General features: G+C 57.1%; 54 protein-coding genes, 1 tRNA gene, 1 other RNA gene and 1 riboswitch (2 of these 57 cut by a window edge). Of the genes, 42 read left to right on the forward strand and 14 right to left on the reverse strand.

What is annotated here, in order from left to right:
* The 21 genes from BN4575_RS12140 to tldD all read left to right on the forward strand — a co-directional run.
* Positions 1–959, forward strand: partial view of a tetratricopeptide repeat protein gene (locus tag BN4575_RS12140; RefSeq protein WP_068978344.1) — the 3' portion only. It extends 169 nt beyond the left edge of the window; only the last 959 of its 1,128 coding nucleotides appear in the window; the start codon falls outside the window, past its left edge; the stop codon is at positions 957–959.
* A gap of 68 nt (positions 960–1,027) precedes the next feature.
* Complete coding sequence (gene mshE, locus BN4575_RS12145; RefSeq protein ID WP_068978345.1) at positions 1,028–2,737, forward strand: MSHA fimbrial ATPase MshE; 1,710 nt, start codon at positions 1,028–1,030, stop codon at positions 2,735–2,737.
* 74 nt (positions 2,738–2,811) lie between these two features.
* Positions 2,812–4,032 carry a type II secretion system F family protein gene (locus BN4575_RS12150; protein ID WP_068978346.1) on the forward strand — a complete coding sequence of 407 codons (1,221 nt, stop codon included), beginning with the start codon at positions 2,812–2,814 and terminating at the stop codon, positions 4,030–4,032.
* Between the two features lie 217 nt (positions 4,033–4,249).
* Complete coding sequence (locus BN4575_RS12155; protein WP_068978347.1) at positions 4,250–4,711, forward strand: hypothetical protein; 462 nt, start codon at positions 4,250–4,252, stop codon at positions 4,709–4,711.
* 77 nt (positions 4,712–4,788) lie between these two features.
* Entirely contained in the window at positions 4,789–5,460 is a 672-nt protein-coding gene (locus tag BN4575_RS12160; RefSeq protein WP_042019662.1) for a prepilin-type N-terminal cleavage/methylation domain-containing protein, read from the forward strand.
* A 14-nt stretch (positions 5,461–5,474) separates the two neighbouring features.
* The gene (locus BN4575_RS22585) at positions 5,475–5,915 is read left to right on the forward strand and encodes a prepilin-type N-terminal cleavage/methylation domain-containing protein (RefSeq protein WP_068978348.1); all 441 of its coding nucleotides are present in this window, start codon (positions 5,475–5,477) and stop codon (positions 5,913–5,915) included.
* Positions 5,916–5,969: 54 nt separating this feature from the next.
* Positions 5,970–6,458, forward strand: coding sequence for a prepilin-type N-terminal cleavage/methylation domain-containing protein (locus tag BN4575_RS12170; RefSeq protein ID WP_068978349.1), 489 nt, complete (start codon positions 5,970–5,972; stop codon positions 6,456–6,458).
* Positions 6,445–7,104, forward strand: coding sequence for a type IV pilus modification PilV family protein (locus tag BN4575_RS12175; RefSeq protein ID WP_068978350.1), 660 nt, complete (start codon positions 6,445–6,447; stop codon positions 7,102–7,104). The genes BN4575_RS12170 and BN4575_RS12175 overlap by 14 nt, the downstream gene beginning before the upstream one ends.
* Positions 7,104–8,018: a PilW family protein gene (locus BN4575_RS12180; RefSeq protein WP_141689781.1), complete on the forward strand. Its 915-nt coding sequence runs from the start codon at positions 7,104–7,106 to the stop codon at positions 8,016–8,018. The genes BN4575_RS12175 and BN4575_RS12180 overlap by 1 nt, the downstream gene beginning before the upstream one ends.
* Before the next feature lie 37 nt (positions 8,019–8,055).
* Complete coding sequence (locus tag BN4575_RS12185; protein ID WP_083221036.1) at positions 8,056–8,481, forward strand: MSHA biogenesis protein MshP; 426 nt, start codon at positions 8,056–8,058, stop codon at positions 8,479–8,481.
* Complete coding sequence (locus BN4575_RS12195) at positions 8,478–12,191, forward strand: DUF6701 domain-containing protein (RefSeq protein ID WP_141689782.1); 3,714 nt, start codon at positions 8,478–8,480, stop codon at positions 12,189–12,191. The genes BN4575_RS12185 and BN4575_RS12195 overlap by 4 nt, the downstream gene beginning before the upstream one ends.
* Positions 12,192–12,395: 204 nt before the next feature.
* Entirely contained in the window at positions 12,396–13,436 is a 1,041-nt protein-coding gene (locus tag BN4575_RS12200; RefSeq protein ID WP_042019651.1) for a rod shape-determining protein, read from the forward strand.
* A gap of 42 nt (positions 13,437–13,478) precedes the next feature.
* The gene (gene mreC, locus BN4575_RS12205) at positions 13,479–14,369 is read left to right on the forward strand and encodes a rod shape-determining protein MreC (RefSeq protein WP_042019650.1); all 891 of its coding nucleotides are present in this window, start codon (positions 13,479–13,481) and stop codon (positions 14,367–14,369) included.
* Complete coding sequence (mreD, locus tag BN4575_RS12210; RefSeq protein WP_068978355.1) at positions 14,369–14,854, forward strand: rod shape-determining protein MreD; 486 nt, start codon at positions 14,369–14,371, stop codon at positions 14,852–14,854. Before mreC ends, mreD begins: the two co-directional genes overlap by 1 nt.
* A 2-nt stretch (positions 14,855–14,856) precedes the next feature.
* Entirely contained in the window at positions 14,857–15,444 is a 588-nt protein-coding gene (locus tag BN4575_RS12215; RefSeq protein ID WP_042019646.1) for a Maf family protein, read from the forward strand.
* A 93-nt stretch (positions 15,445–15,537) separates the two neighbouring features.
* Positions 15,538–17,007, forward strand: a complete 1,470-nt coding sequence (rng, locus tag BN4575_RS12220) for a ribonuclease G (RefSeq protein WP_068978356.1) — start codon at positions 15,538–15,540, stop codon at positions 17,005–17,007.
* Positions 17,008–20,898 carry a YhdP family protein gene (locus BN4575_RS12225; RefSeq protein ID WP_068978357.1) on the forward strand — a complete coding sequence of 1,297 codons (3,891 nt, stop codon included), beginning with the start codon at positions 17,008–17,010 and terminating at the stop codon, positions 20,896–20,898.
* A gap of 50 nt (positions 20,899–20,948) precedes the next feature.
* Positions 20,949–21,269, forward strand: coding sequence for a Dabb family protein (locus BN4575_RS12230; protein ID WP_068978358.1), 321 nt, complete (start codon positions 20,949–20,951; stop codon positions 21,267–21,269).
* Positions 21,270–21,294: 25 nt separating this feature from the next.
* Positions 21,295–22,116: a carbon-nitrogen hydrolase family protein gene (locus tag BN4575_RS12235; protein WP_068978359.1), complete on the forward strand. Its 822-nt coding sequence runs from the start codon at positions 21,295–21,297 to the stop codon at positions 22,114–22,116.
* Positions 22,117–22,134: 18 nt separating this feature from the next.
* On the forward strand, positions 22,135–22,713 hold the full coding sequence (locus tag BN4575_RS12240; protein WP_068978360.1) for a GNAT family N-acetyltransferase: 579 nt from the start codon (positions 22,135–22,137) through the stop codon (positions 22,711–22,713).
* Positions 22,714–22,756: 43 nt separating this feature from the next.
* Positions 22,757–24,205, forward strand: a complete 1,449-nt coding sequence (gene tldD / locus BN4575_RS12245; protein ID WP_068978361.1) for a metalloprotease TldD — start codon at positions 22,757–22,759, stop codon at positions 24,203–24,205.
* 133 nt (positions 24,206–24,338) lie between these two features.
* Here tldD and BN4575_RS12250 read toward each other — a convergent pair whose 3' ends face one another.
* The 6 genes from BN4575_RS12250 to pepA all read right to left on the reverse strand — a co-directional run bounded on the left by BN4575_RS12250 (position 24,339) and on the right by pepA (position 31,233).
* The gene (locus tag BN4575_RS12250; RefSeq protein WP_068978362.1) at positions 24,339–24,542 is read right to left on the reverse strand and encodes a hypothetical protein; all 204 of its coding nucleotides are present in this window, start codon (positions 24,540–24,542) and stop codon (positions 24,339–24,341) included.
* A gap of 192 nt (positions 24,543–24,734) precedes the next feature.
* Positions 24,735–24,938 (reverse strand): hypothetical protein, encoded by a 204-nt coding sequence (locus BN4575_RS12255; RefSeq protein ID WP_068978411.1) that lies wholly within the window; start codon positions 24,936–24,938, stop codon positions 24,735–24,737.
* A gap of 159 nt (positions 24,939–25,097) precedes the next feature.
* Positions 25,098–25,820, reverse strand: coding sequence for a MarC family NAAT transporter (locus tag BN4575_RS12260; protein ID WP_068978363.1), 723 nt, complete (start codon positions 25,818–25,820; stop codon positions 25,098–25,100).
* A gap of 356 nt (positions 25,821–26,176) precedes the next feature.
* Positions 26,177–29,029 carry a valine--tRNA ligase gene (locus tag BN4575_RS12265; protein WP_068978364.1) on the reverse strand — a complete coding sequence of 951 codons (2,853 nt, stop codon included), beginning with the start codon at positions 29,027–29,029 and terminating at the stop codon, positions 26,177–26,179.
* 65 nt (positions 29,030–29,094) lie between these two features.
* Positions 29,095–29,550 (reverse strand): DNA polymerase III subunit chi, encoded by a 456-nt coding sequence (locus BN4575_RS12270; protein WP_068978365.1) that lies wholly within the window; start codon positions 29,548–29,550, stop codon positions 29,095–29,097.
* Between the two features lie 174 nt (positions 29,551–29,724).
* Positions 29,725–31,233, reverse strand: a complete 1,509-nt coding sequence (gene pepA, locus BN4575_RS12275; RefSeq protein ID WP_042019624.1) for a leucyl aminopeptidase — start codon at positions 31,231–31,233, stop codon at positions 29,725–29,727.
* Between the two features lie 172 nt (positions 31,234–31,405).
* Between pepA and lptF the strand changes: the two genes are divergently transcribed.
* Positions 31,406–32,518: an LPS export ABC transporter permease LptF gene (lptF, locus tag BN4575_RS12280; RefSeq protein WP_068978366.1), complete on the forward strand. Its 1,113-nt coding sequence runs from the start codon at positions 31,406–31,408 to the stop codon at positions 32,516–32,518.
* Between the two features lie 25 nt (positions 32,519–32,543).
* A complete protein-coding gene (gene lptG, locus BN4575_RS12285) occupies positions 32,544–33,614 on the forward strand; it encodes an LPS export ABC transporter permease LptG (protein ID WP_068978367.1) in 1,071 nt (356 codons plus the stop codon).
* 67 nt (positions 33,615–33,681) lie between these two features.
* Here the strand turns inward: lptG and BN4575_RS12290 are convergent, their stop codons facing one another.
* On the reverse strand, positions 33,682–34,209 hold the full coding sequence (locus tag BN4575_RS12290; RefSeq protein WP_068978368.1) for an RDD family protein: 528 nt from the start codon (positions 34,207–34,209) through the stop codon (positions 33,682–33,684).
* Between the two features lie 143 nt (positions 34,210–34,352).
* Here BN4575_RS12290 and BN4575_RS12295 point away from each other — a divergent pair.
* Positions 34,353–34,438, forward strand: a tRNA-Leu gene (locus tag BN4575_RS12295).
* Between the two features lie 270 nt (positions 34,439–34,708).
* Here BN4575_RS12295 and degS read toward each other — a convergent pair.
* The 3 genes from degS to BN4575_RS12310 all read right to left on the reverse strand — a co-directional run bounded on the left by degS (position 34,709) and on the right by BN4575_RS12310 (position 37,775).
* Positions 34,709–35,842, reverse strand: a complete 1,134-nt coding sequence (gene degS, locus BN4575_RS12300) for an outer membrane-stress sensor serine endopeptidase DegS (protein WP_068978369.1) — start codon at positions 35,840–35,842, stop codon at positions 34,709–34,711.
* Positions 35,843–35,951: 109 nt separating this feature from the next.
* Entirely contained in the window at positions 35,952–37,313 is a 1,362-nt protein-coding gene (locus BN4575_RS12305) for a Do family serine endopeptidase (RefSeq protein WP_068978370.1), read from the reverse strand.
* An 81-nt stretch (positions 37,314–37,394) separates the two neighbouring features.
* Positions 37,395–37,775: a YhcB family protein gene (locus BN4575_RS12310; protein ID WP_042019615.1), complete on the reverse strand. Its 381-nt coding sequence runs from the start codon at positions 37,773–37,775 to the stop codon at positions 37,395–37,397.
* A 140-nt stretch (positions 37,776–37,915) separates the two neighbouring features.
* Here BN4575_RS12310 and zapE point away from each other — a divergent pair, with 140 nt between their 5' ends.
* The 8 genes from zapE to BN4575_RS12350 all read left to right on the forward strand — a co-directional run bounded on the left by zapE (position 37,916) and on the right by BN4575_RS12350 (position 44,088).
* Entirely contained in the window at positions 37,916–39,010 is a 1,095-nt protein-coding gene (gene zapE, locus BN4575_RS12315) for a cell division protein ZapE (RefSeq protein ID WP_068978371.1), read from the forward strand.
* Positions 39,011–39,276: 266 nt separating this feature from the next.
* Complete coding sequence (gene rplM / locus BN4575_RS12320) at positions 39,277–39,705, forward strand: 50S ribosomal protein L13 (RefSeq protein ID WP_042019612.1); 429 nt, start codon at positions 39,277–39,279, stop codon at positions 39,703–39,705.
* 15 nt (positions 39,706–39,720) lie between these two features.
* Positions 39,721–40,113 carry a 30S ribosomal protein S9 gene (rpsI, locus tag BN4575_RS12325; RefSeq protein WP_042019610.1) on the forward strand — a complete coding sequence of 131 codons (393 nt, stop codon included), beginning with the start codon at positions 39,721–39,723 and terminating at the stop codon, positions 40,111–40,113.
* Positions 40,114–40,407: 294 nt separating this feature from the next.
* Positions 40,408–40,998 (forward strand): ubiquinol-cytochrome c reductase iron-sulfur subunit, encoded by a 591-nt coding sequence (gene petA / locus BN4575_RS12330; protein WP_042019608.1) that lies wholly within the window; start codon positions 40,408–40,410, stop codon positions 40,996–40,998.
* Between the two features lie 2 nt (positions 40,999–41,000).
* Positions 41,001–42,218, forward strand: a complete 1,218-nt coding sequence (locus BN4575_RS12335) for a cytochrome b (RefSeq protein WP_068978372.1) — start codon at positions 41,001–41,003, stop codon at positions 42,216–42,218.
* Entirely contained in the window at positions 42,215–42,949 is a 735-nt protein-coding gene (locus BN4575_RS12340; protein WP_042019606.1) for a cytochrome c1, read from the forward strand. Before BN4575_RS12335 ends, BN4575_RS12340 begins: the two co-directional genes overlap by 4 nt.
* 87 nt (positions 42,950–43,036) lie before the next feature.
* Entirely contained in the window at positions 43,037–43,666 is a 630-nt protein-coding gene (sspA, locus tag BN4575_RS12345) for a stringent starvation protein SspA (protein ID WP_068978373.1), read from the forward strand.
* The gene (locus BN4575_RS12350; RefSeq protein ID WP_042019602.1) at positions 43,663–44,088 is read left to right on the forward strand and encodes a ClpXP protease specificity-enhancing factor; all 426 of its coding nucleotides are present in this window, start codon (positions 43,663–43,665) and stop codon (positions 44,086–44,088) included. Before sspA ends, BN4575_RS12350 begins: the two co-directional genes overlap by 4 nt.
* A gap of 42 nt (positions 44,089–44,130) precedes the next feature.
* Here BN4575_RS12350 and dolP read toward each other — a convergent pair whose 3' ends face one another.
* The 4 genes from dolP to BN4575_RS12370 are packed head-to-tail and all read right to left on the reverse strand — an operon-like array spanning position 44,131 to position 47,414.
* Complete coding sequence (dolP, locus tag BN4575_RS12355) at positions 44,131–44,709, reverse strand: division/outer membrane stress-associated lipid-binding lipoprotein (RefSeq protein ID WP_042019599.1); 579 nt, start codon at positions 44,707–44,709, stop codon at positions 44,131–44,133.
* A gap of 4 nt (positions 44,710–44,713) precedes the next feature.
* Positions 44,714–45,304, reverse strand: coding sequence for a D-sedoheptulose-7-phosphate isomerase (locus BN4575_RS12360; protein ID WP_042019598.1), 591 nt, complete (start codon positions 45,302–45,304; stop codon positions 44,714–44,716).
* A gap of 9 nt (positions 45,305–45,313) precedes the next feature.
* Positions 45,314–45,685: a YraN family protein gene (locus BN4575_RS12365; protein ID WP_068978374.1), complete on the reverse strand. Its 372-nt coding sequence runs from the start codon at positions 45,683–45,685 to the stop codon at positions 45,314–45,316.
* The gene (locus tag BN4575_RS12370; protein WP_068978375.1) at positions 45,627–47,414 is read right to left on the reverse strand and encodes a penicillin-binding protein activator; all 1,788 of its coding nucleotides are present in this window, start codon (positions 47,412–47,414) and stop codon (positions 45,627–45,629) included. The genes BN4575_RS12365 and BN4575_RS12370 overlap by 59 nt, the downstream gene beginning before the upstream one ends.
* A gap of 199 nt (positions 47,415–47,613) precedes the next feature.
* Here BN4575_RS12370 and rsmI point away from each other — a divergent pair, with 199 nt between their 5' ends.
* The 10 genes from rsmI to lafK form a co-directional block, all read left to right on the forward strand.
* Positions 47,614–48,447, forward strand: a complete 834-nt coding sequence (gene rsmI / locus BN4575_RS12375) for a 16S rRNA (cytidine(1402)-2'-O)-methyltransferase (RefSeq protein ID WP_042019593.1) — start codon at positions 47,614–47,616, stop codon at positions 48,445–48,447.
* A 157-nt stretch (positions 48,448–48,604) separates the two neighbouring features.
* An RNA gene (rnpB, locus tag BN4575_RS12380) (RNase P RNA component class A) lies at positions 48,605–48,991 on the forward strand.
* A gap of 227 nt (positions 48,992–49,218) precedes the next feature.
* Positions 49,219–50,091: a lateral flagellar motor switch protein LfiM gene (gene lfiM, locus BN4575_RS12385; RefSeq protein WP_176716433.1), complete on the forward strand. Its 873-nt coding sequence runs from the start codon at positions 49,219–49,221 to the stop codon at positions 50,089–50,091.
* 8 nt (positions 50,092–50,099) lie between these two features.
* Positions 50,100–50,477 carry a lateral flagellar motor switch protein LfiN gene (gene lfiN, locus BN4575_RS12390; RefSeq protein WP_068978376.1) on the forward strand — a complete coding sequence of 126 codons (378 nt, stop codon included), beginning with the start codon at positions 50,100–50,102 and terminating at the stop codon, positions 50,475–50,477.
* Positions 50,477–51,211 carry a flagellar type III secretion system pore protein FliP gene (fliP, locus tag BN4575_RS12395; protein ID WP_005336248.1) on the forward strand — a complete coding sequence of 245 codons (735 nt, stop codon included), beginning with the start codon at positions 50,477–50,479 and terminating at the stop codon, positions 51,209–51,211. The genes lfiN and fliP overlap by 1 nt, the downstream gene beginning before the upstream one ends.
* A gap of 1 nt (position 51,212) precedes the next feature.
* Complete coding sequence (gene fliQ, locus BN4575_RS12400; protein WP_033138173.1) at positions 51,213–51,482, forward strand: flagellar biosynthesis protein FliQ; 270 nt, start codon at positions 51,213–51,215, stop codon at positions 51,480–51,482.
* Positions 51,479–52,261 (forward strand): lateral flagellar biosynthetic protein LfiR, encoded by a 783-nt coding sequence (gene lfiR, locus BN4575_RS12405; RefSeq protein WP_042061500.1) that lies wholly within the window; start codon positions 51,479–51,481, stop codon positions 52,259–52,261. The genes fliQ and lfiR overlap by 4 nt, the downstream gene beginning before the upstream one ends.
* On the forward strand, positions 52,258–53,394 hold the full coding sequence (gene flhB / locus BN4575_RS12410; protein WP_068978377.1) for a flagellar biosynthesis protein FlhB: 1,137 nt from the start codon (positions 52,258–52,260) through the stop codon (positions 53,392–53,394). Before lfiR ends, flhB begins: the two co-directional genes overlap by 4 nt.
* Positions 53,395–53,397: 3 nt before the next feature.
* Positions 53,398–55,473: a lateral flagellar biosynthesis protein LfhA gene (lfhA, locus tag BN4575_RS12415; RefSeq protein ID WP_068978378.1), complete on the forward strand. Its 2,076-nt coding sequence runs from the start codon at positions 53,398–53,400 to the stop codon at positions 55,471–55,473.
* A gap of 190 nt (positions 55,474–55,663) precedes the next feature.
* A riboswitch (cyclic di-GMP riboswitch) is annotated at positions 55,664–55,751 on the forward strand.
* Between the two features lie 138 nt (positions 55,752–55,889).
* A protein-coding gene (gene lafK, locus BN4575_RS12420) for a lateral flagellar response regulator transcription factor LafK (RefSeq protein WP_068978379.1) crosses the window boundary here: on the forward strand, positions 55,890–56,479 show its start. 793 nt of this gene lie beyond the right edge of the window; the window shows 590 of its 1,383 coding nt (coding positions 1–590); the start codon lies at positions 55,890–55,892; its stop codon lies beyond the right edge, outside the window.

Genomic DNA, 56,479 nt, shown 5'->3' on the forward strand with positions numbered 1-56,479 from the left:
GGCAGCAGACCCATACCGTGACGGCGGCCAGCGAAGTGATCGCTCCCGATGCGGTGACCCCCGATGTGGTTACAAGGGTCGCCGCATCGGTTAGTCAGCCCGAGCCGGTCGAGGTGGCCGCAGCCCTGCCATTGCCCCGTCACCAGGCTACCGCTGACGACGTGGCCGACGAAGATCAAGATGCTGTGTATCAAGATGCAGGGGATGACGAGAGCGAGTTGGCTGATGGGGCGCCCTTCGATGCCTCCAGTGATTTTGACGAGTCGGAGCCGACCGATGAAGAGCTGCAACCCGAGCTTTACGCCGAACTGGCGGCAGAGCAGCAGGCAGTTGCTAGCGCGCCGCGCAAACCGAGCGTATTGAAGATCGAGACGGTAGAGCTGTCGGCCAAAGAGCTGGCGGCACTGGCGGAGCGCAAGGCGACCACCGCCATGGCCAAGGGCAGCCTGCGCGATGCCCAGGACAACTACTATCAGGTGCTGGCCCACGACCCTTATAGCCAAGGGGCGCGCGAGCAGCTGGCCGGGTTGCTCTATGGCGAGGGCCGCCTGACCGAGGCCCGTCAGCTGCTGGAGGAGGGGATCCGCCTCAACCCGCAACAGCCTGATTTTCGCCTGCTGCTGGCCCGTCTTGCCATCAGCGAGGGACAACAGCAACAGGCCCTTGGCTGGTTATCCGGTTATCAGCCGGATCTGGCCAGCAACATGGACTATTACGCCACCTGGGCCGGGCTGACTCAGGAGCTGGGCCAGAATGCCGATGCGGCGGCGCTCTACGTGAAGCTGCTGCATCAGCAGCCGGATCAGGGCCGCTGGTGGCTTGGCCTCGGCGTGGCCGAAGATGGTCAGGGCCACAGTCAGCGGGCGCTTGATGCTTATCGCAATGCGCTACTGCACGGCAACCTCGGCGAGGCGTCAACCAGCTGGCTGGAACAACGTATTGGCCAACTAGCCCCGTGATAAATCGCAGGTTCGATTAGCGAAGCGGGCTTGGTGGCGGGTTTTGAATCACATTTATCGGAGTAGTAATGGCACAACCCAGACTGAAAATGCGCCTCGGCGACCTGCTGGTACAAGAGCAGATCATCTCTGATGATCAGCTGCAGCTTGCCCTGCAGCAGCAGCGTCAGACCGGTCGCAAGCTGGGCTCGACCCTGATTGACCTCGGTTTTATCAGCGAAGTGCAGTTGCTGCAGTTCCTGGCTCGCCAGCTGAATGTGCCCTTCTTCGATCTCAACAACCTCACCATTGACGCCGCCGCAGTGCCGCTGCTGCCTGAAGTGCAGGCGCGCCGTTATCGGGCGCTGGCGGTCAATCTGACCGATGACAGGGTCACGGTGGCGATGTCGGATCCTGCGGATCTGAGCGCACTGGATGCCATTGCCGCCCTGCTCAGCCCACGCATCATGGTGCTGGCGGTGGCGCGGGAAGGGCAACTGCTGGAGTATTTCGACCGCCTTTATCGCCGTACCCGCGAGATCGAGAGCTTCGCCGAACAGCTGCAGGAGGAGTATCAGGACTCCGGCTTCGAGCTGGGTTCCAGTAATCTGGGGGCCAATGACGAGGGGGAGGCGACGGTGGCCAAGCTGCTGCGCTCCCTGTTCGAGGATGCGGTGCAGGTGGGGGCCTCGGATATCCACATCGAACCGGACGAAAAGGTGCTGCGCATTCGTCAGCGGATCGACGGCATCCTCCATGAGAACATCCTCAACGAGGTGCGCATCGCCCAGGCGCTGGTGCTGCGCCTCAAGCTGGTGGCCGGGCTCGATATCTCCGAGAAGCGCTTGCCGCAAGATGGCCGCTTCAACATGAAGGTGCGTGGCCGTGATGTGGATGTGCGGATGTCCACCATGCCGGTGCAGTATGGCGAGTCGGTGGTAATGCGTCTGCTGGATCAATCCTCTGGCATCCTGTCACTGACTGACAGTGGCATGCCGCCGGATATCCTGACCCGTTTCCGCCGCCAACTCCATCGTCCTCACGGTATGATCCTGGTGACCGGCCCGACCGGTAGCGGCAAGACCACCACCCTCTATGGCGCGCTCTCCGAGCTCAACCAGGCCAGCAACAAGATCATCACGGTGGAAGATCCGGTGGAGTATCGCCTCTCCCGCGTCAATCAGGTGCAGGTCAACCCCAAGATTGGTCTCACCTTCTCCCAGGTGCTGCGCTCCACCCTGCGTCAGGATCCGGACATCCTGCTGGTGGGGGAGATGCGGGACAACGAAACCGTGGAGATCGGCCTGCGTGGCGCCATCACCGGCCATTTGGTGCTGACCACCTTGCACACCAACGATGCCATCACCAGTGCCCTGCGCCTGATCGACATGGGCGCGCCGGGTTATCTGGTAGCGAGTGCGCTACGTGCTGTGGTCGCGCAACGGCTGGTGCGGCGGGTATGTGAGCACTGCGTCGAGGAGAGTGCGCCGGACGAAGGGCAGGCCACCTGGCTCACCGTGCTCTCTGGCGAAGCGCCGGGCCAGCACACCTATCACAAGGGCCGTGGCTGCCAGAGCTGCAACTTTACCGGCTATTCTGGCCGGATCGGGGTGTACGAACTGCTGGAGCTGGATCAACCGATGATGGATGCCTTGCGCCGTAACGATGCAGAAGGATTTGCCAAGGCGGCGCGTCAGCACGAACACTTCCGCCCGCTGGCGCTGACGGCGCTCGATTATGCCCGCCAGGGGATCACCTCGGTGGACGAGGTGCTGCGACTGGCCGAGGATCTGGGGTAAGCCATGACTCACTTCATTGCCAACACCTGCTATGGCTGCCATGACGCTAGCGCGCTGTGGGGCAGGTACATCTTATGAGTTCCTTTGCCTACAAGGGTCGTGACAGTCAGGGCAATGCCACCAGTGGCGTCGTTGAGGCGGCCAACGAGATGGCCGCTGCCGAACAGTTGATGCGCCGTGGGGTGATGCCGACCGAGCTTAAACCGGGCAAGGCCAAATCCGCCGCCATCGACTGGTCACTGCTGCTGGAAGGGGGCGTCAAGCTGGACGAGCTGGTGATCTTCAGCCGCCAGATGTATGCCCTGACCCGAGCCGGGATCCCGATCCTGCGTGCCATCGCCGGATTGGAGGAGAGCTCCCACAGCAAGCCGCTCAAGCGGGCACTCCATTCACTGGGGGAGGATTTGGGTAACGGTCGGCCACTGTCGAGCTCGATGCAGGCTCATCCCAAGGTATTTAATAGCCTGTTTGTCGCCATCATCCATGTGGGTGAGAACACCGGTCAGCTGGAAGAGGCCTTCTTGCAGCTTGCCACCTATTTCGAGCTGGAGCTGGAGACCCGCAAGCGGATCAAAACTGCCATGCGTTACCCCAGTTTCGTGATGATCGCCATCGGCATCGCCATGGTGATCCTCAATATCATGGTGATCCCGGTGTTTGCCGGTATGTTCGCCAAATTCGGGGTGGAGTTACCGCTGGCGACCCGCATCCTGCTCGCCACCTCCCACTTTTTCGTCAACTACTGGTGGCTGCTGCTCGCCATGCTGGCGGGCATGGTGTTTGGCTGGCGTCGCTGGGTTGCCACCACCAAGGGCAAGCTGACCTGGCACAGATGGCAACTCAAATTGCCGATTGTCGGCACCATCATAGAGCGCTCCCTGCTGGCCCGGTTTGCCCGCAGTTTTTCCATGATGCTTAAAGCCGGTGTCCCGCTGAATACCGCCTTGACCCTGGTGGCCGATGCGGTAGATAACGCCTTTATGGCGGGCCGGGTGCGGGATATGCGCGCCGGTATCGAACGGGGCGAGAGCCTGCTGCGCACCGCCGGTAGCAGCGGCTTGTTTACCCCGCTGGTGATGCAGATGATTTCGGTAGGGGAAGAGACAGGTCAGGTCGATGACCTGTTGCACGAGGCGGCCGAGTATTACGAGCGGGAGGTGGATTATGACCTCAAGAGCCTTACCGCCCGCATCGAGCCGATCCTGATCGGGATCGTAGCAGTGATGGTGTTGATCCTGGCGCTCGGCATCTTTACGCCAATGTGGGACATGATGCGCGCGGTTCGCGGCAAGTAATCTTGCTGGAGCTGGATATCTTCACGTCCCAGTGGTGGAACATGATGAGAGCCGTAAGAGGCAAGTAACTCGGCATCTTCACACCTGAGTGGTGGGACATGATGAGGGCCGTAATAGGCAAGTAACTCGATATCTTCATGTCCCGGTGGTGGGGCATGATGCGCGCCCTCAGAGGAAAGTGACACCCAAAGCGTGGGTGCGGGAAGCAAAGGACGAAATGAGCAGACAGACGCAGCAAGATGATCGCTGGCTGGCGGGATATCGGCAGGTTGCCGCTGTGATCCTGCTGCTGGTGATTGTCGCAACCCTGGTGCGCAGCTATCAGAGCAACCGGGAGGAGGCGCAGCAGCTCACCCTCACCCTGCTGGGAGAGCAGTTTGCCGAACGGGCACAGCGTTTGCACGGACGTTGGCTTGATGAGCGGCGTCCACCAGTGCTGCATGTGGTGGGAAAGGGGTGGCAGTTTGACGCCCGCGGTTGGCCCTTGGGGCTAGTGCCACTGCAATCCCCTTCGGAAAATTGCCGCCAGTTGTGGTTGGCACTGGTGGGGGAGACGGACAGCGGCATGCCTCCGCTGCAGTTTCTGGCCAGCTCTGATGGCAGCGGTTGCGAGATAGGTTGGGACAACTATTGGCTTTTTTATCAATTTGCTGACGGGCGAGTGATAAAAAAGCCTTGAATGAAGCTAATCATATGGTCCAAGTACATGATTTTTTTAGGCCAGCATGGAATAATGCCGGCCCTTACCAAGGGAGCATGTCAATGAAACCAATGGCACCATCAATGCCACAGAACGGGATGATGAGAGACGCATCAGGCTTCTCCCTGATTGAGCTGGTGATCGTTATCGTGATCCTGGGGATCCTGGCGGTAACCGCGTTGCCCCGTTTTCTCGATGTGACAGATGAAGCGAAAAAGGCCAGTGTGGAAGGGGTTTCCGGCGGTTTTGCTACCGGTGTCTCGCTGGTGCGGGCCCAGTGGGAAGCTGAGGGGCGAGCCAAGCAGGACAGCCTCAATACCGTGCTCTATGATGGCAGCCGTTTCTATCTGACCACGCCGACCGACAGCCAGATCAGCAATGGCGAACTGTCCCCCGGTTATCCGATGGATAGCGCCGCCAGCGGCACACCGGATGTGGACCCGACCAATCTGACCGCAGATCGTTGTCTCAATATTTGGGAGGGGTTACTGCAAAACCCGCCCAAGGCTACGGCCAGCTTCAATGAAGTGCGCGGTAGCGGGAATGACCTGAAATACTATGCCACAGTGAGCAGTAATGGCCTGAGTTCGGTCTGCCGCTACTATCTGGTCAATAGTCTGAGTAAGGGCAGTGATGGCAAGTATCAGGATCCGCAAGGCAAAACTGATGCATTTATGAGTTTCAGTTACCGTCCGGCCTCCGGTCAGGTGACCACTAATATTAATTAACAGAGGAAAGTGAAATGAAAAAACAGGCGGGTTTTACCCTGATCGAACTGGTTATCGTGATTATCATTCTGGGTATTCTGGCAGTTACCGCTGCACCCAAGTTCCTGAATCTGCAGGATGATGCGCGTTACTCTGCAGCTCAAGGTGTACAGGCTGCAATGCAGAGTTCTGCCAATCTGGTATACAGCAAGGCCGCGTTGGAAGGTATTGAAGCGGCTTCTAAAGCTGAAGGTACAGATCTGACCGGGCTTACTGGTGTGAAAGTTCTCTACGGCTACCCAACTGCCAAAACAATCTCTGCAGCTGTTACTTTGGAAGGGTGGAGTGCTTCAGGCGCTCCTGGCACCTTTGTTCCAGACAATGGTGCGGGTAACAACTGCTCCGTTGTGTATACCGAAGCGGATGCAACAACCAAAATTTTTAGCACCAAGATAGTTGGTTGTGCGAAGCCTTGATTGTGACAAGCGAGGCTTCGGCCTCGCTTTCTCTTTCCCCTGATGAGAAAACCCATGCCTGCAACCAAGGGCTTTACCCTGATTGAACTGGTACTGGTGATCCTGTTAATCGGGATTCTGGCCGCCTTTGCCGTGCCCAAATGGCTGGGCAAAGGCGGCTTTGAAACTCAAACCGTGCGTGACGAGCTGCTGACCCGGCTGCGGTTGGTACAGACCGTCAATATGCACGAACCGGCCAATCGTTGTACCTCACTGCTTGTTGAAGCGGGCCAATTTGGCCACAGCACAGAGTCCCCCTGTGACAATCCTGCGGCCATATCGAGTTGGAATCCCAATCAGCTCACCCGTGGTCGTCCAGTGACTCTTTCTGCCGGGATCACCCTCTCCTTGAACAATGGCAATACTCCTTTTGTTATCCGCTTTGATCAGATGGGGCGGCCGCTGGGCCCCTGTGCGACGGGTTGTACCCTGCAAGTAACCGATGGCCGTGAGACTAGCCGCATCAAGATTGAATCCGAGGGGTTTATCCATGAGATCCCTTAAGCGCGGTTTTACCCTGATTGAGTTGATCGTCGGCATAGTGCTGCTGGCGGTAGCCTTGACCGGAATTTTGGGGTTGTTGATCAATCAGGCGCCGCAGGCGGTGGATCCGGTGCAGCAGGTGCGTGCTGCTCAGCTGGCCCAGCGGCTGGCTGGCGAGATCTTGCAAAAGTCGTTTGATGAAAACTCCGATCATAACGGTGGCCGTTATCGCTGTGGCGAGACCTTCAATGGCCAGTTTTACGGGGACTGCAGTTGCCCTGTGGGTGTGACCTGTACCCAGAATCCTCCTGCTCCGGCGATTGCAGGTTGGCAGCCCACCCAGTATGGCCCGGATGCTGGTGAGCGGGAGCCCTACACCTTTAACGATGTGGATGATTATCAGACCAGCGCTATTTGTGCCAAGGGCTGGGCGGAGGTTAGCTGTTTGAACGGTGACTGGATTGATGCGGCATTCTTTACTCAAGCCGATTCCAAGGTCGCAAGCGATGAGTATCGCAACTATCAGGTGAGGATCTCCGTCACGCCAGATAACCTGTTTGGAAGCTCGGGCCTTAAGGCGGAGTCTATCGGCAAGCGGATCCTGTTGCAGGTAAAGCTGCCGGATGGGAGCGTGCTCGACTTCTCCTTTTACCGGGGGAACTACTGATGGATCGCTCCGCTGTCGGGGGTTGCCTGCCTGCCCGAATGTCTGCTCCTGCAGCTACTTCCGACGTCCGATTACGCCTACCGGCTAATCGAACTTGCGGCAAACCTCGGGGTAACAGCGGTTTTACCTTAGTTGAGCTGGTGATGGTGATCCTGCTGCTCGGCATCATGGCGACCTTTACCAGCCAGTTTATCGGTATCGGCACCCAGATTTATGGTGATGCCAGCAGCCGTGAGCAGCTGATGAGCGACGCCCGCTTCGCCATGGAGCGGCTTAACCGTGAACTTCGTGATGCGGTGCCGGGCTCGGAGCGAATTGAAGATCAGGGTGGCAACTGGCTGGACCAAGGCCCCTGTCTGCGGTTCTGGCCGATCAGCAACTCCGGGCGCTATCTTGCCCTCAATCGCCCGTCTGGCTCCTCGTCCACACTTGAGCTGGTGATGGTAGCGCCGCCGGTAGCGGTCAAGAAGACGGACGATTGGCTGGTGGTGTTTCCCCAACCCGTTTCCAGTGGTACGCAGTCGATACGGGACCGCTGTGATTATGGCCGCTGCGTGGCGCAGGTTGAGACGGTGGGGGCGGTGATTTCTGGCGCCCAAACAATAGGGTATAGCGGTGCGCAGCTGGATGGGCAGTCGCCCGGTATGCGGGTCTATTTTGCTCGCGAGCAGGTGCGTTATTGCGTGCAAAACGGTGCCTTATATCGCGCCAGTGCTGCGATCACTACTGTAGGCGGCAGCATGCCATTAGGTACCTTGATGGCAGAATCACTGCGGCTTGGCAATGTCTTCTATCGGGAAACCTCTGCCTCGACTTTTAATGCAGCAGGGGGATTTGGCATGCGCTTTGTCTTTGAGCGCAAGGGCGAGTCGGTCACCTTCAACCACAAGATAGAGGTGCTGAATGTCCCTTGATCCGCACTTTTTCGGCCGGATGCGCGGCAGTGCCCTGATGATCGCCCTGTTTGTGATTGTGGTGATGGCGCTACTGGCTGCTGCCATGGGCCGTTTTTTGGTCGATAGCGGCGAGAAAAATACCGTGGAGGTACGCAGCGTGCGTGCCCTGCTGGCTGCCCAAAGCGGGCTTGAAGTAGCGTTGTACCAGCTTTTTCCCAACCGACCGACTCAGACTGCCCCTCTGGATCGCTGTGACTGGGTGCGCTCACCGCCCTCGTTTGCTGGAGTTGCCGGTTTGGCGCAGTGTCAGGTGGTCGTTCAGTGTTCTCAGATACCCGTGACCTACAATGGTGGCCAAGCCAATGGCTATCGTCTCGAGAGTGTCGGAACCTGTGGTAGCTCTGACCTCAACAGTGCCAACCCCGATTTTGCTGTAAGCAGAACCTTGATGGCAGAAGCTTATGATGGAGCTAACCCATGATTCGTTACATGATCAATTTCTGTATTCTAATTGGCCTCTTATTTAGCTCGCTGTTATGGGCTGATGTTTTTTTGCCAGGTAAATTTTACATTGGTAATAATAATGGTGATGCGTTACTCCCTACTGTAATGGTGCGGCAGAGCGGGGGGGTATTTATCCCTGTTGCACCCATTAATTTTTCACTATCAGAAGCATTAACTATTAGTGAGGTGCAACTGGATGGAGCTGCAGGATTAGATGCTGGGGTTAATGTTGTTATATGGAATGAAAACGCTGATGTGTTGTTTGACAAGAAGGCAACCAATTTAACACCAGACCTCATATCCAGTCCAATATCGCTTCCAGCTGGCGAATATAAAATGGCGGTTTGGGGGGGGGGCTTCAGAAATGGTATATATCAGGGGCGTTATCAATTAAATTGTTCTGACTGGGATGATTTTCAGTTTAATGGTATAAGGCTCGTGTCTGCAGGAATAAGTGATGCTTTTCATTTTATCGAGCGAACTCATCTTGGTGATAACTCGGATGGAAGTCGTTGGTATCCACCTTCTCCAAGTGGAACGTACGTTAAGCACTTATTTACACTCAATCAAAAATCAAAATTAAAAAATCTCAGTTTATTTAATTTAAGGGACTGGGGTGTGCCGAATGGCAGTCGGATGTTTATAAGGACGCAAGGGTCTGTCGATACACCGCTGGTCTTCTATTTTTCTGGAAATGGTGAGGTCAACTGGCCAATTGAGTACGAGTTAGCTGCGGGTACCTATGAGTTATGGTTAGAGACATTAGGGAGAGGAGATCTCGATGATATTTCTTGGGATGACATCATCTTACGGTATGAACCGAGTCCTCAGCAAAATGACTTTTCTGCGATTTGCAAGCAAGCATTCCCTTATCCAGCACAAGGGCGAGCAGCAGATCATAATATCAATTTTGGTGGTGGTAACCCTGATGAATTATTTGGTATTGTGCTGGGTACAACGCAGGGTAGGCTGGGCTATAAAAATGATGGCCAGATAAAGGGTAGTTATCGTAAAGCGTGTGATGGGGGTGTGTGCCTGCCTACCGCAAACACGAATAGCTTGTCGTTGCCTGTTTCTCGTTTCCCATTGCCATCTGGCCCAGATATAGCCGTTCAGTATGGTCAAGATAAGCAACTGACGACATCAGATGGTATGCGGTTCGGCACAATAACGACAAACTACTACGCGTCAATAGATATAAAACAGGCTGGGATCACTATAAAGAAACTTGATTTGGGTAGTGGTCGTGGCGGTAAGCCTTATACGGTACGTTTGGCAGCAGGGGACTACTGGATTGAAACCTTGGCCATGAATGATGATACATTAATTGAGCTGTCAGGACCTGTCAGATTATTTGTGAAAAACTTAAAGATGGTGGGTGGTAGTTTTATTAATAGTAAAGGAGTAAATCAGCGGGGGGATATCGGGAAACTACTACTTGTTACATACGACTCGTTGAGTATGGGCGACAAAGCCACCATCAGTGGCTTGGTTTATCAGCAGGAGGGGGGGGGCAAGGATGCTTTTATTATGGGGTCCTCTTCCTATATCCATGGCCGTGTAAGCTCACCTAGTATAGCGGTTGGCAAACATTCAGTTATCGACTCTTCTGGATACTCATGTGGTGGCAGCGAGAAGCAAGTTGATCATTATGAACTGCACTATGGTGCCCAGACGCTGACCTGTGAAGTGGCTAATGTGCAGCTCAAGGCGTGTGCCAATGACGAATGTTCAACCTTGTTTGATCTCGGCGCTAACGTGACGCTGTCACCCACGCAGGGGTGGAGTAGTAATCCGGTCGTGATGGGTTCTTCAGGTAGTGCCGCGTTGAATTTGCAACGTTATCAGGCTGGCGCTATCCCGCTTTCTATTGTTACAGCAACGCCCTCTGCTCCGCTGCGTTGTTTTAAAGATGGCGTGCTTGACGCCAATTGCACAATTTCATTTGTCGATGCCGCATTGCGTTTCAATGTGCCCACCTTCTATGCCGGTGCCTCGGGTGTCACCTCGATTCGCGCTATCAAATCAAACGATGCGGGGGCGACCAAGGTATGTGTGCCATTACTGACCGGTAATCAGACCCTCCAATTTGCATCGACCAAGGTCGTCTCTGAGGCCACTAGTGCCGTGCCGACGGTCAATAGCACAGCTATCGCGCCATCAGGAGACGTTAAAGTGGAGTTTAATAGTGATGGTGTTGGCCAACTGACCGTGGAATACCCGGATGCGGGGGTGTTGCGGCTGGATGCGACTTTCCAGAAAAGCGATGCTACAGGCACGCTCAGGCTTACCGGCAGCGATACGTTTGCAGTGTTGCCCAGCTCTATTTTATTGCGAAGTAAGGATCAACCTGCTTGTAGCGGTACAAATGATACAAGCTATATGGCCAACTGTGGCGTGTATAGCAAGGCTGGTGCAGAGTTCACGCTGCAGGCCCAGGCGCTTAATCAACTGGGGGACCTTACCCCCGGTTTTGGCGCGACAAATTTGGCCGTGCAATGGGCGAGGTTGGCCCCACAAACAGGCGTGAATGGCACTGTGTCACCGGCCTTGTTATCTATCTCTAAAGGCGTGAGTAGCACGATAGCAAAGTGGGATGAAGTGGGGGTGCTCAAGGTGGGTATTACTGATTTTGTGCCCTATCCAGGTTATCAGGACGAGACGCCCCAGTTGAAGGTGCCATTGCGCTGGAGCGCCCCCATCGGCCGTTTCGTGCCTTGGGATTACAGTTTGAGTGGTGGTTTTATTACGCCAGCCTGCAATGCTTTCACCTACATGAGTCAGACTTTTGCCAGCGGTTTTGTCATCACTGCGCGCAATCTGCAGCAAGGAACGACACAGAACTATCAGGGGGCGTTCGCTAAAGGGGTTGCTGAGATGGTTGCGGCCAATGCTCTGGATGGGGTTGCGCGTGACAAGCGTATTACACTATCTCCCTCGCTCAGCTGGGCAAGTGGTATTGCGAGCGTTAATCAGCAGTCACCTTTGGGGCTGAATACCCGCTTTGATCGTGCTGCTAGTCCAGAGGCACCTTTCACTTCGTTGAGTTTTGGTATCAAAGTCGATGATAAGGATGGCAGTAACACGCGCTTAGCGACGCCGAATATGAATGCGGCTGTAACAGGAGCCTGTTCCGGAGCGGGTTGTGATGCGGTGCGGCTGGGAACGCAAAAGCTGTTGTACGGCCGCTTGCTGGCGGGCAAAGATCGTGGTGTTGATAGTGCCAACTTGCCTTTGAAGCTATTGATTCAGCGTTTCGAACAAGGTGGTTGGGTGATCAATGATGAGGACAACTGTAGCCAGCTATCGCTGGCGAATAGTGGTTTTGATCCCCTGCCTGCGGTAGAGCCTAAAGATCCTGATCGCAAGATTGGCTTTAATAGTGTGACATCTTCTTATGAGGTTACAGGCAAGGTACCCCCGTTATTAATCAAACCATATAGCAGTACTTTGACGTTAAGTGGTCAAACGGTACCGGCCAGTTCTGCCAGGGCAAAGCAAGGTGAGATCGTTTTTCACTTTGGTGCGCCGAATGTTGCAGTACGGATTCCCTACAAGATCGATTTGGCAAAGCAGCCATCTTCGCCGACGTGGTTATCTGACCCCATTAGCTTGCAAGGGGAGGCCATTTTCGGTTCCAGCCGTGGTAATGACAGAATTATTTATCGACGTGAAGTGATGCAGTAACGAAGGTGGGGGGATGGATCTTCAGGATCTTACCCCCTATCTCCTTGTTTATTAGCGTTTGTAAGCCCGCGGCAGTGAGTGATGACTCGCACTTTTGTCGCGACTGATTGACTGGCGACAGTTTGAGCGCTTGCCCATTGGGGTGGGCATTGGTAAAGTTAGCCGGTTTTCTGCACCTCCAAATTCTTAGGATTTCCCGTAGCCATGTTTAAAAAGCTCAGAGGCGTTTTTTCCAACGATCTGTCGATCGATTTGGGAACTGCCAACACCCTGATCTATGTAAAAGATCAAGGGATCGTCCTTAACGAACCCTCAGTTGTCGCCATTCGCACAGAGCGCGGGAACGCCAAATCGGTCGCTGCTGTCGGTCATGCCGCCAAGCAGATGCTGGGCCGTACCCCAGGCAACATCTCTGCCATCCGCCCGATGAAAGATGGCGTGATCGCTGATTTCTACGTGACCGAGAAGATGCTGCAGCACTTCATCAAGCAGGTTCACGACAATAACTATTTCCGCCCCAGCCCCCGTGTGCTGGTGTGTGTGCCGTGTGGTTCCACTCAGGTCGAGCGTCGCGCCATCAAGGAGTCCGCTCTGGGCGCCGGTGCCCGCGAGGTCTACCTGATCGATGAGCCTATGGCTGCAGCTATCGGTGCCGGCCTGCCGGTCTCCGAAGCGACCGGTTCCATGGTGGTTGATATCGGTGGTGGTACCACTGAAGTGGCCATCATCTCCCTGAACGGTGTGGTTTACTCCCAGTCCGTCCGTATCGGTGGCGACAAGTTTGATGAAGCTATCATCAGCTACGTCCGTCGCAACTACGGCAGCCTGATCGGTGAAGCCACTGCCGAGCGCATCAAGCACGAGATCGGTTCCGCCTATCCGGGTGAAGAGGTGCGCGAGATTGAAGTGCGTGGCCGTAACCTGGCGGAAGGTGTACCGCGCAGCTTTACCCTCAACTCCAACGAGATCCTGGAAGCGCTGCAAGAGCCGCTGTCCGGTATCGTCGCTGCTGTCATGGTGGCGCTGGAGCAGTCCCCGCCGGAACTGGCGTCCGACATCTCCGAGCGCGGCATGGTGTTGACCGGTGGTGGCGCACTGCTGAAAGACATCGACCGTCTGCTGATGGAAGAGACCGGCATTCCTGTTGTCGTTGCTGAAGATCCCCTCACCTGTGTGGCCCGAGGTGGCGGCAAGGCGCTGGAGCTGATTGATATGCACGGTGGCGACCTGTTCCACTACGAATAAGACCCAAAGCCGGCCAGCGTGCCGGCTCTTTTTTGACGACCCATGAAACCCATTTTTGGTAGAGGCCCTTCGCTTCAGTTACGGTTGTTTCTCGCCGTCATCATCTCCATCGCTGCCATCGTCGCGGATTCCCGCTTCGGTGTGTTTACCCACGTCCGCGTCTACCTCAGTTCGTTAGTCAGTCCCCTGCAATACATGGCCAATGCGCCCGGTACCCTGCTCGACACCATGTCGACCCAGGTGCAGACCCGTGCCGATCTCATCGAACAGACCAAGCTGCAGGAACAACAGCTGTTCACCCTGCGTTCCCGTTTGCTCAAGATGGATCATCTGGAGCACGAGAATCAGCGGCTGCGCGAGCTGCTCGGTTCGCCGGTGCATAAAGAGTCCCGCAAGATGGTGGCCGAGCTGCTGTCGGTGGATTCCGACCCTTTTAGTCATCAGGTGCTGATCAACAAAGGCGCGCTGAATGGCGTCTATAACGGTCAGGCGGTGATCACTGATCAGGGGGTGATTGGTCAGGTGCTCCATGTGGGCTCCACCACCAGTCGCGTGCTGCTGATCACCGACTCCAGCCACGGCATTCCGGTGCGGGTGCTGCGTAACGACTTGCGTGCCATCGCCTCCGGCAGTGGCGAGCTCGACACGCTGGAGCTGCGCAACCTGCCGCGCAACACCGATATTCAGGTGGGTGATCTGCTGGTCACCTCGGGTCTTGGCGGCCGTTTCCCGGAAGGGTATCCGGTGGCGACCGTGACTCGCTCCGAGTATGTGGAGGGCAAGCCCTTCGCCCAGGTCGAAGCCAAGCCGCTGGTGGAGCTGGATCGCTTGCGTTACTTGCTGCTGCTGTGGACCGACAAGAACCCTGAAGTGCATGATGAGGTTGGTGAAGCTGCCGCGCCGGCTGCGTCCGCCGCAGGAGCGACGCGCTGATGCTACAACCCGCCAGTGGCAGGATCTGGATCTGGATTTCGATCCTGCTGGCCTTGAGCCTGTCGATCCTGCCGCTTCCTTTCGAATTTGATCCCTTCCGTCCGGACTGGTTGGCCATGGTGCTGATCTACTGGGCGCTGGCTTTGCCCCATCGCACCAACGTCGGCACCGCCTGGGTCGCTGGCCTGCTGCTGGATGTGCTGCTTGGCAGTACCCTCGGTGTGCGGGCGATGGCGATGGCCATCACCACCTATCTGGCAGCCTTTCAGTTCCAGAAGATCCGCAACTTCTCCCTCTGGCAGCAGGCGCTGATCATCGGTTGTCTGTCGCTGGTGGGCAAGATGACGATATTCTGGGCCGAGCACCTGTTCAGCCAGGCCAGCCTGAATCTTGCCTATTTCTGGTCGACGTTGACGACGATGTTAATATGGCCCTGGGTGTTTCTGGTGCTGCGCAATCTGCGGCGCCGCTTCAACATTAGGTAAAAATGAACAAAAACAACGAACCACAACTCTATCTCGCCTCGGCTTCTCCCCGCCGCCGTGAGCTGCTGACCCAGCTTGGCTACCGCTTTGAGGTATTGAAACTGGATGTGCCCGAGCAGCGGGAAGAGGGTGAAAAGGCGCAGGATTATGTCTGCCGCCTCGCCCGTGACAAGGCCACCGCCGGTGTCGCCGCCGCACCGACGGCGTTACCTGTGCTCGGTGCCGACACTATTGTGGTGCTGGGGGATCGGGTGCTGGAAAAGCCCTCCGATCTGCTGGATGCCAAAGATATGCTGGAGGCACTCTCCGGCAAGGTCCATCAGGTGATGACGGCGGTAGCGCTGGCCAGCAAGGATCGTTGTGACGTTCGTCTGGTCAGCACCAATGTGGCGTTTCGCAAACTGGACGAGGCCGAGATCGAGGCCTACTGGCAGACCGGAGAGCCCTGTGACAAGGCCGGGGCTTATGGCATTCAGGGTATTGCCGGCAAGTTTGTCAGCCGTATCGAGGGGAGCTATAGCGCCGTGGTCGGCCTGCCCCTGCTGGAGACGGACCTGTTGATCAAGCATCATCTGGAACAGCTCAAATAATTTCCCGTCAGCTGTGCTCTGCTGCGTTTCCCTTGCGCGCGTTGTACCGGATTGGCTCTATAGAATTCAAAACTGGAACAGGCAAGGTTACTTATGTCAGTAGAACTGCTGGTTAACGTTACTCCCTCTGAAACCCGGGTTGCGCTGGTCGAAAACGGCCTGCTGCAGGAAGTGCATGTCGAGCGTCAGGCCAAGCGCGGCATTGTGGGCAATATCTACAAAGGCAAGATCAGTCGGGTGCTGCCCGGTATGCAGGCGGCATTCGTCGATATCGGCATGGACAAGGCCGCTTTTCTCCATGCCTCCGATATCGTGCCTCACACCGAATGTGTGGCAGTCAAAGAGAAAGAGCAGTTCCAGGTCGGCAACATCGCCGAGCTGGTGCGCCAGGGTCAGGACATCATGGTGCAGGTGGTGAAAGATCCGCTCGGTACCAAGGGGGCCCGTCTCACTACCGATATCACCCTGCCATCCCGCTATCTGGTCTTTATGCCGGGCAGTGCCCACGTCGGCGTCTCCCAGCGTATCGAATCCGAAGGGGAGCGTGAGCGACTCAAGCGTACCGTGGCTAGCTATGTAGATGATCTGGGTGGCTACATCATCCGTACCGCCGCCGAAGGGGTGGGTGAGCAGGAGCTGGAGCAGGATGCTGCCTTCCTCAAGCGACTGTGGCGCAAGATCCTCGAGCGCAAGCAGAAGTATCCCCCTTGCAAGATCCTCTACGAGGATCCCAGCTTGGCGTTTCGGGTGGTGCGCGACTTTGTCGGTGCCGAGCTTGACAAGATCCGGGTCGATTCACGCCAGAGCTTCGATCAGCTCAAGCGCTTCACCGAGGAGTACGTGCCGGAGCTGGCCAACAAGCTGGAGTATTACTCTGGCGAGTCGCCGATCTTCGATCTCTACGACGTGGAGAACGAGATCCAGCGGGCGCTGGAGCGCAAGGTGGAGTTGAAATCTGGCGGTTACATCATCATCGACCAGACCGAAGCCATGACCACGGTGGATATCAACACCGGCGCCTTTGTCGGCCATCGCAATCTGGAAGAGACCATCTTCAACACCAACGTCGAGGCAACGGCGGCCATTGCCCGTCACCTGCGCCTGCGCAACCTCGGCGGCATCATCATCATCGACTTCATCGACATGCAGTCGGAAGATCACCGCCGTCGGGTGCTGCACAGTCTGGAGCAGGCGCTGTCCAAAGATCGCGCCAAGACTAACGTCAACGGCTTCTCCCAGCTCGGTCTGGTAGAGATGACCCGCAAGCGCACCCGCGAGAGTCTGGAGCATGTGCTCTGCTCGGAGTGCCCGGAGTGCAAGGGGCGTGGTCGGGTCAAGACGGTGGAGTCGGTCTGCTTCGAGATCCTGCGCGAGCTGATCCGGGTCAACCGTGCGTATGATGCGGATCAGTTCACCGTCTATGCGGCGCCAGCCGTGGCCGATTATCTGCGTGGCGAAGAGTCTCACAGTCTGGCTGAGCTGGAGGTGTTCATCGGCAAGCAGGTGAGGGTGGTGAGCGAGCCCCTCTGCGGTCAGGAGCAGTTTGACGTGGTGATGATGTAATTGGTCTATCGCTGGCTGAGTCGGGGCTGGTTTGCCCTGGGGATCCTGTTCGTACTGTTGGCCATGATGGTCACTTTGGTGCGGGTCGGTGGTCCTTTGCTGAACCAATACCGGGAGAGTCTGATCCACACTCTGCTGGGGGATTCACAACTCAAGGTCAGCGTAGGTCAGGTGGGACTGGACTGGACACAGTCCGGCCCTGCCCTCGAACTGCAGCAACTTGCCATCGCCCCGGATTCGGGGCGTTTTACCGTACAGCTCGGCAAAGCCTGGGTGCATCTCGACTTCTGGCGCACCCTTAATCAGCTCAAGCCGGTGTTTGGCGAACTGATCCTCAGTGATGGGGATATTACCCTCGATTTCAGCCAGCCAGCCAATAGCCGCGAGCCCGAGGGCGACGCGCAGCAAGGTGCCTTGCTGCGCTTTCTGCTGACCCAGCTCACCACCTTTGATGTACATAACACCCGTCTTAGTGTCACCACCTCCGTTGGTGATTTGCGGGCCCTCGATATTGCCCAACTGCGCTGGCAGAACCGCGGCAAACGCCATCAGGGGGTCGGCAAGGCTTACCTTATCAACGGGGTGGGCGAAAGTACCATCGATCTGATCCTGGACGTCGAAGCTCCCAGCGCTCGCCTCGACCGTCTCAAGGGGCAGCTCTATCTGGGCGCCCGCCAGCTCGATATCAGCCCCATTCTTGCCAAAATTCATGCCGGTGAGCCGAAATTGGCGGGCCAGATCGACTTTCAGCTCTGGAGCGAGTTTGACCACGGCAAGCTGGGCAATACCCTGCTGGAATTTGGCAACAACTACCTGATTTGGAAGGATCTCAAGGATCAGGGGCTCCACCGCCTCGGGCTGGATGGCGGCAAGATCCAGTTGCGCCGTGATGGCCAGAACTGGCAGTTGGCCAGCCACAATGTGATCTTCAAACTGGATGACAAGCCCTGGCTGCACAGCCGGTTGCAGCTGGAGCGGGTCGGCGAGCGAGTGCAAGGCTATGTGCCGCAGATCGATCTCGATCAGATCGCCCAGCTGAGCCAGCTGGTCTCCGGGATTTACCCTGCCCAGAGTGAACTGCTCAAGCAGAGCAAGCCCAAGGGCAAGCTGACCGATTTGACCCTGCAGGCGGATGCCGGTTGGCAGGATCTCTCCCTCAGCGGCCAGATCGCCCATATGAGTCTGAACGCCTGGCACGATGTGCCCGGCTTTGGCGATCTCAACGGTGAGTTCTGGCTGACCCCCAAGGGGGGCCGCGTCAGTGTGGCACTGCTCAACGACAAGCTGGATCCGGCCCGCCACTTCAAGGAGCCGATCCCGGTCAACCGCTTCTCGGCCCGCCTCGACTGGTGGCGTGAGGAGCAAGGCTGGGTGCTCTATGGCCAGGATATCGCGCTGGATAACCCGGACCTGACTCTGGCAAGCCGCTTTCGGCTCGATCTGTTCGAACACCCCTTTCTGGCGCTGACCGGCCGCATCGATGTGAAGAACGCGGGCAACGCGGATCGCTACTACCCGTTACAAGTGATGGACAAGGGGCTGGTGGACTACCTGAGTGGCGCGCTCAAGGGTGGCAAGGCCAAGGGCGCTGACCTGCTTTGGTATGGGGAGTTCAGGGATTTCCCTTATGAGAAAGGCGAGGGCATCTTCCAGGTGGCGGTGCCCCTTGAGCAGGCCACCTACCAGTTCTTCCCCGGTTGGCAATCGCTGACTGACCTGCAGATCGATCTGCTGTTCCAGAACGCCAGTCTCGATATGCGCAGCCGCTCCGCCCAACTCGGCAAGGCGAGCTCTGACTCGGTGCACGCCTGGATCCCGAGTCTCTCTCCCGGTGGCCATCTCTACGTGGATGCCAAGGTGCAGGGTGAGGGCCAAGCCATCAGTGACTACCTGCAGGATTCCCCGCTGGGCAGTTCGGTGGGACAGGCGCTGCGGGAGATCGAGATCCGCGGCCCGATGGCCGGTTCGGTCAAGCTCGATATCCCTCTCGATGGCGAGAGCGAGGTGAAGGCGAGCGGCGATGCCATCTTCAGCAACAACAAGGTGCGGGTCGCCAGCCTGGATCTGCCGCTGGAGAAGGTGCAGGGCCGCCTCGAATATGACAACAAGCAGACCCGTTTCAGCAATCTCAAGGCGAGCCTGTGGAATCAGCCGCTGACCCTCGACTATCAGGGGCGTCAGCACCCGGATCGCTATCAGGTCGATCTCGATTTCAAGGGGCAGTGGGATAGTCGGCGCCAGCCAGCAGCCATCTCCTCATTCGGTATCCTCAACGGCCGTAGCAACTGGGGCGGCAAACTGGGGCTGACCCTGCCCGACAGCAAGCCGTTCAGCTTCCAGCTGGCGATGGACTCCAACCTGCAGGGGATGGGGCTGGATCTGCCGCTGCCGCTGGCCAAGGTTGCCAGCAGCCGTCTGCCGCTCAAGGTGATCGCCCGTGGCCGGGATGGCAACGCCGACATTCGCGCTGTGCTGGGGGCCGATGTGGATATGCAAACCCGGCTGGTCTACGGCGAAGGGGTGCCCTACCTCAGTCGGTTAAGGGTCGATGTGGGGCAGCCTGGCGCCCGGGTACTACGGGATGTACCCATGCTGCTTGCCATCAACCAGCAGGAGGCCGACGTGGGCGGCTGGCTGGCGCGACTCAAACAGTGGTTGCCAGCGCAGAACCAGACCGGCAATGCGGTGGTTGGCCCCTCCTTCCTGCCGCAGGAGTGGTGGGTGGATGGTCAGCTGGCCCGTGCCTATATCGGCAGTGCCACCCTCAAGGCGACCCGCTTCACCGTGGGGCCGACCAATCAGGCGACCGAGGTGATGATCGACAGCCCCGATGTGATGGGGGTGATCCGCCTGCCCGCAGTGGCCAATCGCCCGGTAGATGCCAAGTTTGCCCGCATCTACTGGTCCGGCAAGAGTTCGGATCTCAGCCCGGATCCTGATGCCAAGCAGGATAACGCCATCATGGCCTCCATTCCCTGGCTGACATTCAGTTGTGTCGATTGCCGCTTTGGCGAGCTGCCGCTCGGCGAAGTGAAAGGGGAGCTGGTGCCCGGCGCCAACAAGGTGACCCTCAAGGGGCTGGATGTGCGGCTGGCTGGCAGCCAACTCACCGGCAGCGTCGACTGGCTGGCCGATGGCAACCGGATGCAGACCCGCGCCCGTGGCAAGCTGACCAGCAACAACAGCGAGCTGCTGCTCAAGCGGCTCGGCTATACCTCGCCCATCGGCGATGCGCCAGGCTCTCTCGCTTTTGATCTCAACTGGCAGGATGTGCCCTATCGTCCGAGCCTGCCGACCCTGGGGGGGAGTGCCAACTATCAGCTGGAGGGCGGCACCCTGCGGGAGGTCAACGACAAGGGGGCGCGGCTGCTCTCCCTGCTCAGTCTCGACTCCCTGCTGCGCAAGCTGCGCCTCGATTTTCGCGATGTGTTCGACAAGGGCTTCTACTTCGAATCCATGTCCGCCTCTGCCACTATCAAGCAGGGGCAGGTCAGCAATGATGACTTCTACATGAAGGGAGCGGCAGGTAATCTGCGCGGCGAGGGGATCGCCGATCTGGTGCGCTGGCAGCTCGACTACGAGCTGAGCTTCTCCCCCAATCTGGGGGGCACCCTGCCGGTGGTGGCCGCCTTCTCCATCACCCCGGTCACCGGCCTCTACGTGCTGGCCCTCTCCAAACTGCTGGAGCCAGTGGTGGATGTGGTGACCCGTATCGACTTTCGTATCTCGGGCCCGCTCGACGCACCCAAGCTGATCGAAGCGGGGCGGGATCGCGCTCGCATCAAGCTCAACCAGCAGCAGAAACAGGCGGTCGATGCGGCGGCACCCACGCTGCCAGCGGCCACCCCTTTCCTGCTGAATCCACAACCGGGTAGCCCGCGCCAGCCCTGATGCTGGCGCCTGCCCATTACCTCGACCTGTTCACGCTCAAGGAGAGAGCCATGATCCGACATATTCTGCTGATCACCTTCAAGCCCGATGCACTCCCCGCTGATATTGCCGCCGTCAGGGCCGCCTTCCTCGCCATACCGGCCAAGGTCAGCGGCGTGACCGCCGTGGAGTGGGGGGAGAATGACAGCCCTGAGGGGAGGGATGACGGCTTTACCCACAGCGTGCTGATGACCTTCGCCGACGAAGCCGCCCGCCAGCGCTATCTGCCCCATCCGGATCACGATGCCCTCAAGGCCATCTTCCGTCCGGTGCTGGAGCGCATCATAGTGCTGGATTACACCCTGCAGGCGGGGGATGCTGTTACCGTCTGATGGCCCAAGCGACAAGGAGAGCGACATGTGGTTAGCCGCAATACAGCTGGTATCTGGCCGTCACTGGCAGGATAACCGGGAGCAGATCGCCGCCGAGCTGGCAGCCTTGCCAAAAGAGCGGCCAATGCTAGTGCTGCTGCCAGAGAACTTTGCCCTGTTTGGCGAGCGGCAGGGCTATCTGGATGGTGCCGAGGCGATTGGCCCCGATCAGAGCGGAGCCGCGCCCATTCAGCAGCAACTGGCCGAGTGGGCGCGAGATTACGGCATCTGGCTGGTGGCTGGGGCTATGCCGACTACCATCGCAGGCTCCGACCATATACACACCAGCTCGCTGGTGTTTGACCCAAGCGGTGAGCTCAAGGGCCACTACCACAAGATCCACCTGTTCGATGTGGATGTGGCGGACAATCACGGTCGCTATCGGGAGTCCGAAACTTTCAGTCCTGGTCAGGACTGCGTGCTGGTGGACTCCCCCTTTGGTCCCCTCGGCCTCTCGATCTGTTATGATTTGCGCTTTCCCGAGCTCTACCGCCAGCTGACCCTTGCCGGTGCCCGCGTACTGCTGGTGCCAGCCGCGTTTACTGCCGTGACCGGCGAGGCGCACTGGGAGCCGCTGCTGCGGGCCCGCGCCATCGAAAACCAGTGCTACGTAGTCGCAGCCAATCAGGGCGGCACTCACGAGACAGGGCGCCAGACCTGGGGCCACAGCATGGTGATCGATCCTTGGGGTCGGGTGCTGGCGAGCAAAGAGTGCGGACGCGGCACAGTGCTGGCGAAGATGGAGCCCGGGCTTATCGACGAATTGAAACGCACCATGCCGGTGTTGCAACACGCGAGGCTGCTGTGATGGTGTGGAGGATCTGGGGTGGATGTAATTCAGTGTGATAGTCAAGAGTGGCTCTCTTTGAGCCACTCTCAGCAGGAGGCCGTCATTGGCCTGCTGGATCGCGTCTGGCCACCGTTGCCTAGCGAGGTTGCCAGCGTAACTCCGCTGCATAACCCCGACCTTTCCCCGGTGTCGTTTCGCTTGCTAGATGGGGACGAACTTGTGGCGTATGGCGCTGTCCTGAGTCAGCGCGTGACGGTGGCTGGGCAGGTCTATTTGGCACAGGGATTAAGTTGCGTAGCTTGTGAGCCGCGGTTACAAGGGAAGGGATTTGGGCGGCGTATTGTGGCCGAGGCGACCGCATGGATGAACCACTCGGGAGCTGATATTGGCATTTTCACCTGTGATCCAGAATTGGTGCCATTTTATAGCCAGTATGGGTGGGTCGAGGCGCCGGGTGTGTTGCTCTGCGGTAGCCTGGATAGTACGGCCATCAACAGTGCGGATGCAGGCAAGCGGGTGTTGCTGCAACTATGGTCAACACGCGCTAAGGCCAATGAGTCTGATTTTGGGCAGGTCAAAATCGACCTTGGTCTGCCCATCGGCGAGTTTTGGTGATCCGGGTGACCTCGGATGAATTATGCGAGAGTGGAGAAGAAGATTGAGTCTATTGAGCCAGGTTAGTGCCTCCCTGTTGGCCCCGAACGATCTCGACGAAGGGCGCCTGCAGCAGCTGCTCGGCAGCCTGATGAGCCATCAGGTGGAGTTCGGCGATCTCTATTTCCAGCGCAGCTGGCACGAGTCCTGGATGCTGGAAGATGGCATCGTCAAGGATGGCAGCTACAACATCGATCAGGGGGTCGGGGTGCGCGCCGTCAGCGGCGAGAAGACTGGCTTCGCCTACTCGGACGAGCTGAGCCTGCTGGCGCTGCAACAGTCGGTGACTGCCGCCCGCGGCATCGCCGCTGCCGGTGCTCACGGCAAGGTGAAGGCGTGGGCTCGCACCGAAGCGAACCTGCTCTATCCGGCCATGGATCCGCTGCAGACCCTCGACAAGCATCAGAAGATCGCCCTGCTGGAGCAGATGGACAAGTTCGCCAGAAGTCTGGACCCTGCCATCAATCAGGTGATGGCCTCCATCAGCGGTGTTTATGAAGAGATCCTGGTGGCCGCCACCGATGGCACCCTGGCTGCCGATGTGCGTCCGTTGGTGCGCTTGTCGGTGACCGTGATCGCCGAGAAGGGGGATCGCCGCGAGCGTGGCAGTGCCGGTGGCGGTGGCCGCTTCGGCTACGACTGGTTCCTCGAACTGGACGGGCTGGAGAGCCGCGCCTTTGGCTATGTGCGCGAAGCGGTGCGGCAGGCACTGGTCAACATGGAGGCCATCGATGCGCCAGCCGGTACCATGCCGGTGGTGCTCGGTGCTGGCTGGCCCGGCGTGCTGCTGCACGAGGCGGTGGGCCACGGTCTGGAGGGGGACTTCAACCGCAAGGGATCTTCTGCGTTTGCTGGCCGCATTGGCGAGCAAGTGGCATCAAAGCACTGCACCATCGTCGATGATGGCACTCTGCCGGGTCGGCGCGGCTCAGTCAGCATAGATGACGAGGGGACGCCGGGCGGTTACAACGTGCTGATCGAAAACGGCATCCTCAAGGGCTACCTGCAGGACAAGCAGAACGCCCGCCTGATGGGCGTGCCGCTCACCGGCAACGGTCGCCGCGAATCCTACGCCGCCATGCCGATGCCGCGCATGACCAACACCTACATGCTGGCGGGTCAGTACGATCCGGCGGAGATCATCGCCTCGGTGAAGAAGGGCATTTATGCCCCCAACTTCGGTGGCGGTCAGGTGGACATCACCTCCGGCAAGTTTGTCTTCTCCGCCTCCGAGGCCTACCTCATCGAGGATGGCAAGATCACTGCCCCCATCAAGGGCGCGACCCTGATCGGCAATGGCCCCGAAGCGATGAGCCAGGTCTCCATGGTGGGCTGCGATCTTGCGCTGGATCGCGGTGTCGGCATCTGCGGCAAGGAGGGGCAGAGCGTACCGGTCGGTGTCGGCCAACCCACCCTCAAACTGGATCAGCTCACCGTGGGTGGCACTTCGTAGGTTCGGGTTAGCCGCGTAGCGGCGTAACCCGACGCAATCAAACCCCGGCCATGTGCCGGGGTTTTGCTATTTAGCGGATGGTAGACAACAAAAAGCCCCGGTCGGTGGAGCGGGGTTGGCGGGATATTCGGTATCAATTGACCGAGATGGCGCGGGCGTCGATGAAGTAACGGATCTTGCCTTGTTTATCGATCTGGATTTTGGCGATTAGCCGCTCTTGCTGCCTGTATTCCCACAGCTGCTCTACGTTGGCAAGGGCTGGATTGGTTATGCCGAGCACGTTCAGGTATTCGTGAAACAGGCTATGACTGCCGATTTCGGTCAGCATCTTGGTCATCGGGATACTCTTCTGAAGTAAGGGTGTTCGCTAGCCAAGATAGCTGTGTTGAGCTGAATGCGCGCTGTACAAAAAACAGGCAGGCGGATGGTCGCTTGTCATCAGCACAATGATGGGATCTGCCGTTGAGCGCGGTATCGCAGACAACAAAAAGCCCCGGTCAGTTGGCCGGGGCTGGCGGAGTAATCAGTATCAGTTGACGGAGATGGCGCGGGCGTCGATGAAGTAACGGGCGTTACCCAGTTTGTCGATCTGGATTTTGGCAACCAGCTGTTCTTGATCTTTATATTCCCAGTGCTGTTCGATCTTGGCGAGAGATGGGCTCGCAATCCCCACCACGTTCAGGTATTCGTGAAACAGGCTATGGCTTCCTATTTCGGTCAGCATCTTATCCATCTGCATACTCTCCTGAAATTGAGTGGGTATTCACCAACAAACCTATCAGCGTCCGTCTGAATATAGTCTGTATGAAAAACAAGCTAACTCATCTGTGTGTCAATAACATGATCAGGAACAAGATCAGTGCAGATCGCCAGGGACTTTTTGATAGCGTTTTCAATCAGCGCTGGCGGGCTTCTGCGGCAACTGATCAAACGCGCTGGAAACCTGCGGTAGCGCCGGTGTGGTTTGCACGGCCTGGCCGCCGTGGAAGACCGGATCTTGTGCCACTTCCTTGATGCCATTGATACAAAATTGCATGCCCATGCAAACCAGCAGGAAACCCATGATGCGGGTCATGGCGTCGATGCCGGTGGCGCCAAGGATCTTGCAGACCGGATCCGCCAGCTTGAGGACGCCCCAGCTGATCAGGCTCATCAGGGCAAAAGCAGTGATCATGGCGCCATAGATGGTGAGGCGGTTGTACTCGCCGGGTAGCTCCGCAATCTGGGCGGCACCGCTGATCACCAGCGCCATAGTGCCCGGCCCGCACATGCTGGGCATGGTGAGCGGCACAAAGGCGATGCTCTGGTTGATATCGACTCCGCTTTGCTGGCTGGGGGCGGGGAACAGCATGCGAAAGCCGATGAAGCCGATGATGAGGCCACCGGCCAGTCGCAAGCCCGGGATGGAGATCCCGAACAGATCCAGAATCGAGGATCCGATAAAGAAGGTGATGCAGAGGGTGCAGAACAGATAGATGGCGGCCAGGTTGACCTGACGGCGCACATGTTCGCGCGACATCCCCTTGCTCAGCCCCAGCAGCAGGGTGGCAGTGGTGGGCGGATTGACCATGGGCAGCAGCGCCAGCAAGGCGAGGAAGACGACCTGAAAAAACATGTTGAGCCTCGGATAACAGAGATGGATGGGGAGCCTTGAATCAGGTGCTCGCCTGACTCAAGAGGGAGGCTATCTTATGTTGGCCAGAGTGAACACAAGCCGTACAACAATTTCTGATTAACCCGAGGTTGGCTGGCCACCGGGATGGGGTAAACCTGCCGGTTGCGGCGGGTTCACTTGCGCAGGCTGAGGGGGGCATCCTGTCTGACCAGATAAGGGGATCCGTATCGCGGTCGTGCGGGTCGTCCGGATGTGTCCTGCAGTAGAAAAAAACAGCCCAGCAAGGCAGGCTTGCTGGGCTGTAGGTCAGACAGACCTCCTGGTAGAGGAGTGTCTGTCGCGCGCAGTACGCCGTATTAGAGGGCGGCGATCTCGGCTTGCTGGGCTTCCAGCTTGGTCAGCTGGAGACGGTAATCTTCCAGCTTCTCGCGCTCTTTGGCGATGACCGCTTCCGGCGCCTTGGCGACGAAGGCTTCGTTGCCAAGTTTGCCTTCGATACGGCCACACTCACCAACCAGCTTGGCCACTTCTTTGGCCAGACGGGCCAGCTCGGCGTCCTTGTCGATGAGACCGGCCATCGGGATCATCAGCTCGGTGGCACCGATCAGCTTCTTCACTGACAGGGGGGCCACTTCACCGTCCGCCAGCACGCGGATAGACTCCAGACGGGCCAGGGACTTGAGGAAGGCCTCGTTGTCACCGGCGCGCTGGGCATCTTTGGCATCGCACTTGAGCAGCACGTTCAGACCGACGCTGGGTGCTACGTTCACCTCGGCACGAATGTTACGCACCCCTTCGATGAACTCCTTCACCCACTCCTGATCCGCCATGGCGGTTTCGTCCACCTTGGCGGCGTCGAATTCCGGGAAGGCCTGAATCATGATGGTGTCGGCGTGCACGCCAGCCAGCGGTGCCACCGATTTCCAGATGGTCTCGGTGATGAACGGGATGATCGGGTGCGCCAGACGCAGCAGGGTTTCAAGGACGCTGACGAGGGTGTGGCGGGCAGCGCGCTGCTCAGCCTCGGAACCCTTGCCCAGTACCGGCTTGGTCAGCTCCAGATACCAGTCACAGAACTGGTTCCAGATAAATTCGTACAGCACGCCAGCGGCGATATCGAAACGATAGGTATCGAGGGCGGTACGGAAGTCACGGATGGCCACTTGCAGCTGGGACTGGATCCAGCGATCCGCCAGGCTGAACTGCATTTCGCCACCGGCAAAACCGCAATCCTGATCTTCGGTGTTCATCAGCACATAGCGGGAGGCGTTCCACAACTTGTTGCAGAAGTTGTTGTAGCCGTCCAGGCGCTTCATGTCCCAGTTGATGTCACGACCGGTAGAGGCCAGCGCTGCCAGCGTGAAGCGCAGGGCGTCGGTACCGTGTGCATCGATCCCTTCCGGGAACTGCTTGGCGGTACGCTTGCCGATCTTCTCGGCCATCTGCGGCTGCATCATGTTGCCGGTGCGTTTCTCCAGCAGATCTTCCAGCGAGATGCCGTCGATCATGTCGAGGGGATCCAGCACGTTGCCCTTGGACTTGGACATCTTCTGGCCTTCTTCGTCACGGATCAGGCCAGTGATGTAAACGGTCTTGAACGGGACTTGCGGCTGGCCGTTTTCGTCCTTGATGAAATGCATGGTCATCATGATCATCCGGGCAATCCAGAAGAAGATGATGTCGAAGCCGCTCATCAGTACATCGGTAGGGTGGAAGGTCTTGAGTGCTTCGGTGTTGTTCGGCCAGCCCAGGGTGGAGAAGGTCCACAGGGCGGAGCTGAACCAGGTGTCGAGCACGTCTTCGTCCTGACGCAGGGTGGTCACGGACGGGATGCTGTGCTTGGCACGCACTTCCGCCTCGTCACGGCCCACGTAGACATTGCCGGCGTCGTCATACCAGGCCGGGATGCGGTGGCCCCACCACAGCTGACGGGAGACGCACCAGTCCTGAATGTCGCGCATCCAGGAGAAGTACATGTTTTCGTACTGCTTAGGCACGAACTGGATACGGCCATCTTCCACCGCTTCGATGGCGGTCTTGGCCATCGGTGCCACGCGCACGTACCACTGGTCGGTCAGCATCGGCTCGATGGGCACGCCGCCGCGATCGCCGTAGGGTTGTTGCAGTACGTGATCCTTGATTTCGGCCAGCAGGCCCAGCTCGTCCAGCTTGGCCACGATGGCTTTGCGGGCAGCGAAGCGCTCCAGACCGGCGAACTCGGCTGGCAGGGCGGCGTCGTAGGCGGTGCAAGGGTTGCCGTTGGTGTCGACCACTTCGGCCTCGGCACGCACATGGGCGTCCAGAGTGAAGATGTTGATCATCGGCAGGCTGTGGCGCTTGCCCACTTCGTTATCGTTGAAGTCGTGGGCCGGGGTGATCTTCACGCAACCGGTGCCCTTCTCCATGTCGGCGTGTTCATCGGCGACGATGGGGATCAGACGGTTCACCAGCGGCAGCAGGATGTGCTGGCCGATCAGCGCCTTGTAGCGCGGGTCTTCCGGGTTCACTGCCACGGCGGTATCGCCCAGCATGGTCTCCGGACGAGTGGTGGCGACGATCAGGTGATCCTGACCTTCGGCGGTCTTGGCGCCGTTGGCCAGCGGATAACGAAGGTGCCACATGTGGCCCTTTATCTCGCGGTTTTCCACTTCCAGATCGGAGATGGCGGTGTTGAGTTTCGGATCCCAGTTCACCAGACGCTTGCCGCGGTACATCAGGCCATCTTCGTAAAGACGGACAAACACTTCCTGCACGGCGGCGGAGAGACCCTCATCCATGGTGAAGCGCTCGCGCTCCCAATCCACCGAGTCGCCCAGACGGCGCATCTGGCGGGTGATGGTGCCACCAGACTCTTCCTTCCACTGCCAGATCTTGTCGATGAAGGCATCACGGCCGTAATCGTGACGGGTTTTGCCCTCTTCTGCAGCGATCTTGCGCTCAACCACCATCTGGGTGGCGATACCGGCGTGGTCGGTACCTGACTGCCACAGGGTGTTTTTGCCCTGCATGCGGTTGTAGCGGATCAGGGTGTCCATCAGGGTCTGCTGGAAGGCGTGACCCATGTGCAGGCTGCCGGTGACGTTCGGCGGCGGGATCATGATGCAGTAGGAGTCTTTGCTGGTGTCGCCGTGGGGCTTGAAGTAACCCTGGGATTCCCAGTGCTGATAGAGCGCCTGTTCGATGGCATTGTGATTAAAAGTCTTTTCCATGGTCTCGCCGTAATCTGGATGGATGGAGTCTGGTGTTGATTGTTTTTTAGATCAATAGCTTGCAGTCAGGGCTGCGCCGGATCCGGTGCGGCAATGACGGGCTGCTCCCTCATCTCGAGGGTATGACCTGCCTGGCGATAGTGCTTGTAGCGCTCGCGGGCTTGCTGCTTTTGTGTTTCATCAGTGGGGACAAAATCTACCACTTGAGCGAAGTGTCCTGCAAACAAAGGTGTCTGTCTGGCCAGATTGATGAGGCGGGCATAGCGCCGTTTCGGCGGCTGATAGCCAATTTCCACCGGGGCCATGCCGCTTTCGCCCTGCAGTTGATGTGGCACGAAGCGCTCCGGTGGCAGTTGCCACAGCAGCTCGTCGAGGCGCAGGGCCTGGGCTTCATCGTCACACAACAGATAGAGATGGCCCGCGCCCCACGACTCGGCCGCCAGGGTACAGGCGAGCCGCTCGACCGCCGAGGCCTGTGCGTCATCCGGTTCGTTCATCAGGTAAAAGGTCACTTGGCTCATCAGGTGGATCCCGTTTTGCGGTGACGGACTATTGACCGCCGCAGAGGCTGACGGGGGATTTTCCCGTCTGCATCTCACTGAAACAACAATGAAACAAGGAAGAGGCAGGCCTCTTCCTTGTGGTTCAGGGTAACGCCAACCCTTCCGATGCAGCCATCGGAAGGGGCAGGGGAGTTACTCTTTCTCTTCGATATCCACGCCAGCCCTGTTCAGCAGGAACTGGGTCAGCAGGGGCACCGGACGACCGGTGGAGCCTTTATCCTTGCCACTCTTCCAGGCGGTCCCTGCGATATCCAGGTGGGCCCAGTTGTACTTCTTGGTGAAGCGTGACAAGAAGGCGGCTGCGGTGATGGTACCGGCCGGACGACCGCCGATGTTGGCCATATCGGCAAACGGGCTGTCGATCTGCTCTTGATACTCGTCAAACAGCGGCAGACGCCAGGCGCGATCGCCAGCCTGCTCGGAGGCGTTGAGCAGCTCGTGGGCCAGCGGGTTGTGGTTGGCCAGCAGACCCGAGGTGTGGTGACCCAGCGCGATGACGCAGGCACCGGTCAGGGTTGCCACGTCGATCACGGTCTCCGGATCGAAGCGGTCGACATAGGTCAGCGCATCACACAGCACCAGACGACCTTCCGCATCGGTGTTGAGCACTTCGATGGTCTGGCCGGACATGGAGGTGAGGATGTCACCTGGGCGATAGGCGTTGCCACCGGGCATGTTTTCGCAGCCAGCCAGCACACCGATGACGTTGATCGGCAGTTGCAGCTGGGCCAGCGCATGCATGGTACCCAGCACGGAGGCGGCGCCACCCATGTCGTATTTCATCTCGTCCATGCCATCGGCCGGCTTGATGGAGATGCCGCCGGAGTCAAAGGTCAGACCCTTGCCGACCAGCACGATGGGCTTGGCATCGGCGTTGCCCTTGTATTCGATGATGGCCATCATGGCTTCGTTATCGGAACCACGGGCCACCGCCAGATAGGAGTTCATGCCGAGTTCGGCCATCTCCTGCTCACCGATCACTTTGGTGGTGATGTTGTCGAAGGCATCAGCCAGACGACGGGCCTGGGAGGCCAGATAAGCCGGATTGCAGATGTTGGGCGGCATGTTCGCCACATCACGACAGACCCGCACACCCTTGGCTACTGCCAGACCGTGGGCGATGGCTTTTTCACCAATGGTCAGTTCCCGACGCGTCGACACGTTGAATACCAGCTTGCGCAGCGGGCGACGTGGTTCGGCTTTGTTGGTCTTGAACTGATCGAAACTGTAGAGGCCCGCCTTGGTGGTTTCTACCGCCTGGCGCACCTTCCAATAGGTATCCCGGCCCTTGACGTGCAACTCGGTCAGGAAGCAGACCGCTTCCATTGAGCCGGTTTCGTTCAGGGTGGTGATGGTCTTGTTGATGATCTGCTTGTACTGGCGTTCGTCGAGTTCCCGCTCCTTGCCGCATCCGACCAGCAGTACGCGCTCGCTGAGCACGCCCGGTACTTGATGCAGCAGCAGCATCTGGCCTGGTTTCCCTTCCAGGTCGCCACGGCGCAGCAGCGAACTGATATAGCCATCGCTGATCTTGTCCAGTTGTTCGGCAACCGGAGAGAGGCGACGAGGCTCGAATACGCCGACCACGACGCAGGCGCTACGTTGCTTCTCAGGACTGCCACTCTTTACACTGAACTCCATGGAATCTCCTACATCCTAAAGACAAAAGGCACCTTTTATTGAATAATGCGGTGCTTGTTGGGGTATCAGAGGCGGAGCGAACAGCCACAGGCTCCGCAGTTCAAACTGGTAAAAATCCAATATACGGCCCTATTTTTCAGGCATTCGACTAAAAACACAAGTTTACTTGGGAATGACTGTGATCGTATTCCGATATTTGTTCAGGGAAACCCTGAAAACCCAGCTGGCAGTGCTCTTCGTATTGCTGCTTATCTTTGTCAGCCAACAATTTATCAAGATTATCGGTGATGCCGCCGATGGTGAGGTACCGACACGGCTGGTATCTACCTTGTTGCTGCTCAACTTGCCCAATATGGCGCTGTTGATGCTGCCAATCAGTCTCTTTTTAGCCATCTTGTTTGCCCACGGGCGTCTCTATGCCGAAAGCGAGATGACGGTGATGCATGCGGTGGGTTTCAGTCACCGTTTCGTGATGCGCAGCGCCATGCTGCTGGCGTTGCTGACTGCTGCCGTCGCCGCCTTCAACACCGGCTGGATCGCCCCGCAAGCCAAGGAGCGGGAGTATCAGGTGATCGACGAGTTCAAGGCGGATCCGGGGATCTCCTTCCTGCAGGCAGGCCGCTTTATGGAGCTCGACAAGGGGCGCCTGGTTGCCTATATCCAGGATTTGAACGAAAACGGTTCAAAACTGCAGAAAATCTTCGTATTGCAACGGGCGGAGGGAAACAATCCCCCCTCTGTGGTGGTGGCGACCGAAGGGGTGGTGACAGTCGATGAGAACGGTCTGCAGTGGCTGACCCTCAAAGATGGCTCCCGCTACGAGGGGAACTTCTCCGGCAAGCAGTTCCAGGTCTCCGATTTTAGCGAATATGGTCTGGTGATCCGCCAGCAAGAGCTGGAGCATTCCAACCGCAAGGCGGCGGCTAAACCGACTCTGGAGCTGTTCGGTACTCAGGACAACGCCATGATGGCGGAGCTGCAGTGGCGTCTGTCGCTGCCCCTCTCCATTCCGGTGCTGACTCTGCTGGTGGTACCGCTGGCGCGGGTTAACCCCCGTCAGGGGCGCTATGCCAAACTGCTGCCGGCCATCATGCTCTATCTCTCTTACTTCCTGCTGCTCAGCGCCGCCCGCTCGGCCATCGACAGCGGTCGTTTGCCCTACTGGCCGGGGATGTTCCTGGTGCCGCTCGGTTACCTGCTGTTGATCGGCTTGCCCCTCAATGTGCAAGGTACCAGCTGGTGGAACGGGGTGAAGGGCCGTTATTTCAACAGAAAATCAGCATGATGCTGCAACATAGGAACTTCTGCTGATGTTTGGCATTCTCGACAGATATATCGGTAGGGTCATTTTCATGTCGATCCTGCTGTGCGAAATCACGCTGGTTGGCCTTGCGGCGCTCATCAAGTATGTGGAGCAGCTCAAGTCGGTCGGTGATGGCAACTATGACATGATCAATGCCCTCTACTATGTGCTGCTCTCCATGCCCAAGGAGGCGGTGCTGTTCTTCCCGCTGGCGGCGTTGCTTGGCGGCCTGATCGGTTTAGGCCAGCTGGCGACCAGCTCCGAGCTGGTAGTGATGCAGGCTGCGGGCCGCTCCAAGATCAGTATCGTGATGGCCGCGCTCAAGACTGCCATTCCGCTGATGCTGCTGGTGGGGCTGATGGGCGAGTACGTGGCCCCCATCGCCAAACGGATGGCGGATGATATCCGTGCCGGTGCCATCTCCGAGGGGCGATTGACGGTCTCTGCCTACGGGGTGTGGGCTCGCGATGGCAACAACTTCGTCAATATCAACGGGGTGCGCAATGATGGTGCTCTGACCGGTATCACCCTCTATCGCTTTACCCCCGAGCGCAAGTTGATCGATGTGGTACAGGCGCAAGAAGGGGTGTTTGACCAGCACCACTGGTTGCTCAAACAGACCCTGGTCACTCGCTTCGACGACCCTGCGCAAATCAACAGCGAGCAGCATGCCCAGATGGAGTGGAACTCCGAGCTGACCCCCAAACAGCTGGGGGTGGTGAGTATCGACCCTGAAAATCTCTCGGTCTCAGGCCTGCGTGACTACATAGGTTATCTGGACGCCAACAAGCAAGATGCCGGTCGTTACAAGCTGGAGATGTGGCGCAAGCTGTTGTCACCGCTCTCGGTGGTGGCGATGATCCTGCTGGCCTCCTCGTTCATCTTCGGCCCGCTACGCTCGGTGAGCATGGGGGCGCGGATGCTGATGGGGATCATGACCGGTTTCGCCGTCTATGTCAGCGATCGGGTATTTGGTCCCGTCAGTCTGGTCTACGCGGTGCCGCCAATCCTGGCTGCCGTCGCCCCCAGCCTGCTGTTTGGCGGTATCTCTTTCTACATTCTCAGTCGCAAGCAGTAAGCCGTGGCGCGGCCATGCAAAGAGGGCACCTTTTGGTGCCCTCTTTCGTTGTTACATTGCTTCGGAATTACTTGTTTAGCAGTTCCAGATTCTCTTGCTTGCTCAACACAATCACTTCGCACTCGGCCCAGATATCCTGAAACGCTCGCGGGCGCTTGCGGTTGAACAGGCACATCAGGTTGCCCAGACCAAAGGCGGCGGTGGCGAGGCGGATCAGCGCCTGAGTGACGCGGATATGACTGCCATCCTCGTTCTGAATGCGTAGCCGCCAGGCACGCATGCCGATGGTCTGGCCGGCGCGGGTCCAGAACCAGGTGTAGAAACCGCAGACAACGAAGGCGAGCCACAGGGTATAGATCAGGCTCAGGGGGTGGCGGGTCAGCAACCAGACCGTATCTTCGCCTGCGGGGACGCTGGCCATACCGCTGACCAGCAGCAGTTTTGCCACTGCCATCCCGATAAAACCGGCGATGATGAGCAGGGAGGTCACGACCAGCGCATCATAGATCAGCGCGCCAATTCGTCGCAGCAGAGTGGCCGACGGGTATCGGGGGAGTGTGGGGGATTTTTGTTGGACTTGTTTAGGCTTGGCCATCGTTTTTATTCCATTAAGATGATGGCGGCATTCTATGTAACTGGCCCCGTATCGGCAAGGCGTTGAATAAATGAGCAAACGAGCGTATTCAATAGAAAAACCCCTTGCATGGCATCGCTCCATTTGTATAATCCCTCGCAGTTGCCCGGGTGGCGAAATCGGTAGACGCAGCGGATTCAAAATCCGCCGATGAATAATCGTGTCGGTTCGAGTCCGACCCCGGGCACCATCAAATTCAATGACAAAAGGCCATCCTAGCGGATGGCCTTTTGTTTTTCTGTGCTCCTGTAGCGGCAGGTTTCTCGATGAGCAGGTTGGCATGGGTGTATGGAGATGGTATTCACCTGACGCTGGCTTACATCTCCCTTTTGTTCAAATTCCAGTCCCTGCAGTGGTGCTGCCGGGTAATGATTGATGCGCGGTGTTGCACGGGATGAGGGAGAGGCAAAAGGACCAAGGGCGGTAGCCCGCCATGGTGAGGGTGAGTGGAGCGGTAATATCAGCTGGCGGTCGCCCCACTCGGGGCTGTTTTATTTTGTAGCTTTTGCTGATAGCGCAGGTCTTCTTCTATGGTGACCACCACTTCCAGTGGCTTGCCGGATCGGAATACCGAGATAGTCAGTTTGGTGCCAGGGCGGCTTTCGACAATCTTGTCCATGGCACTGCGCACGCCGTTGATGGCTTCTCCATCGATCTTGAGCAGCACATCTCCTCGCTGCAGACCACCTTTGGCCGCCGGGCCGTTGGGATCCAGACTCTCAACCACCAGACCGCGCAGGTCGCCGAGGTTCATCATCCGCGCGACGATTGGATTGATCTCGACGCTGGAGACCCCGAGATAACCGCGGATCACCCGGCCGTTGGCGATCAGTTCATCCATGATCCGTTTCGCCAGCCGGTAGGGGATGGCGAAGCTGATGCCGTAGCTCTCCTGATTACCGTTGAGGTGATAGGTGGCGGTGTTGATGCCGACCAGATCGCCACGGCCGTTGACCAAGGCGCCACCCGAGTTCCCCTCGTTGATGGCCGCATCGGTCTGCAGCAGGTCCTGACGGCCATTGCTGTCTGGGCCCATGCTGGAGAGGCCGGTACGGCCGGTGGCGCTGATGATGCCCTGGGTAATGGTTTGGCCGACGTTATAGGGATTACCGATGGCAAGCACCACATCCCCCACTTCTGGCAGCCGTTCCGGGTCTTGCGGGATCACCGGCAGGTCATCTGATTCGATATAGAGCACTGCGAGATCGGTGAGCTGATCGGTGCCGACCAGTTCGGCACTGAACACCCGGCCATCTTGCAGTGCCACTATGACCTGATCGGCATCGGCAATGACGTGGTAGTTGGTCAGCACATAGCCGCGCTGGTTCATGATGACACCGGACCCCAGCCCCTGTGGGCGCAGCTCTCCCTGATTGCCCTGATTGGGGGCAAAGCTGCGAGTATAGATGTTAACGACGGCTGGACCTGCCCGATGGGCGGCGTAAGAGAAGCTTAATTCACGGGCATTGGTGATGATGCCGGGCAGTTGGGCACCACCGCGAAAATGGGGAAACAGCAGCAACAGCAGCGCAGCGACGGTCAAACCAAAACCGACAGACTTGCCCAAGTAACTGACTAAAGGGGGGATTTTCATTTGATTCTCATCCGGACAGGCAGCGGGCAGAGAATAACACTATCAATGGATAAAAATCACCCGCGGCGAAGGCCGCGGGTGATGGAGGGGTTGGCGAACAACCAGCGCGCTAGCGGATCACCAGATAGAGCGAGGAGTCGCCACGCTGGATGTTCAGCGCCAGCACGTCGGGCTTGTTCTTCAGCGCCTTGGTCAGATCGCCCAGAGCGTTGATGCGCAAGCGGTTCACTCCGATGATGATATCGCCTTTCTGCAAGCCGGAGGCGGCGGCAGGTGAGCGGGGATCAATGTCTGTCACCGCAACGCCGGAGACCGGGTCAGTGGTGGTGCTGAGCTTGGCCCCTTCCAGCGCGGGGTGGAGCGCGCTGGCACGCACTTCAGTGTCATCGGCCTGTTTCAGGGTCACCTTGACACTTTGTGGCTTGCCGTCGCGGATCAGGCCCAGCTCAACTTGCTTGCCAGCGCCCATGGTGGCGATTTTGGCACGCAACTCCCCGAAGGAGCGAACCGCTTTACCATCGATGCTGATGATGATGTCACCCGCCTTGATCCCGGCTTTATCTGCCGATGATCCGGGCATGACCTGATTAACGAAGGCGCCATCCTTCTTGTTGTAACCGAAGGTCTTGGCGATGTCGGAGGTCAACTCGGTGCCGGTAATGCCCAGCTGGCCACGTCGTACTTCGCCGAACTTGACGATCTGCTCGGTGAGATCCCGCACCATATTGGACGGGATGGCAAAGCCGATACCGATGTTGCCACCATTCGGACCCAGGATCGCGGTGTTGATGCCGATCAGCTCGCCACGCAGGCTGAGCAGGGCTCCGCCCGAGTTGCCGGAGTTGATGGCCGCATCGGTCTGGATGAAGTTCTCCAGATTTTCGATGTTGAGGCCGCTACGGCCCAGTGCGCTGACGATCCCCGAGGTCACGGTCTGACCCAGACCAAAGGGATTGCCGATCGCCAGGGCATAGTCACCGACCCGCAGTTCGTCTGAGTCGGCAAACTTGATCTGCACCAGATCCTCGGCCTTGATTTGCAGCAGGGCGATATCTGACTGCTTGTCTTCGCCGATCTTCTTGGCCGCATATTCACGACCATCCTTGAGGTTTACCTTGATCTCGTCCGCCTCGTGAACCACGTGGGCGTTAGTGATCACATAACCTTTCTTGGCATCGACGATGACACCTGAGCCCAGCGCCTGGAACGGCTGCTCGCTCACCTGCTCATCGGGCATGTTGGGGCCGAAGAAGAATTTGAACTGTTCTGGCAGGCGTTGGCGGGTAATTTTTTTGCCAGAGACCGAGATATTGACCACCGCCGGAGTGACCTGTTCGAGAACCGGCGCCAGGCTTGGCATCTCCTGATTTGAACCTAACAGGGAAGGCAGAGCAGCCTGTGCAGGAGCCGCAGACATGGCGATACCGACACTGAGGGCTAGCACACTGAGCAAGGAAAGAGGTTTACGCATATGAAAAACAGCTCCCAGAAAAAGTTGCGTTGCAATCGTCAAGGTCAGACCACGGGAGTAGTCGATTAGTTCCTCGAGGAACTAGTTTGGTTGTTTGAGCAGCCCGGAAGAGGCGCCCGCATAGTCACGAGGCGGAATACTCGGCTCGTCGACCACTTTTGCTGGAGTTTCTTCTACCAGTGACTCACGAAATAGCGGTTCCTGTGCTTTGGCCAGGAATTTGCTCTGCTCTGCCATGTGGCGATAGAGGCTCTGATATTGCTCGGCAAGTTGCTCCATCAGCGCAGCGCTATCGGCGAAGTGGGTGTTGATTTGGCCCTGGTAACTTTCGAGCTCCTTGTGGGCCTTTTTCAGCTCCTGTTCCAGGCGACCGGCATCACGGCTACGTACCGAAAAACGACCGAGGATGATACCGATAATCAAGGCTGCGACAGCCAGCAGGATCCCAGTTAACAGACTCATAGATGCTCCTTTTTACAGCTAAAACAGTATGGGTTTATGCGGTTGGCAAAACCGCCATGCCTTGATGGCACTATACCGTGCGTCCTGAGGCCGTGATACCATTTTGTCCTCTATTCAGGGACTTGGAGAGGCGTTCAGGGATGACACCGCAGGAAAAATACCAGCAGGATCTGCTGCGCCTCGGCCTTGTGGCCGACCCCGCGCAGGGGATGGCGATCAGCAGGCTGGAGCGACTGTATCAGGATTTGCAGCGGAGCCCGACTCCGACCAGATCCCGCGGGCTGTTTGGCTGGTTGCAAAAGCCCACGCCACCGGAGCCTGTCCTTGGTATCTATATGTGGGGTGGAGTGGGTAGAGGCAAGACCTGGCTGATGGATACTTTTTTCGACAGTTTGCCGGGGACGCGCAAGATGCGCAGCCATTTCCACCGTTTCATGCACCGGATCCATGATGAACTTCAAGGGTTGAGCGGCCAACCTGATCCACTCAAACTGGTCGCCAGCAAGCTTGCCAGCGAGACAGACATCATCTGTTTCGACGAATTTTTTGTCTCCGATATCACCGATGCCATGTTGCTTGGCACCCTTTTTCAGGAGCTGTTTGGCCACGGTGTGGTGCTGGTTGCTACGTCAAATATTCCGCCGCAGGATCTCTATCGCAACGGGCTGCAGCGAGCCCGTTTTCTGCCGGCTATCGCGCTTATCGAGCGCCATTGCGAGATACTTAACGTGGATGGTGGCGTCGATTATCGCTTGCGCACGCTGGAGCAGGCCGAGATTTACCACTGTCCGTTGGATGTGCGGGCGAAAAGCAATCTTGATCACTATTTTCAGCAATTAACCGGTGGAAACGAAGCCCGCGAGGGGGGCGTTGAGATCAATCATCGTCAGTTGACGTCACTGGGGATCGGTGAAGGGGTGATCTACATGGAGTTCGAGCAACTTTGTTGTACTCCCCGTTCCCAGAACGACTATATCGAATTGGCCAGACTGTTTCATACCGTCCTGCTGGCCAATGTGCAGCCAATGGGAAATGGCACGGATGACGCGGCCCGCCGCTTTATTGCTATGGTCGACGAGTTCTACGAACGGCACGTTAAACTCATCATATCGGCTGCGGTTCCCATGACAGAACTCTATGGTGAAGGGCTACTGAATTTCGAATTCAAACGCTGTCTTTCGCGGCTTCAGGAAATGCAATCGCACGAATACCTTGCCAGAGAGCACCTTCCTTAGTCACAATACCGCGCCTGCCAGTCGGATGGGCATCTGCGGCAGGTAGGGCTGGGCGAGATTTGCTAGTGTCATGGCAGTGAAATTAGCAGGTGATATTTAAGGCAACTTCACTTATAATCGCCCGGCCCACGTTACAGCTGTCGATAAGACAGCGACACTTTAAGCTTTACTTGTATTCGAAGGGGTACAGGTAGGCCATCGTTTGTTGTTTGTGGGAGAGCCCCCATAAGCAATTGGGTCTGTAACAGGTAATTGGGTTTAACTTAATGAAAACTTTCGTTGCCAAGCCAGAAACCGTAAAACGTGACTGGTACATTGTGGACGCAGAGGGTAAAACTCTGGGTCGTATCGCAACCGAGATCGCTTCTCGTCTGCGTGGTAAGCACAAAGCTGAATATACTCCGCACGTTGACACCGGTGATTACATCATCGTTGTAAACGCTGAGAAGGTACATGTAACCGGTAAGAAATTTACCGATAAAATCTACCATTCTCACTCCGGTTTCCCGGGTGGTATCAAGTCAATCAGCTTCGACAAGCTGATCAAGCGTAAGCCGGAAATGGTAATCGAAGCTGCTATCAAAGGTATGCTGCCGAAGGGTCCTCTGGGCCGTGCCATGTTCCGTAAACTGAAAGTTTACGCAGGCGCCGAGCATGCTCATGCTGCTCAGCAACCTCAAGTACTGGATATCTAATCGGGAACTGGCAACATGGCAGAAAATCAATACTACGGTACCGGCCGTCGCAAAAGCTCCACTGCTCGCGTATTTATCAAAGCGGGTAGCGGTAAAATCATCATCAACCAGCGCTCCCTGGAGCAATACTTTGGCCGTCCGACTGCCCGCATGGTAGTTCGTCAGCCGCTGGAACTGGTTGAGATGACCGAGAAACTGGATCTGTACATCACCGTTAACGGTGGTGGCATCTCTGGTCAAGCTGGTGCGATCCGCCACGGTATTACTCGTGCTCTGATGCAGTACGACGAAACCCTGCGTGCCGAACTGCGTAAAGCTGGCTTTGTTACTCGTGATGCCCGTAAGGTTGAGCGTAAGAAAGTTGGTCTGCACAAAGCTCGTAAGCGTCCGCAGTACTCCAAGCGTTAATTCGCTGCTGGTACTCGCTCTTTCGAGTGTCAAAAAAGCCTGGCAATTGCCAGGCTTTTTTATTGGTAAAATTACCGACATCAATGCTAACCACGCGTCACAAAAGACAAAAATTTGTTTCTTTATTGTTTTCATTGCTCACCTCTCTTTCTTGTCAACTTGTTATATTTTCTTTAAAATTTACCCTGTTTTCTGTGGCGATTGTAAATCCAGCTTCCGCCGCTGTTGTCACAGGAAAAATGGGGAACAGGGACACTATAAGAATGTGCGGAGTCCACATGGGAGAGTTTTTGGATGAGCAATGCGCCAGTTGATACCGGTCGCCGCAGATTTCTTACCTGGTCAACGGTTGCCGTTGGCGGGGTGGGAGCTGCGTTTACCGCAGTGCCGTTTATTAAATCATGGAATCCGAGTGCCAAGGCCAAAGCAGCCGGTGCGCCGGTTGAAGTCGATATCAGCAAGTTGGAACCGGGTCAGCTCATCCGTGTCGAGTGGCGAGGCAAACCTGTCTGGGTGGTGAAACGCACCAAACAGACGCTGGATGCCTTGGCTGCGCATGATGACAAGCTGCGGGATCCCTCATCTGAAGAGCCACAGCAGCCTGACTATGCCCATAACGGCTACCGATCCATCAAGCCCGAGATTTTTGTCGCTGTGGGTATTTGCACCCATCTGGGGTGTTCACCCTCGTATTTGCCGGATAACTTTGGCGAGCAGGTACAGGGAGTCACATCCGGCTTTTTCTGCCCGTGCCACGGCTCCAAATTCGACATGGCTGGTCGTGTGTTCCAGGGGGTGCCTGCACCATTGAACCTGGTCATTCCACCGTACCAATATCTTAGCGACACCACCATTCTGGTCGGTGCCGATGGCAAGGAGGCCTGACCATGTTGAGTAAACTGATGGGCTGGATCGACTACCGCTTCCCGCTCACTGCCATGTACAACGACCACATGGCCAAGTACCCGGCACCGAAAAACCTGAACTTCTGGTACTTTTTTGGCTCTCTGGCGATGTTGGTGCTGGTCAACCAGATCATCACCGGCATCTGGCTGACCATGAACTACAACCCCTCCGCCGAAGGCGCATTTGCTTCGGTTGAGTACATCATGCGGGATGTGGAGTACGGTTGGCTGTTGCGGTATATGCACTCCACCGGTGCTTCTGCCTTCTTTGTTGTGGTTTACATGCACATGTTTCGCGGCATGATTTATGGCTCATATCAGAAGCCCCGTGAACTGCTGTGGATCTTCGGCATGCTGATCTTTCTGGTGCTGATGGCGGAAGCCTTCATGGGCTATCTGCTGCCTTGGGGACAAATGTCCTTCTGGGGTGCCCAGGTCATCATCTCGTTGTTTGGTGCCATTCCGGTCATTGGTGACGATCTGACCCTGTGGATCCGTGGTGACTATGTCATTTCTGGTGCGACCCTGAACCGCTTCTTTGCGCTGCACGTCATCGCGTTGCCGCTGGTGTTGGTGATGCTGGTTGCCATGCATATTCTGGCGCTGCATGAGGTGGGTTCCAACAACCCGGATGGCATCGACATCAAGAAGCATAAGGATGAAAAAGGCTGGCCGTTGGATGCGGTGGCATTCCACCCTTACTTCACGGTGAAGGACATGATTGGCGTGGCAGGTTTCCTGTTCTTGTTCTGCGCCGTTATCTTCTTCAAGCCGGATATGTGGGGCTACTTCCTCGAGAAGCCTAACTTTGAAGTGGCCAATGGGCTGAAGACTCCAGCACACATTGCACCAGTGTGGTACTTCACGCCGTTCTACGCCATTTTGCGGGCGGTACCGGACAAATTGCTGGGTGTCGTTATGATGGGACTTTCCATTGTGGTGCTGTTTTTGCTGCCTTGGCTGGATCGCTGCAAGGTGCGTTCGGTGCGTTATCGCAGCAAGCTGCACAAGCTGAACATCGCCCAGTTTGTGGTTTGCTTCGTGATTCTGGGGATCCTCGGGGTGTTGCCGTCGACGCCGATGCTGACGCTGATTGCCCAAATTTGCACCTTGGGTTATTTCGGGTTCTTTGTCCTGCTGTTCTTCTATAGCAAGAACGAAAGCACCAAGCCGCTGCCGGAGAGGGTTACATTCAAATGAAAAGAATCATATTTGCAGTGCTGACCCTGCTGCCGTCGCTGGTGTTTGCCAATACAGGGGCAGTGCATCTGGACAAGGCTGAGTACGACTTGAGTGATAAGGCCTCCTTGCAGCGTGGTGTGACAACCTTCATGAACTACTGCGCTGGTTGCCACTCGACGCAGTATCAGCGCTACAACCGGGTTGCAGAGGATCTGGGTATTCCTGAAGAGTTGATGAGGGAAAATCTTGTTTTCACCGGCGCCAAAATCGGTGAATTAATGAAGATCTCCATGCCAGAGAAGGATGCTGCCAAGTGGTTCGGTGCACCGCCTCCCGACCTGACGCTGGTTGCCCGAGTGCGGGGGGCAGACTGGATCTATACCTATCTGCGATCCTTCTATGTTGATCCGACTCGCCCATTTGGCGTGAACAACGCCGTATTCCCGTCCGTGGGCATGCCCCATGTGCTGGAGCCGTTGCAGGGAACCCCCCGTGCCGAGTTCGCCACTCACACGGTCGACGGAGTGGAAACCCAGCAGGTTGTCAGTATCAAATCTGACGGTAATGGCGAAATGAATGATGAAGAGTATGATAAGACGGTGCTGGATCTGGTAAACTTCTTGGTCTACTCGGCTGAACCGGTACAACAGGAGCGTGAACGCATGGGCTTCTGGGTACTTGGCTTCATCGTAATCTTCTTCATCTTCACTGTGCTGTTGAAGAAGGAATTCTGGCGCGACGTTCACTAAGCGACCAGAAGTGGGTAATATAATGCACGGCAATGAAGACCAAGATGCTTCATTGCCGTTTCTGCTTTTTAATGACGGGAGGGTTCAATGGCTGTAGCTGCCAATAAGCGTTCGGTAATGACGCTGTTTTCCGGTGCCAACGATATGTTCAGCCATCAGGTGCGTATTGTCCTGGCGGAGAAGGGTGTTAGCGTGGATATCTGCCAGGTTGACCCAGCCAACCTGCCGGATGAGCTGGCCGAGCTGAACCCGTACAACACTGTACCAACCCTGGTGGATCGTGAGCTTGCTCTTTATACCTCACGCATCATCATGGAGTATCTGGACGAACGCTTCCCGCATCCGCCCCTGATGCCGGTTTATCCGGTTGCCCGTGGCAACAGCCGTCTGATGATGCATCGCATCGAGCTGGACTGGTACTCCCTGGCTGACAAGGTCATGGCCGGAACTGATGCAGACGCTGCACGCAACGAACTGCGTGATAATCTGCTGGCCATCGCCCCGATCTTTGGCGAAATGCCTTATTTCATGAGCGAAGAGTTCGGTCTGGTTGATTGCTACATGGCGCCGCTGCTGTGGCGTTTGCCGAGTCTGGGTATTGACCTCACCGGTCGTGGTGCCAAAGAGCTGAAGGCTTACATGGTTCGTTTGTTCGAACGTGAATCCTTCCAGGCATCCCTGACCGAAGCTGAACGCGAGATCCGTTCTGGCGTATGAGTAGCGAGCCAACAATGACCCCGAGCCGCCCCTATCTATTGCGGGCGTTCTTTGACTGGTTGCTGGACAATGACCTGACCCCCCATCTGGTGGTCAACGTCAACCTGCCCCATGTGATGGTACCGATGCAGTTTGCCCAGGATGGGCAGATTGTGCTGAATATCGCGCCTCGTGCCGTGATGCAATTTCACATGGACAATGATGCCATCAGCTTCAGCGCCCGCTTTGGCGGAGTATCCCAGCAGGTTTATATCCCGATGGCGGCTGTGTTGGCCATTCATGCCCGGGAGAACGGCGTGGGTACTATGTTCCCGCCCGAACCTGGTTATGATATTTGGCTGGAGCAGGCCGAGGCTCCGGTGGAGCCAGAGCCCGAACCGCCGCGTCCAAGCGGTCGTCCGACCCTGACAGTGATCAAATAAAAAACGCAGCCGATGGGCTGCGTTTTTTTATGCTGGTTGGGCTCAGTTCTGGGCGAACTCGAATGCCTTGATGACGCGTTTCACACCATCAACGTGGCGGGCAATCTCTACCGCTTGCTCCCCTTCCTGGCGGGTCACCAGCCCAATCAGGAATACTTCACTGTTTTCAGTAACGACTTTGACCTTGGCGCTGTCAAAATTCTTGGTACCGAACATGTCGGCTTTTACCTTGGAGGTGATCCAGGAGTCATTACTGCGGGTGGTCAGGCTGGCCGGTTGTCCGAGGCGCAGCTCGTTGTAGACGTGCCGTACCCCTTCGATACGACCGACAATTTTGCCTGCCTCCAGCTTGTAAACGTCAGAAGGTGTCTGGCCAACCAGCAGGACACGGCCATTGTTGCTGTAGACGCTGATCTTGCTAGTGGCGCTCATTGGCTTGTTGTCGGCCAGCTGGTTGGCGGCTTTCAACTCTATGGTCTGGTCATCCCACTGGGCACTCATGGTGCGACGATCGCCGGAAACCTTGGCGGTCCCCGCGGCACCGCCGACTACCACAGCTGCGCAGCCTTGCAGCAGCAACGAGCCAGCGACGATGCCAAGGATGAGGATCTGCTTGTTCATTGGTTCAATCTTCCTGTTGCGGGAAAAGTGTCTGGTCGATGAGATCACAGAGACAGTGCAGGGTCAACAGGTTCACTTCCAGAATGCGAGGCCGACGGGCGGAAGGGACGCGGATCTCCACATCGTTGGGCCCCAGCAGACCTGCCATCTCGCCACCGTCACCACCGCTCAGCACGACTATGGTCATGTCGCGGGAGAGAGCGGCCTCTGCGGCCTTGATCAGGCTGCGGCTGTGGCCGGAGGTGGTGATCACTACCAGAATATCGCCCGGTTGGCCCAGTGCGCGGATCTGCTTGGCATAGACCTCTTCAAAACCGTGATCGGTGGCGATGGCACTGATGGTGGCCATATCGGCGGTCAGCGCCATGCCGGGCAGGGAAGGGCGCTGGGTTTCGTAGCAGTTGACCAACTCCGAGATAAACAGTTGCGCCAGTGCGGCAGAAGGACCGTTACCGCATGCCAGCACCTTGTGGCCATTGAGCAGGCAGATGGTGATCATCTGGGCTGCCGTATGGATGGCATCCGGCAGCGCCTCGGCGGCAGCTATCTTGGTCTGGATGCTTTCGGTGTAGTTTTCTTTAATGCGGTCAGTCATAGGGTCCTCTTAAAATGCGTTCTGGATCCAGTCTGGCTGGTCACCCTCGAACGCGATCACATCGAATCGGCAGGCCTGATGAGCCTCGTTGATGGCATGTTGCTTTAAATAGTGGCGCGCTGCCAGCACGATCTTGCGCTGCTTTGCGCGGGTGACCGAGCTGGCGGCTCCGCCATGGCTGCTGTTGGCCCGGTAGCGCACCTCAACAAACACCAGGGTCTGGCCCTGGTGCATGATGAGGTCTATCTCACCGCCACGACAGCGATAGTTGCGAACTACCGGTTGCAGGCCACGTGCTTGCAACCAGCGTTCAGCCACTAGCTCAAAGTGCTGTCCCTTGGGTGTCGCTGAGGGGAACAGGCTCTGCAATTGCTGGCGCATCCGTTTCCATAGCTCCTTCACTGGATTGCTCCTCCAGTTGCTGAACAGCGTTCTCATCGACCAGCTTGCCGTTCTGGTAAGTGCCCCAGCTCAGTATCCGCACGATATTGCCCTGGGCGTCCACGCTCAGTTGGCCGCTCATGCCAGCCTGTTGCATGCCACCGACCTTGCGCATCTGTTGCAGGTTTTCTGCCAGACTCACGGCATCGTAACCCATGGCAAACAGACGCAGCAGGTCACCCTGGATCTGTGGCCACAGTAGCGCAATCTGTTCGCGCTGGGTTTCATAACCGCCAAGCAGCAGCGGCATGTCCCCGATCCGCATGCCATTCAGCTCGGATGCGACTTCGGTGGCGGCGCTGTCGTAGCCACGGGAGCTGCTGTAGATGGGCAGGCTGCCCATCGGATTGACCGAGACATCCACGTAGGGCTTGATCATCCGGGTTTCCAGGCTGTTGGCCACCACATAAACGGCATCTATGCTGCGCGGTGCGGCATCAGAGAGTTGCACCACCTCGCCAGCACGGGCAGTCGAGCGGCCGCTCAGGGCGTTCTTGACCATTCCCTGCACTTCATTGCGGGCGCCAAAGGTGGCAACAACCGGCTTATCCTGGCTCAGGGGCGCCCAGCTCTGCTCGAAAGCCTTGATGCTGCCATAGCCGATCCGCCCCTGGGCGGCAATCAGCAATGGCTTGCGGTAGCCTTGCGCGTAGAGGTACTGGGCGGCCTGCGCGGCATCGGCAGCGGCTGAGAGGGAGAAATAGTAAGTGGTGTCGTTGACGATTGGCTTGTCCAGCTCGTTGAGCGCCAGTACCGGCACGGTCGGATTGGCCTGGAGCAGTGCCTCGACCCGATCTTTGAGCAGCGGGCCGATAATCATGTCTGCTCCTTCCTGGATCGCCTGCTTGTAAAGATCGCCAATCGCCTTGCTCTGGGTGTCGTAGAAGTTCAGGGTGAATTGCCCCTGATTCTCCTTGTAAGACATCAGCATGCCGTTGCGAATGGCGGATCCTTGCGGTTCCAGGTTCCCGGAGAGCGGCAGCAGCACGGCAATCTGCTGCACCGAGGTACTGGCAGTGGTAGCCAGATCGCCCAATCCTGCTGGCATATCCTTCTGGGCCGGATGGTTGGGGAAGTCACGCTTCCAGCCTGCCAGCTGACGGGCCAGCAGGTTTGGCTGGGCGCCAAACTCATTGACCAGTGCCGCCAGTCGCAGCCAGCCAGTGGTCACGTCAGGCGCCTGGGCCTCTTCCAGCGCTTGCAGGGTGGAGGGGGTCATACTTTTCAGCAACGACCAGATCTGCTGATGGTTGGTCGCCTGTTCGCTCTGATTGAGGTAGGGCTCCAGTGCAATCAACGATTTGGCTGCACCAAACTTGTTGTTGATATCGAGCTGCAGCACCACGCGCTGGCGATACCAATCCTTCTGGGTATCGGCATCCAGCACCACCTCAGGTTTGCCTTCCAGCAGGATCAGCGCCTGATTGGCGTGGCCCTGTGCCAGCAACAGATGGGCTTGCAGCAGTTGCAGCTGCGCCTTCTGGGCGGGGTCCTTGGCCTGCTTTTGCAATTGCTGGAACAGTGCCGAGGCCGGTTTGGCCTGGCCCAGCGCCAGATAACTGCGTGCCGCCAGCATCTGCCAGGTAAAGGCTTCGGCCGGCTTGGCCGGGTCCACCTGCTCAAGATACCACTGGGCATTCTTGGTCAGATTGGAGAACGCAGAGGGCATGCCTGACTGCCCTGAAGGTTGATTGGGCTCCGACGCACAGGCGGCGAGCAGTACTGCCGCGAGTATGATGCCGAAGAGTCGTGATACACTTAGCTGTTTTGTAACCCGGTTCAAGTTCATTCCCCGACCAGTGTTGAAGTTAGCCATAGTGTAAACGGGCCAATATGGCGACACAATTGTCGGGACACTCGGAGATCCCATGAGTGACATCCCAACCCTGTATATAGTCCCCACTCCGATCGGCAATTTGGCGGATATCACCCAGCGTGCATTAAACATTTTACGCAGTGTTGATCTGGTGGCCGCTGAAGATACCCGACATACCGGTATCCTGCTCAGCCACTACCAAATCTCGGTGCCGACCTTCGCTCTGCACGACCACAACGAGCAGCAGAAGGCCGATGTGCTGATCGGCCGGATCAAAGAGGGCAAGAGTGTTGCGCTGGTCTCCGATGCTGGCACCCCGCTCATCAGCGATCCCGGTTACCACCTGGTCACCCGCTGTCGCGAGGCAGGGGTCAAGGTGGTGCCGCTGCCCGGCCCTTGCGCTGCCATTACCGCCTTGAGCGCGGCCGGTCTGCCCACCGATCGTTTTGCCTTCGAAGGCTTCCTGCCCGCCAAGAGCAAAGGCCGTGACGATCGTCTGCAAGCGGTTATCGAAGATACCCGCTCGCTGGTGTTCTACGAATCGCCGCGTCGGGTGCAGGATACCGTTGAAGCGATTGCGCGCATTCTCGGTGAGCGTCAGGTGGTGGTGTGCCGCGAACTGACCAAAACCTTTGAGTCGATCCACGGCCTGCCTGCCTCCGAAATGCTGACCTGGCTTGGTGAGGATGATAACCGTTGTCGCGGCGAGATCGTGTTGGTGGTGGCTGGGGCCAATAAGCATGAAGAGGACCTCCCTGCCGAGGCGATCCGCACGTTAGGGCTACTGGTCACTGAATTGCCACTGAAAAAAGCTGCCGCCCTGACCGCAGAGATCCACGGTGTGAAGAAGAATGCCCTCTACAAATACGGCCTTGAGCACTATTGAGCCGATGAAATAGGCCAGCAGACTGTTTTCTGACCTGTGCAATCCCCCGAACCGGCGAGCATTCAGCCTGTAAACGGGGGCCAAAGCGCGATAAATGGCTGTAAACGGGAATTGCCGGTTTACCCCGTGCGTATCGCAAGGCTATAATCCGCGCCTCGGAGTTGGCTGGGCAATCGCTGCTTCGTCGTTGTGTCCCTCGGGACAGACGGGCGGAGGGGAGGAAAGTCCGGGCTTCACAGGGCAGGGTGCCAGGTAACGCCTGGGGGGCGCGAGCCTACGACCAGTGCAACAGAGAGCAGACCGCCGATGGCCCGCAAGGGATCAGGTAAGGGTGAAAGGGTGCGGTAAGAGCGCACCGCGCGACTGGCAACAGTTCGTGGCACGGTAAACTCCACCCGAAGCAAGACCAAATAGGCCCCTATTGGCGCGGCCCGCGTTGGGGGCGGGTAGGTTGCTTGAGCCAGCGAGCGATTGCTGGCCTAGAGGAATGATTGCTACCCGGGGCAACCCGGTACAGAACCCGGCTTACAGGCCAACTCCGACCTCATTCCGCGTGAACCATCACGTTAAAATCCCGGTGCCTAACGGCACCGGGATTTTTATTATTCACGTCGAGATGCACCGCATGGCGGCTTTCTGGAATTTGTAATAAAGTTCTAACCCTTTTTGGTCGATATAGGTCGGCTGGACTGTCTGTATCTATCACACTGCTGGCCTGATGAGCGACCCTGTGGCAGTAAGGCGAGATGAAATGGTTAAGGTGGATTATTAATGTCATCAAGCAGCGCAATGCTCACACCTTCCCGGCTGCTTAGCGCAGAACGGGGCAGAACCCTGCCTCATTATGATCTGTTGGGTGTAGAGCGGGTTAACCACGCCCGCTTGAAACAGGTCAATGGCCAGTTGAGCACATTTTCCCTGCAGGCTGCGAGTTGTATGGCCCAGCTGTTCAACAGCGCGGAGTGCGAACTGAATTATGGCGAGTTCGCCTTTTCCGGTCCGGCAGAGACTGCCGACGCCCATATTTGGGTAGAGGCGAGAAGTCCGCTTGAACCACAGCGCGCCGTCTATTTCTCGATCGCCCCTCTGGTTATCTATCGCCTGGCGGTCCTCTTTTTCGGTGGCACCTTGCAGCAAAAAGAGGAACCCGTTCAGTCAGGCAAAGGACTGACCGATACTGAACAGCGGCTGTTATTGCGGCTTTGCCAGTATCAGGTTGATATCTGGTGTGCTTGTCTGGGGTTGGGTGATTTGAAGTGGCAGGTGCATGTCGTGCCGCGGGATTCTATCGCCCACCGCCAGCTCTGGACCACGCAGGCAACCCTGCAGGCAGGTAATTGCACGCACCACTGGCAGATGTGGCTGCTTCCTCCTGAGGAGTCCATTTCTCCGGTCAGTCAGTCATTGCCGGAAGGTCAGCTGGAACAGGCTCTGACTCATGTCCCGGTACGTCTGCGGGTGGTGATGGGACAGTTGTCCATGACGCTGGCGGATCTTGAGTGTCTCAAGGTGGGTGATGTGTTGTCACTGGACTTGCCTGAAGTGGTGCCAGCATTGATTGGCAGCCGTCCCTGCTTTAGTGGACGAATCGCAGAACACAAAGGCAGCCTGGTCTATCAGGTTGCGACGGTTGTAGAGGAGTAAATCGAATCATGAGCGAGCACAATATGAATGATCCACTGGATCTGGATGGACTGGATCAACTGTTTGGTGACGGCATCAGCATGCCCAGCGCAGCAGACTACATGGCGCCAACCAGTAGTAGCAAACAGCGGGATCTCTCCTTCTTTCGCCAGATCCCGGTCAAGGTAACGCTGGAAGTGGCCAGCACCGAAGTTCCTCTCGGCGATTTGATGCGAGTGGAAGAGGGGGCTGTGATTGAGCTGGACAAGCTGGCGGGTGAACCGCTGGATGTGCGGGTTAATGGCCGTCTTCTGGCCAAGGGCGAAGTTGTCGTCGTGAATGGCAAATATGGTCTGCGCCTGGTCGATGTGATCGATACCAACCTGCTGGGTGGCATGGACGACTGATGCGTTATCTGCTGCTGACGCTGCTGTTATTTTCGCTGCCCGGCTGGGGCGCGGACATGACCCTGTTCTCGGTATCGCCAGGCGCTTCAGGGGGCGAGGACTACAACATCAAGTTGCAGATCCTCTTCTTCATGACCCTGCTGGGTCTGCTTCCGACCTTGTTACTGATGATGACCAGTTTTACCCGGATCATCATAGTACTGGCCATATTGAGACAGGCACTTGGCTTGCAGCAGAGTCCTCCCAACCGGGTGTTGATCGGCATCAGTCTGATCCTGACTGTGGTGATTATGCGTCCGGTCTGGACGGACATGTATCAGAATGCATTTGTCCCTTATGACCAGAATGAAATAACCCTGTCAGAGGGGATCGCCAAGGCAGAAAAACCCCTGCGCAAATTCATGCTGGCCCAGACCCGTGAACCGGATCTGGAGCAGATGCTGCGTATCTCTGGCGAACCAACAACGGTTGCCAAGGAGGATGTCCCTTTCGGGGTGCTGTTGCCCGCGTTTGTTTTGAGTGAGTTGAATACCGCATTTCAGATTGGCTTTATGCTGTTTATCCCCTTTCTGGTGATCGATTTGGTGGTTGCCAGCGTCTTGATGGCGATGGGTATGATGATGCTCTCCCCGCTGATCATCTCGTTACCCTTCAAACTGATGGTGTTTGTGCTGGTCGATGGCTGGTCGATGACCGTCGGCACCCTAGCCGCCAGCTTTGGTGGGGGAGGCTGATATGACTCCTGAGCAGAGCGTTGCCCTGGTTGGTGGCGCGGTCAATCTGGTGGTGACCATGGTTTCGGTGCTGATTGTACCGGGCCTGATTGTGGGATTGGTTGTCAGTATTTTTCAGGCGGCCACCCAGATCCAGGAACAGACGCTCAGTTTTCTTCCCCGTTTTATCGTGACCTTGATGACACTTATCTTTACGGGTAACTGGCTGTTGTCGCAGATCACCACCTTGTTCCAGGATCTTTTCCTTAAAATCCCCGGGCTCATCGGATGAATTCGCTGCTGTCCCTCAGTGCTGCTGACCTGACTGCATGGTTGGGACAGTGGTGGTGGCCGTTTATCCGGATTGGTATGGCATTCTGGGTGATGCCGGTTTTTGGGGATACCCGGGTGCCTGCGCAAGTCCGCCTGATGCTGGCGTTTATTATCAGCCTGCTGCTCGCCCCCATGATGAAAGATATGCCGGTTGTCGATCCTTTCAGTGCCGGTGCGCTGGTCCTGGCGGTCGAGCAGTTGTTATTTGGTTTGTTGTTCGGTCTGTGTGTCCAGCTGCTCTACATGGTGATGTCTACGGCAGGGCAGATCCTCTCCATGCAGATGGGTCTGGCGATGGCGGTGATGAATGATCCGGTCAATGGGGATTCCGCCCCCATCATCAGTCAGGTAATGACGGTTTTTTGTGCCTTGCTCTTCTTGGGGCTTAATGGCCATCTGGTGGTGCTCGACATCCTGGTGCAGAGCTTGCGTAGCTGGCCGCCGGGTTCATCTCTGGATCTGCTCGATATGAAGGGCGTGATCGGGTTGTTTGGCTGGTCTATCGGTGCCGCCCTGTTGCTGACACTCCCTGCCGTTGTCGCCATGCTGATGGTTAACCTTACCTTTGGGGTGATGAACCGAACCGCACCTTCGCTCAATATCTTCTCCCTCGGTTTTCCCATGACCCTGTTGCTCGGGTTGCTCACCATGGCGCTCTCCATCAGTGGTGTGCCCTCCCGTTATCTGGATTTGGTGACCCATGTGCTTGAACAACTGCGAGGCTTGACCCCGGCATGAGTCAAAACAGCGCACAGGATAAAACCGAAGAGGCCTCCAGCCAGAAACGCCAGAAAGCGAGGGATGATGGGCAGATCGCCCGCTCCAAAGAGCTCAGCTCTGCCGGTTTGCTGTTGCTTGGCGGGTTGGTGATGCAGTGGATGGTGCCGGGGTTTGGCCAGTTTTTTGCTGAGTTGATGAAGCGCCCGCAGCGTTTTGACTGGCAAGGCGCCCGTGACCCGCAGATGATGATCCATTGGTTGGGTGAAGCGCTGATAAACATGCTGTGGGTACTGCTGCCCCTGTTTGGCTTTCTGGCCCTGATGCTGGTGTTGCTCAGCATAGTGCCGGGCGGTATGGCGCTGACCTGGAAAAAGCTGTTGCCCAGTGGCGAGAAGATGAACCCTTTGAAGGGGCTGGGGCGGATGTTCTCCAAGAACAGCCTGATGGAGTTGCTGAAGTCACTGCTCAAGGTGACGCTGATCGGCGGCACGCTGGCGTTGATGCTGAATCATCAATGGCCTTCCTTGTTGATGATGAACCGGATGCCCCCTCAGGCGGCCCTCGAACAGGCGCTACGGATCCTCTCCCAGGCATTTATTCTGCTGGGGAGCGTGCAGATGCTGATTGCCGTGCTGGATGTGCCCTATCAGCGCTGGTCGCTCAACAAGCAGCTCAGGATGACCAAGCAAGAGGTCAAGGATGAGCACAAGAACAGCGAAGGGCGTCCCGAGATCAAGGCCAGGATCCGCCAGGTGCAAGGAATGCTTGCCCGCGCGCGTATCGAGCAGCGGGTACCGCAGGCAGATGTGATCATCGTTAACCCGACCCATTATGCGGTGGCCATAAAATATGATGCGGCTCGAGCCAATGCCCCTTTCGTGATTGCCAAAGGGGTTGACAGCATGGCCGAGCGGATCCGTCAGGTTGCCAAGCAGCATGACAAGATGGTGATGAGCTTGCCTGAGTTGACGCGAGCCATCTATCACTCGACCAAGGTGGATCAGGAAGTCCCCGCAGGGCTGTACACGGCAGTTGCCTATGTATTGAACCATGTATTGCAGTTAAGGGCGTATGAGGCAGGCAAGGGGAGGAAACCGACTCCTCTTGCCCCGTTATATGTACCGCCCGAGTTACGTCAACCTGAGAGGTAAGTTTTGAACTGGCGTGTATTAACCCAATCCTATACCGCAATTCCGCTGATGTTATTGGCCATTCTGGCCATGATGATCCTGCCTCTGCCCGGTTGGCTGCTGGATGCGCTCTTTACCTTCAACATCGTGTTGGCGGTACTGGTGTTGCTGGTATCCGTCTCGGCTCGCAGACCACTCGATTTTTCCGTATTCCCTACCGTGTTGCTGGTTGCCACCTTGATGCGTCTGTCGCTGAACGTGGCCTCAACACGGGTGGTGTTGTTGCACGGTCACGAAGGGCATGAAGCGGCCGGTAAGGTCATTCAGGCATTCGGTGAAGTGGTGATCGGTGGCAACTATGTCGTCGGTCTGGTGGTCTTCGTGATCCTGATGATCATCAACTTTGTGGTGATCACCAAGGGTGGCGAGCGGATTTCGGAAGTATCTGCCCGCTTCACTCTGGATGCTATGCCAGGCAAGCAGATGGCAATCGATGCCGACCTGAATGCCGGCACCATGGATCAGCATCAGGCCAGGGCTCGCCGTGAGGAGATCGCGCGCGAAGCAGACTTCTATGGTGCGATGGATGGTGCCTCCAAGTTTGTTCGTGGTGATGCGATTGCTGGCCTGCTGGTGTTGATCATCAACCTGGTGGGTGGGTTGGCCATTGGCATCTTCCAGCATGCTTTGCCCGTCGCCGATGCCTTCCAGCGCTATGCGCTGCTGACCATTGGTGATGGTCTGGTTGCCCAGATCCCGTCCCTGCTGATGTCGACTGCCGCTGCGATTATTGTGACTCGGGTCAGCGATGAGGGGGAGATGGCTGATCAGGTTGGCCAACAGATTCTTGCTTCCCCCCGGGTTATCTATACCTCGGCAATTATCATGTTGATATTGGGTCTGGTGCCTGGCATGCCCATGTTCGCATTCCTCAGTTTTGCTGCGGTGCTGGCTTGGACTGGCTGGAGTGTCAGCAAGCGCGCCGTCAATGTGCCGGATCTGGATGCGGCGCAAGAGCTGACTCGTCAAATGATTCAGCCTGAACAGCAGGCACTGGAGTGGCAGGACTTGCTGCCGGTTGATACGGTTGCCATCGAGCTTGGTTATCGTCTGGTACCATTGGCTGAAACGGATAAAGGGGCGGAATTGCTTGCCCGGGTGCGCGGGATCCGCAAAACCCTCTCCGAGCAGTATGGCTTTCTGCTCCCCGAGATCCGCGTGCGCGACAATCTGCAGTTGCAACCGGAGCAGTACCGGATCAAGTTGTCCGGTGTCGCGTTGGCGATGGGGAATGTGGATTGTCAGCGCTTGATGGCGATCAGCAGTGGTGAGACTTATGGTGCGCTCGATGGCGAGTTGACTCAGGATCCGGCTTACGGCATGAGTGCGGTCTGGATCTCACCGGAGCACAAGGCCAAGGCGCTTAATCTCGGCTACTCGGTGGTGGACTCTGCCACCGTGATTGCCACTCATGCCAGCAAGCTGTTGCGTGAACAACTTGATGCGCTGTTTGGTCATGATGAAGTGGGCAAGCTGGGCCAATACCTGGCCAGTCAGTCACCCCGGCTGGCTGAAGAGCTTAATCTGGCGCTGACCCAGATGCAGCAATTGAGAGTTTTCCGTCAATTGCTAAAGGAACAGGTCAGCCTGACCGATATACGTACCATTGCTACGACACTGCTGGATGCGAGTGAGCTGACCAAAGATCCGGTCTTGCTGGCCTCTGATGTGCGCTGCGCCTTGAAGCGCCAGATTGTGCGACAGGCCATTGGCAATCGCGATGTGCTGGCCACGTTTACCCTGGATGATCGACTTGAGCAGACATTGCTGGCCGCGATGAACCAGTCACAGCAGCAGGGCAAGATCCAGCTGGACAGCTTCCCTGTTGATCCGCAACTGCTGGCCCAATTGCAGCAGAATATGCCGTTGGTGAAAGAGCAGCTGCAGCAGTTGGGACATGCCCCCGTGTTAGTTGTCATGCCTCAACTGAGACCGTTAATGGCCCGTTATGCCCGATCATTTGCAAAGGGTCTCAAAGTGCTTTCTTACAATGAAATACCTGAAGAGTTACGGGTGGAGGTAATTGGTACACTTGGTTAATTGCTGTTGGATAAACATCCTGAAGGGAAGTGTTTTTTCCGCACTCCGGCTTGAATTACCGTATGAATACTATATGATGTGACTAAAATTGACGCAGTGCTACGTCAACTAAAAATAATCATTATAACAATAAGTGTGTATTCAACGACCAAGCGAACAATATGGTCGTGTCGTCCAGACATGGACAATCACATGATAAGGGCAAACTGAACTGAAAAGTCAGGACGCAAAGCCTCCGGTCTAACAGCGGGAAAGCTAATGACAGCGGGGTTACCAAGGTGTATCTAGACATCTCCTTGTTACCACATCGATATAATGTCGCACTGTTGATGCAGTGCGATCTTGTATGGCGTTCTTGTCTCTGACTCTTCATCTTTATTGATTGTTCTATCCACAGTCGCAGGTGTCAGATTCCTATGCTTTCGGGATTACCGATAAATACAACAAACGGGTTGTGTAGTCATAGCATTACCCCACACATATTATTGATACAACCAGCATTAATCGCTGAAAATTATATCAAAGCACTCCTCTCGGAAGAGGGGTATCGTGTATCTAGTGTTAATTCTGTTAAACAATCAAAAGGCATTATTGCTGGCAATGATGTTAGTTTGATCTTGCTCGATATGGATGCCATGACCGAGCTTGGGCCACGTATTCTACGCGAGTTTGAGGGGCTGGACTGCGTCATCATGGTCAATGAGCATCAGGCCGCGATTGCTGCGGAAGCCATGTGTGCCGGGGCTATCGACTATATAGTCAAACCCTTCGGCCCTCAGCAATTGCTTGATGCGGTGCGCGGTGCTTTACGCCTTCGTCAGGCGATCCCCAATCTGATAGCCGTTTCTCCCATGAGCCTGCAGGTATTGCAACTGGCTCGGCGAGCGGCCAAAACATCTGCCACCATTCTCATCGGTGGTGAGTCCGGTACTGGTAAAGAGCGGTTGGCCCGTTATATTCACGAAATGTCAGTCAGGTCTGAAAAGCCGTTCGTGGCAATTAATTG

Origin of the sequence: Aeromonas sp. EERV15, assembly GCF_900079845.1 — a bacterium.
GTDB lineage: Bacteria > Pseudomonadota > Gammaproteobacteria > Enterobacterales > Aeromonadaceae > Aeromonas > Aeromonas sobria.

What these genes read in the sequence shown, in the direction of transcription:
- lfiN (WP_068978376.1), top strand. Translation starts at nt 50,100, where the DNA reads ATGAGCGAGCACAATATGAATGATCCACTGGATCTGGATGGACTGGAT.
- BN4575_RS12255 (WP_068978411.1), bottom strand. Translation starts at nt 24,938, where the DNA reads ATGGATAAGATGCTGACCGAAATAGGAAGCCATAGCCTGTTTCACGAA.
- rsmI (WP_042019593.1), top strand. Translation starts at nt 47,614, where the DNA reads ATGAGTGACATCCCAACCCTGTATATAGTCCCCACTCCGATCGGCAAT.
- BN4575_RS12365 (WP_068978374.1), bottom strand. Translation starts at nt 45,685, where the DNA reads ATGCGCCAGCAATTGCAGAGCCTGTTCCCCTCAGCGACACCCAAGGGA.
- BN4575_RS12150 (WP_068978346.1), top strand. Translation starts at nt 2,812, where the DNA reads ATGAGTTCCTTTGCCTACAAGGGTCGTGACAGTCAGGGCAATGCCACC.
- mreC (WP_042019650.1), top strand. Translation starts at nt 13,479, where the DNA reads ATGAAACCCATTTTTGGTAGAGGCCCTTCGCTTCAGTTACGGTTGTTT.
- BN4575_RS12170 (WP_068978349.1), top strand. Translation starts at nt 5,970, where the DNA reads ATGCCTGCAACCAAGGGCTTTACCCTGATTGAACTGGTACTGGTGATC.
- rplM (WP_042019612.1), top strand. Translation starts at nt 39,277, where the DNA reads ATGAAAACTTTCGTTGCCAAGCCAGAAACCGTAAAACGTGACTGGTAC.
- BN4575_RS12155 (WP_068978347.1), top strand. Translation starts at nt 4,250, where the DNA reads ATGAGCAGACAGACGCAGCAAGATGATCGCTGGCTGGCGGGATATCGG.
- BN4575_RS12200 (WP_042019651.1), top strand. Translation starts at nt 12,396, where the DNA reads ATGTTTAAAAAGCTCAGAGGCGTTTTTTCCAACGATCTGTCGATCGAT.
- fliP (WP_005336248.1), top strand. Translation starts at nt 50,477, where the DNA reads ATGCGTTATCTGCTGCTGACGCTGCTGTTATTTTCGCTGCCCGGCTGG.
- BN4575_RS12360 (WP_042019598.1), bottom strand. Translation starts at nt 45,304, where the DNA reads ATGACTGACCGCATTAAAGAAAACTACACCGAAAGCATCCAGACCAAG.
- BN4575_RS12350 (WP_042019602.1), top strand. Translation starts at nt 43,663, where the DNA reads ATGAGTAGCGAGCCAACAATGACCCCGAGCCGCCCCTATCTATTGCGG.
- flhB (WP_068978377.1), top strand. Translation starts at nt 52,258, where the DNA reads ATGAGTCAAAACAGCGCACAGGATAAAACCGAAGAGGCCTCCAGCCAG.
- mreD (WP_068978355.1), top strand. Translation starts at nt 14,369, where the DNA reads ATGCTACAACCCGCCAGTGGCAGGATCTGGATCTGGATTTCGATCCTG.
- BN4575_RS12180 (WP_141689781.1), top strand. Translation starts at nt 7,104, where the DNA reads ATGGATCGCTCCGCTGTCGGGGGTTGCCTGCCTGCCCGAATGTCTGCT.
- BN4575_RS12370 (WP_068978375.1), bottom strand. Translation starts at nt 47,414, where the DNA reads ATGCCCTCTGCGTTCTCCAATCTGACCAAGAATGCCCAGTGGTATCTT.
- pepA (WP_042019624.1), bottom strand. Translation starts at nt 31,233, where the DNA reads ATGGAGTTCAGTGTAAAGAGTGGCAGTCCTGAGAAGCAACGTAGCGCC.
- BN4575_RS12185 (WP_083221036.1), top strand. Translation starts at nt 8,056, where the DNA reads ATGATCGCCCTGTTTGTGATTGTGGTGATGGCGCTACTGGCTGCTGCC.
- BN4575_RS12195 (WP_141689782.1), top strand. Translation starts at nt 8,478, where the DNA reads ATGATTCGTTACATGATCAATTTCTGTATTCTAATTGGCCTCTTATTT.
- lptF (WP_068978366.1), top strand. Translation starts at nt 31,406, where the DNA reads ATGACTGTGATCGTATTCCGATATTTGTTCAGGGAAACCCTGAAAACC.
- BN4575_RS12305 (WP_068978370.1), bottom strand. Translation starts at nt 37,313, where the DNA reads ATGCGTAAACCTCTTTCCTTGCTCAGTGTGCTAGCCCTCAGTGTCGGT.
- BN4575_RS12335 (WP_068978372.1), top strand. Translation starts at nt 41,001, where the DNA reads ATGTTGAGTAAACTGATGGGCTGGATCGACTACCGCTTCCCGCTCACT.
- BN4575_RS12235 (WP_068978359.1), top strand. Translation starts at nt 21,295, where the DNA reads ATGTGGTTAGCCGCAATACAGCTGGTATCTGGCCGTCACTGGCAGGAT.
- BN4575_RS12250 (WP_068978362.1), bottom strand. Translation starts at nt 24,542, where the DNA reads ATGACCAAGATGCTGACCGAAATCGGCAGTCATAGCCTGTTTCACGAA.
- BN4575_RS12265 (WP_068978364.1), bottom strand. Translation starts at nt 29,029, where the DNA reads ATGGAAAAGACTTTTAATCACAATGCCATCGAACAGGCGCTCTATCAG.
- BN4575_RS12290 (WP_068978368.1), bottom strand. Translation starts at nt 34,209, where the DNA reads ATGGCCAAGCCTAAACAAGTCCAACAAAAATCCCCCACACTCCCCCGA.
- BN4575_RS12215 (WP_042019646.1), top strand. Translation starts at nt 14,857, where the DNA reads ATGAACAAAAACAACGAACCACAACTCTATCTCGCCTCGGCTTCTCCC.
- BN4575_RS12270 (WP_068978365.1), bottom strand. Translation starts at nt 29,550, where the DNA reads ATGAGCCAAGTGACCTTTTACCTGATGAACGAACCGGATGACGCACAG.
- dolP (WP_042019599.1), bottom strand. Translation starts at nt 44,709, where the DNA reads ATGAACAAGCAGATCCTCATCCTTGGCATCGTCGCTGGCTCGTTGCTG.
- zapE (WP_068978371.1), top strand. Translation starts at nt 37,916, where the DNA reads ATGACACCGCAGGAAAAATACCAGCAGGATCTGCTGCGCCTCGGCCTT.
- BN4575_RS12230 (WP_068978358.1), top strand. Translation starts at nt 20,949, where the DNA reads ATGATCCGACATATTCTGCTGATCACCTTCAAGCCCGATGCACTCCCC.
- BN4575_RS12175 (WP_068978350.1), top strand. Translation starts at nt 6,445, where the DNA reads ATGAGATCCCTTAAGCGCGGTTTTACCCTGATTGAGTTGATCGTCGGC.
- BN4575_RS12160 (WP_042019662.1), top strand. Translation starts at nt 4,789, where the DNA reads ATGTCAATGAAACCAATGGCACCATCAATGCCACAGAACGGGATGATG.
- BN4575_RS12340 (WP_042019606.1), top strand. Translation starts at nt 42,215, where the DNA reads ATGAAAAGAATCATATTTGCAGTGCTGACCCTGCTGCCGTCGCTGGTG.
- lfiR (WP_042061500.1), top strand. Translation starts at nt 51,479, where the DNA reads ATGAATTCGCTGCTGTCCCTCAGTGCTGCTGACCTGACTGCATGGTTG.
- rpsI (WP_042019610.1), top strand. Translation starts at nt 39,721, where the DNA reads ATGGCAGAAAATCAATACTACGGTACCGGCCGTCGCAAAAGCTCCACT.
- petA (WP_042019608.1), top strand. Translation starts at nt 40,408, where the DNA reads ATGAGCAATGCGCCAGTTGATACCGGTCGCCGCAGATTTCTTACCTGG.
- rng (WP_068978356.1), top strand. Translation starts at nt 15,538, where the DNA reads ATGTCAGTAGAACTGCTGGTTAACGTTACTCCCTCTGAAACCCGGGTT.
- BN4575_RS12260 (WP_068978363.1), bottom strand. Translation starts at nt 25,820, where the DNA reads ATGTTTTTTCAGGTCGTCTTCCTCGCCTTGCTGGCGCTGCTGCCCATG.
- mshE (WP_068978345.1), top strand. Translation starts at nt 1,028, where the DNA reads ATGGCACAACCCAGACTGAAAATGCGCCTCGGCGACCTGCTGGTACAA.
- fliQ (WP_033138173.1), top strand. Translation starts at nt 51,213, where the DNA reads ATGACTCCTGAGCAGAGCGTTGCCCTGGTTGGTGGCGCGGTCAATCTG.
- BN4575_RS12310 (WP_042019615.1), bottom strand. Translation starts at nt 37,775, where the DNA reads ATGAGTCTGTTAACTGGGATCCTGCTGGCTGTCGCAGCCTTGATTATC.
- degS (WP_068978369.1), bottom strand. Translation starts at nt 35,842, where the DNA reads ATGAAAATCCCCCCTTTAGTCAGTTACTTGGGCAAGTCTGTCGGTTTT.
- BN4575_RS22585 (WP_068978348.1), top strand. Translation starts at nt 5,475, where the DNA reads ATGAAAAAACAGGCGGGTTTTACCCTGATCGAACTGGTTATCGTGATT.
- lfiM (WP_176716433.1), top strand. Translation starts at nt 49,219, where the DNA reads ATGTCATCAAGCAGCGCAATGCTCACACCTTCCCGGCTGCTTAGCGCA.
- lptG (WP_068978367.1), top strand. Translation starts at nt 32,544, where the DNA reads ATGTTTGGCATTCTCGACAGATATATCGGTAGGGTCATTTTCATGTCG.
- sspA (WP_068978373.1), top strand. Translation starts at nt 43,037, where the DNA reads ATGGCTGTAGCTGCCAATAAGCGTTCGGTAATGACGCTGTTTTCCGGT.